A 55975-nucleotide genomic window follows, 5' to 3' on the forward strand; every position below is an offset into this window, starting at 1 on the left:
GAAATTCGTCCGTCCGTTTCAGTCCCATAGTTCGTCTCCTTTGCTGCAATAAATGCTATCAAAGGAGCGGCAGCAAACCGCGACACGTCCAAGTTTTGTTTTCCAGAAATCCGCTCGGGTCTTGGGGAGGGTAGCGTACCTACAATTGGTGTGTCGGTGCCAGAAGCATCCATGAACGAAAGCAACTGCGCGATACTTGGGAAACACGATGTCCGGTTTTCCTGGAACACCTTTCACATGTAGGCGAAATCGAAAGCCACGAGCATGTAAGGCCTTTCTGAGAACCAGCTCTGGCTTCGTATTTTTACCGCGAATTTTGCTCATCATCCGTGATCGCGTCTGAGCATCTACAATGTCCACCATGGCTTGTACTTGCCATATCTCTCAAAACCTGGAAAGAGGACGTAATGAGCAGTGAAGTACAAGAACCTATTCAAATCGTCGATCTATTCTCTGGTCCTGGCGGCTTAGGAGAAGGATTTTCTTCTTACAAGCTGTCAAACGGCATGCCTGCCTATCAAATTGCAGTCTCGATCGAAAAGGATCGTGCAGCACATAAGACGCTGCGGCTGCGCGCATTCCTTCGTCAATTTGACCAATTCCCTTCTGAATATTATGCGTGGCTTGCCGGGAAGCACGGCGAACCCGAGTGGAGCAAACTTTATCCGCACAGATGGGATGCTGCTGAACGAGAAGCCGTGTGTGCCGAGCTTGGTGATCCTGAAACAGCATTGTTTCTATCGGAAAGGATATCCGAAACTCAAAGGTTTGCGGGTGACAGAACACTCCTGATTGGTGGCCCACCATGCCAAGCTTATTCTCTTGCGGGGCGATCGCGGAACGTAGGTATTCGCAACTACAGGCCGAAGGATGACGACCGGCATTTTCTATACCGCGAGTACTGTCGAGTCTTGAACGAGTTTAGTCCCGCGGTTTTCGTGATGGAGAACGTCAAGGGCATGCTGTCCTCTTCCGTAGAGGGCCTCGCGATTTTTGAACAGGTTATGTCGGATCTCGAGAATTCTGGTCCGGGCTACAAGCTTGTATCATTGTCCGCAGGTAGTCGGTCCCTGTCTCGTCCCGAACCGCGAGATTTCGTCATTCGCGCTGAGGACCATGGAGTACCACAAGCCCGGCACAGGGTCATTATTGTTGGCATCAGATCGGATATTTCTGATGATTTCGCGCCCAGGCTCGAGCGCAGGACGCCCGTTGCGCGAGTTAGGGACTTGATGACTGGTCTACCGAGGCTAAGAAGCGGTTTGAGCAAGCGGGACGAAGATCACGCGTGGTGCGACGCAATGGCCGCCGCACTTGAAACGGTAGGTCAGGCCGCCATTGATTATCCTGGTGTGAACGTCTCCCGTTTTCTCGATGAACTGAACCGCGTCGAGGAGCGCCTGCTGACGACTTCTCGGACTGCGCGGAAGAAACACGGGCGAAAACAACTTTCCAATAGACTGCAATCGGAGCTTGCAGCGTTCCTTGACGACCCGAACTTGATCGGGGTATCGGGTCACGAAACCCGCGGCCATATGCCGTCGGACCTTGCCCGATATCTATATGCGGCCTGTTTCGCAAAAGCCGAGCGGGTGAGTCCACGCTCCCACCAGTTTCCGAGTATCCTGGCTCCAAACCACAAAAATTGGAACTCCGGCAAATTCAATGACAGGTTCCGAGTTCAGGTTGGCACCGCTCCGGCTTCGACTATTACGAGCCACATATCGAAGGACGGCCATTACTTCATTCACCCAGATCCAACGCAATGTCGAAGTCTGACTGTACGTGAGGCGGCGCGACTTCAAACCTTTCCAGACAATTATCACTTCATGGGCAACCGCACCGAACAATTCGTACAAGTTGGTAACGCCGTCCCGCCCTTTCTTGCAAGGCAGATCGCTGAAGCTCTATTACCCATTTTTGCTGATCTGGCCTGAACAAATCTAAGGAGGAAGCAAGATTAAAATCCAGGTTATTGGTGCGCTTCTACTACCGAAAAAAACCGCTCTTTGGATCGCGGGTTTCCTCTAAGACACCGAGAACACGGGAAATCATCTTGTCTTCCCGTGAATACAGCTGCACAGCCACGCCGCCCTCCTGAAACATCTCCATCGCCACCTCGAAGTGCCTGCCAAATTTCATATCCTCCAAATCCGGTGCATATGTTCGAAGCTCGCTGATGCCGGACTGAATAATGGCCCTCGCACAATCGGCGCAGGGAAAGCTGTTGCAATACATCCGGCAGCCCGACGTCGAAACGCCAGAACGCAGCATGTTGTAGAGCGCATTTCGCTCCGCATGTTCGAACCAAAGGTATTTTTCGCCGCCTTCGCGTGAATGACGTTCAGGATGCTCTGCGCTCACACCCCTAGGAAAGCCATTGTATCCGGTCGACCTTACTTCGTTGGCGTCACCTACGACTATGCAACCGACCTTTCTGCTTCGATCTTCACTCCAAGAAGCGACAAGGTCTGCCATTGCAAAGAACCGGGCATCCCATCTATCACAGTCGTAGATTTTCATCTTTTTGCCCTTTGGGAGTCTTATGAAATGCTTATTACTGGCAACCAGATAACTGATCAGAACCTGCTAGCCAACGCTGAAACCGGCAATCTCAAAGGTGGGTGCTATTATCTCAGAATTCATTCAATCATCCCAGCTGGTGAAGAAGCCAAATCTTACGACCCTTCCAAACCCAAAGTCATTCACACCCTTGAACCAGGCGGGTTAGCATGGGTTGTTTCGCAAGAGATGTTTCACATCGATAAAGCCAGCATAACGGCTTTGGTTACACTTAGAAGTGGTTTCACAAAAAAGGGTTTGTTAGCGCTCGACGTAGGGCTGGTAGACGCGAACTTCTTCGGTCCGATTGGAAGCTTGGTTATCAACTTCTCAAAGACACCCATCCGTTTGGATGCTGGAGAAGAGTTTTTCAGAGTTCTTTTCTTCAAACACGCAGAAGCCAAAGGGAAGCAGATTCCCAAAAAACAAGTGTTCGATCACGAGTCTTACGCTCGAAAAATTGTTTCGGATATGGTCGGTGATTTTTCTAGCACTTTTCTGCAAACCGACGAGATGGAGCAGCGCATAGAAGGCAACCTCAAGGATGGCCTAGTCGAAAAACTAGAGCCGGATATATTGAGCCGATTGACATATGACTTCTTTAAGAAGCACGGGGTGAAACTTTTTTTGGGTGCAGTTGCTGTAGTTGTTGCATTGTGGGGCGTTGGTACAGTTTTCGGCATCGGTAAACGTTTACACACCGAGGAACAAATTAGGGATATCATAAAGAACTACCGCTTGGAGCAGAAAGAACAAAACCCCTAACTGTTGAGCCTTCCATAGCCCTCCTTTTGAAGTTTTCTTAGTGCGTTCATAGCAATCGCACACTGCTTTTCTGAAGGAATCTTGTTTGGGATTGCAGCGCATGTTTCTAGAACGCCATTCTCTTTCGGAGACAAAAGACCACGTTCTCGCGCCCAATTTCTCACCTCTGCCCAGAACGAAGCTCCCAATCGATGCACTTCAAGCTCGGCCTCCACACTGTTTTCGATTGCCTTGTCTGCACGTAATTCTCTTACACGTTCAACCGCAAGCTCCGTCGAAATCAGTACGCGGTCGATGCCCTCCGGATAGTTCAATTTCCGTTCGCTCAGCCACTTCCAGCATGGTTGCTTTTTTGCCCATTCGCTGAAGTTTCGCACTCCCTCTGGTGGATGCATAATGACGTCCTGCGCCTCTGCGGCAGCAGTCAGTATCGCTGATTTAAGCTCTTGAGAAACATCTTGGTTTCGCCAAACGACGTCCAAGTCGACCACCATATCCCTTTCTTCTGCATCGTGAACCAGTTTTGCTATCGCATAGGTTACGATGTTTGCGCGATAGCCACCTTCGTACCATTCCGCATCCGATACCAACCTCTCGGTCGCACGAAACACGATTGCCTTTGCGATCATGCGCTTGAACCAAATCTCATCAAACTTGGCTCCTTCTGAGCCCCAGCGCTTACCGATTTGTTTGGCAAATTCCGCGAAATTCTTCTGTGCACCAAGGCTGACAATATGCGGCAGGCAAGCCCAAGTATTCTCAAATTTTGCGAGATCGGTTTTGGTGAGGAATTGTGACCGCGGAAATTCGGCATCGAATTTCTTTCGCTCAGTTATGGTCCTTCGCCCGCGTTCGTCAGCATACTGCCCCCTTGCACGCTCATAAAACCACTTGGTATCCCGATACCCGCCCTCAGCACGTGCCAGAACCTTCCGCGACAATTCCTCGGTTCGAATATGGAAGGGGTGGTTCGCAAAAAAATCTGCTGCATTCACTTTGTTCTGACTGTTAGCGTATTCAGAAATGCGTGGGACTACGAGTTCCGATTTATCACGCGGCACAATGGTCAGCTTCATCTGGACGTGGACTTGTTCCAGCTGCTCGACGAATGCTTTTCGGGCCGCATGTAGCGAGGCTGTGGTTTGACCACCGTTCACGACTTGCAAATTGTCGGCCTGCAACAGCTGCAAGCCTCGGTCTGTTTGCTGCACCTCGATTGCGTCAGCGGTCGCGCTGAGACCGTTGTTATAGGAAAAGAACATGTGTGGTTCGTCGCGGATCGTGTCGCGAATGCCCCTGTTCACTTTTCCTCGGGCCTGTAGAAAGCTCCTTACGTTTGCCTCTAGCAGGCGTGGGCCCCATTTGTCATAAATCGCAGCCAACTGTTTACCAGGAATGACTGCGAGATAGCTTTCAAGTGAGGATTCATTTCCGGATGCTGCGAGAAGCGGAATGCCACCGCCGAAGTCCTTTGCGAAATCGATCACCAAGTTTGCTCGCGCTTGCCCCTGCTCCATGTACTGCTTGAGGCGCTTGAGATCCCAAACGCTAAGAGTAACGGGCTTGCCATCAACATCCGTCACCTTGGCGGCATCTGCCTGGGTTCTTGAGTCGGCATTCGAAACAATGATCAGCTTGATCTTCTCGACTTCGTTCCAAGTAGTAGCAATCAAGTCTGCGACACCGAAGCCGGAACTTGTTTCCTCGAGTTGTTCCCTAAAATCACGTTTCAAGCACGCCTTGAGGAACCGATGTAGAGTGTTCAACAGGACTTGAAGTTTGTCCTTGTGAATCAACCTGACATCATCTGTAACCGAGAAATCGCACAAGATCAGGCTCAAGACTCCATCGCCGTCTCGTGGGTCACCACCGTAACCATCGATCCGTGCTAGATTTCCAGAAACATTACCCTCGAAATATGCTCTGTTCGCACCGTCTAACTCACCTGCCTCGGTCAGCAATTCACCGATTTTCTCGAAAAACGCCTCTACCGTAACAAGCCCCAGCGCATCTGCATCGCCCTGAACATCCGCGATTAAATCTTGATGAAATTCCTGGAGGTCACTCATGTTCCAGCCCTTTGCGGATCACCTCGATCAGATCACTTTCCAGTTTGAAAGGCTGACAGGCGTCCAAAGAGATCGAGTACTGTACACGTTCCACGCCTGCCAAAAGCGGCGACGAAATCCGAGGGAAGCCCCCTACGACCTCGAAATCAACTGGCGCGCCTAAAACCCAGCGGCGGTCATCATAATTGTTCTCGGGATCATATCCTGTAGAATACAGCGCCTCTTCCCACGCTTCGTATGCCCCACCATTCTCTTCGAACATCTCAGCGGTCATGCATACATGATCGTGCAAGCTCTGACCTTCAGGCAAGACAGCGGATGCAACGTTGGCCACTCGCAGGAACACGCGGCTCCCCTCAACGTCCGCTAATTGGTCCTCTGAAGAGATCGCGACCATTGGCTTCGCGGCAACTCTGCGTGCCTTGACCTCGACACAGGTTCCGATGAACTCAAAATCCTTGGCTGATCCGGTTGGTCCGGTCCAGGCCTCGACTGCGGTCTCCGGACCAAAACCAGAAACGAGTTCGCGAAGGAAAGCCAATTCCCCAACAAGGCCGCGTTGCTCTTCTACAGATAACCCACTGGTCCTTCCACCGCGCAGGAGGTGGTGCCAGCGTCGGGTGCGCTGCAGTGTCCTTGAAAGCGCCTCCTCGAGATCTTCGCCCTCTTCACCTGCTTCAACGACATCTCGGCAAAGGGTTTCAAAAATTTCGACCTGGCTTCGTTCTTTGAGACCAAGAACAAATGCCGATCCACCTGATACAGGCCGGAATGAAGCCACAAGGTTCTTCAGCTTCGGTAAACGCGGCAATGGGTTCGGCATCTCGGGCAGCCCCAGCATTAACCCCGGCATACCGGCTTCTAAGACCACCCAAAAGAAATCGAAATTACCTTCAACCTCCACTCGCCTGGCTTCATCCGGCTCAAGCTTTTCCCATGGATCAAGAGGCTTCAAGAGTAACCTCCTGATCATCATCCTCTTCATCTTCTCCGAAGAGTTCTCGGTAACGCACTGTATTTACGACATATTCAACGCGCTCAGCTGGTCTTGAAGAAACCGGAAGGCTAATGCCCCATGCAACTACAGGGGCGGAAGGTATTAGACGAGCTTCCTCAGCATGTTCTTTTCCATCAGGAGCCTTGGGCTTGACGAAATGCAAGATGAACAGGCCGCGATCTCTCACTCGTCGGTATATTGAATCCGGGAAATTCACGCGCTCACCGTCTGTCTTCCCCTTCTCGTCTCGGTAGCTTGCCTCTACAATTTTAGCCCTCTCCGAATCGACACCGGCCTTCTCGATCCCCCGTGATGCTACACGCATCCGCTTTCCACTAAAGGAAATGAACCCGTGCTTCAGATCATGAAGATCAACGTAGCGCTTAGCGGGAACTACGGGCTTGCCAAGCGTCAAGTCTGGCATGCCCTTGTTCAAACTCGGAATGAGTAGGTCCCAAGTCTTCAATTCGTCGGCACTTCGAGCCTGAATGTAGCTGCGGACCGGTTCGGGATCCGTCGTCACGCTTTGCTCTGCATTTCGCCAGCCTGCTAGGAATTCGTCAATGATTTCGACCGGTACATCACGCAGGAGGGTGCCCCAAGGTGTTTCTTCTTCTCTCGCGCCAGCTTGTTGTAATTTCAAAACAAGAGACTTAGCGATGTTCAGGTTTGCTGTAAGATCATTTGATCTGATGCTAATTCTTGATGTTTCTACGAACTTGTTCGAAAGTCCGACAAGTGTCGTGACCTTTGTGCCTGACCCCATCTTGTTGCGCGCTGTCACGAGCAGAGAAGCAGGATGGCTGCGCACCGCCAGACCAAAGTCTCGTGGGGTGGCTTTTGCCGCCTCCATGTCATGGATTTCTGAGTGCAGTTCCTCGGTGGCATTTGCAATATACGCATACCAACCAATGGATTCGGCTGGCATCCAGATGCGGCAAAGATCTTCGTAACCGCCCCGAAAGCCAAACCATCGGCCCATCTGCATGAGCGTATCATACATCTTGGTGTTGCGCAGGAACCAAGTAACCGTCAGCCCCTCAAGGGTCAGTCCACGCGAGAGAGCGAAACCGCCGACAGCGATGTATTTTCTGCCGGCCTTTCCGATAACCTCATCAGGGTAATCAAGGACATCCTTGGACTTATTGTTCACCAAGACGACTTGGGCTGCCGCAATGGTATCATGAAGAGCATTCTGAATCTCTTCCCATGAAGAATAGCTCTCTTTGAACTCTGTCTCCCAAACCTCTTTCAGAGCAGCAATTTCTGGATCAAATAGGCCTCTTGTGCCCGTGGCACCATTTACTCTGACTGCATTCAGAATCCGTTGCAGAACTTCATGCAACCTGTTTCGAAGTTGTGCTTGGATTGGGTTTCGAAAGCTCGCGTTTACCAGCATTGAGCAATGTTTGTGCCCTTGGTTTCTCAAATTGCGAATGGTGGCAGTCAATATGAAGGCACGAACCGCTTTTACCAGCGAGTCCGGCAACCCCTCCACCACAAAGTCCTGAGGATGTTTAACAGGAAGTAGATCTTCATTGTCGTCCACAAATCGAAGCCAAATCGGTTCTTCGTCATCTGGCATGCCTTCAACAAATACCTTGTTACCACCAAAGTAATTCGAGGGTGCATCGAGACCGATTATGAAGTCCTTTGGAAAGAGGTCTTCTGAGAGCATTTCATCGTCTTGGTCCGGGTCGATGAATATGTTCGCGAAGGGCGTTGCAGTGTAGCCGACGTAGCAGCTTCGATGAAAAGTGTTAAGAAGTTCTCGGATCAGACGATTAGTGGTGGTTACCTCTTCCTTGTTGTACTTCGTGTTGATCGAAGCATTGTCAGCCTCGTCGTCAATGAGCAACATAGGTTGGTCGATCATCTCGCTATCCCCTCGAGCACTGTTGTCTTTCAACCATTGCAGGAGATTGCGTAGAGTGTTGGATTGTTTCTTGATAACCAAGACGACCGGCACTTTGTAGGAGTCGATCTCGCTGGTATTCGTTGAAGCGGTGGCCTTATTGAAGTCCCGAAGTGTGTTCGTGAGACTAACTGGCGTGTTGTTTGGGTCAAAATGGCCTACGCCAATTATGTGCTTTGCCCCGTCCTTCTTGGTTTCTTGGGATTTTCCCGTATCACGACCGATGAAGCCTTCATCGATCCGCGCCTGTGTCTGGTTTCGAAGATTGTTGTGAATTCCGGCGATGACAATGATCAACCTGTATCCTGCATCCGCAGCTTTGCAAATCAGGCCGGTATAGTTAGCAGTCTTTCCGCTTTGAACGTGGCCCACCACCATGCCACGCCGATCCCAAGGCACATGTTTGTCGGGGTTGCCAAGGCGGCTGAGGATTTTGTCGGTAACCGTGTCTGTAGAAATCACTACGTCTTTCGGCAAGCCGTTCTGCAGAAGCAGTTTCTGATAGCGATTCCAATAAAACGGCTCGATCGATGGCTTTGCATCATCCAGCCACGGCTCAAAATCCTCACCGTCCACAACAGCGCCTAAACCAGCTTTGATCCCTTCTTTTGCTTCAATTTCCTTGGCGATCAGCTCGATTTCTTCGTCGCTCGCACCGGGAGGGTTTCTCCTTGCGTGCAACATATTGAGATCTCCAATATACGCGCGCAACTCTTCTGCGGTCATTCTAGGACTATCAAAAAGGTCCATTTCAACAGTGTTTTTGAGCTTTTCAAATGCGCTTCTCATAGACGTTCCTCGGCAAGTAAGTTCTTCAAAATTGGTTCGACATCTTCCCACTTTGATCGCAAGAATGGGTAATTTCTTATGGATTCGATTAGGGCATCTGCAGACATTCCGTTATCCATCAGGTTGATCACAAGAGAACGAACCAGCTCTTCGAGGTCAGTTTCGGTTGCTTCGTCCGCTGTAACTGCTTCTGCATTCCCGACTAGTTCTGCATGTAACGTTTCGATCGGAAGCCCCGCCCCAACTAATCGCAAGCATCTTTCGAAACCTTCACGAAGGTTTTCCGGCAACTGTTCCGCGTATGTTCGAAATACCGGATGCTCGATGTTAGGGCGAAAGAAGATCTGGCCATCCTTTTGCATCCGATTCCAAATCGGGAAGCGGGTCTCATCAACCAGCTTATGGCCGCGGCTGCGATAGGTACGTTTGGATGTTCCGACGAACCTTTCAACCACTTTCTTTAGGCGTTCCCGCACAACCGGCGGCATTTGTGCCGAGGCTTTCTTAACGTCGATTTTCCATTCCGCATCCATTGTATTCGGAATATCGACGGCAATTCGGCAGAGCTTAGTTAGTTCGGTTTGGCGAGCAAGACCCAACCAACCGCCAGCGATGATCAGGCGTTGCTCGCGATAGACATAGAGCCCCTGAGATTTCAGATGCCCCTCTGGACCACCAATCTCTTCCCATTGTTCCTGCGTCATGCGCTTGTGATGCGGTAGTGTGTGACATCTTATCACGACATCGCCTTGTCGCAGGCGAAGTACCTCCTCCGGGTCTTTCTGCGTAGCGGTATGTAAGGACGCCATAGGGTCAATCGGTTTCAACAAACGCCCGTTCAATGACAGCTTTAGGCGCGGCTTGGGGCCCTCAAGGAACCGATGGAAAACGAGCCGAAGATGGTGTTCTGCACGAGACAATTCCGCATTCATGTGTGCAGCACGTTTGCCGCGGTCATGTGCATAGCCGCCGCTTAAGCGGTCAAGATTTTTCCAAGTAACGACTGTACCTGTTTCAGGCAGAAGGTCATGCTCCGTTAGAAGATCCGGATTATCGATGAGTTCGAGGCTCCAATCGTTTCGCTCCGCGACTTTGTCGAGATCCCAGCGGGCACATGATGTTTTTTTTTCTCGCCGTGTCAGGACCGTTAAACGTCTGCATTGTGAAAAACTGGCGCTTTTCAGACCAAGACCGAAACGGCCGAGATCTTCGGCCGAACGTTCGTCTGTTGGCTTTTTCGACCCCAATCGCATGGCTTCAACCAGTTCGATCTCTGTCATGCCGAACCCATCATCTACAACCGCGATCCATGGTTCGTCAGCGGTAGTATCGGCGATCAACTCGACCGTTTGAGCCTTGGCAGTGATAGCGTTATCGATTACGTCGGCAAGTGCCGTTTCGAGATTGTAGCCAAAGTCTCTATGGCCCTCGATGAGCGACGCAGCATAAGGCGTCGCATCAACAACACGAGTTGCAAGTCGAGTCACGTTGGCCTCCGTGCAAAATAGCCGAGGAAATTTCTCTTGGCATTTGGGTGGTTAAGTTTCGAGGGGATGAAATCATCGCGAAGCCGCAGCGGACAACATTTGAAAAAGCGAAATTCGGAAAATATGTGACCTCAAAAGGATCATGCGAAATCACCTTTGGGGTAATGATATTCGGTCAATCAGGAACTGCTCATATGTTGCACTTTCAACAGTATATGCACTTGCTTCTAGTTTTGCGGTGATGGTGTACTCAATCAGAAGGTAAAGGGTAAAAATCACCATGCCGGGGAAGATCCACAACCATGTCGTGGGCGGCATTTCCCTACCGTTGACCAGAAACTGAATGATTGGCCAAATTGCGAAGGGTATGGCGCTAGCGATTATCCATCTGAACGGCTTCAACTTTTCTTCCGCTTCTAAGGCCATCTGATCTTTGGTTTTCACCAGATCACGCTCCCAAGCCAGGTATTCATCTATGATTTGGCCAGAAAGGTAATGGCCGCAGCGACAATAGTCGCGCGTAATATACTCAATTTGTCCACACGCTGCACAATGAGCCGCATTGATACTACCTGCTTTCGGGCGCAAATTGTACTTTCCACCATTGCTTAAATGGTTTTTGTCGGCACCGCAGATTTCTTCCAGCGAGCGCTCTAAGTCCCGTCCCAGCCGCACTTTGCGCGGGCGCAGTTTCAAAACCTCTTCGGAAAAGTCTTCATCCATCATCAGCTTATCAGCCTCAAAACACTATCAATTCTGGTTGTTTCCGGTTCCTCGCCATCTGTGGCTAAGGCGTCGGTGGTTAGGAACTCATCAAATAGAAATTCGATTGCGTCCCATTTTTTTTCGGGTGTCACGGAAAGCTCTCGATCAAAAATTCGTCGCTCTACTGCGATCCCGATCTTGCGGTACGCGGAGGCTATCTCCTTGTGCCTTCCGCCTTTGCCATCTTCTGAGTCGCCTTCGAGCATCCAGAGCGGGTCGACATCAAACAATTCGTAGATTTCCAACAATAGCTGAGCAGTTAGGTCTCGTTGACCACGTTCGTAGTTTTGATAGGCGCTTCGGCTAATACCTAGCTTCTGCGACATCTCTTCTTGAGAGAGTCGGGCGATCCTACGTACAGCCGCAAGGCGATTTCCAAGGCCACTAACAGCCATTTCAACTTTCGTTCGTATTTGTATTAACCTCATTCGTAGTCATTTATATCAAAATAGACACGAACGATGGCGATACGTTTGATTCATGCAGTTTCAACGTAGTTTTGTTTTATTCTGGACGCAAAACGATTCCTCTCGCCTCGGTTTGTAAGCAAACGATTTGAGGAGGCGAAGCGTGAAAAAGCTTCTCGAAACCCCCAAGGAACTGGCAGAAAGAGTGGGTATCCCTGTGTCCAACGTGCGCTACCTTATTCGCGCAGACATGTTGGATCATATCTTCACAGCCCCCGGACGCCGCAACCCAAAGATCCCAAACGGAGCCTGGGAACGGTATGTCGAAAAATTTACAGTGAAAGCTGCTGAAGGCGAGAAGCTGGATGCGGTGCTACGCGCCAACTAGTGGAGGTTGAGGACATTCGATGGCTACGCCGCGAGCGTCACTGACGCAGAATGAATTAACACGCTACCTCGAAGCATATAGAGATGCAGGGATACAAGTCGTGCGGTCAGAGATCAGCCGGGACGGAAAGGTCGTGATCTACAGCACTGAGAGGCAAGTCGACGAAGCAAGCAACCCCTGGGATCGTCAATGAAGCGGCGTAAACAGTTTCCTGGCGCGACCGCCTATTATGACCGGCACAACAAGCGCCGCTGGCGGTTTCGGAAGCGCGGGTTTTCTGCTGAGTTGGGGAGAGACTATGGGTCCGAAGAATTCGTCAGGCGATATGAAGACGCCTTAAATGGACACAAAACGCGCGGGTTGATCGGTGTTGACCGCGCCAAACCCTTTAGCGTCAACCAGCTTGTAGCCCTCTGGTATCGTTCAGCTGAGTTTCTCGACCTGTCTCTTAGTACGCAGAGGGTTTATCGCGGAATTGTTGAAAAGTTTCGTGAGGAGCATGGAGACAAACCTGTTCAACTGATGCAACGCCGTCACGTGCAAGCGATCCTTGCTGAAAAAGCCGAGACACCCGCTGCGGCGAACAACTTACGCAAGCGGCTGATCCAGTTAATGGATTTTGCCATTTCATTGGATTGGCGCGGAGACAATCCTGCGCGTGTGACGAAACCATTTCGCGTGGGTGGTGATGGCTTCCATACTTGGGATGAGGACGAACTGGCGCAGTTCTTCAAAACGCATAAACCCGGTACGCTTGCACACACAGCGGTATCGCTGATGCTTTATACTGGAGCCGCTCGAGTTGACGCGGTGAAGCTAGGGCCAGACAACATTCGCAACGGCAAGATTGAATACAGGCGACAAAAGACACAACGCTCGGGCGGTGTTTTAGTGTCAGTTCCAATCCACCCGGACTTGGCCGAAGTGCTGGACAAGGCTCCGAAGGACCGCACCTTCTTGGCTACCAAGAAAGGTACGATCCGATCGTCGGGGGGCTTGGGCAACCTCATGCAGCGTTGGACGGAGGTGGCAAAACTGCCTCAATGCTCCGCTCATGGCCTGCGCAAGGCTTGTGCGCGACGTTTAGCCGAGGCTGGTGCCACTGCGCATGAAATCGGTGCAGTCACCGGCCACAAAACACTAGCTCTCGTGCAACGCTACACCGAGGCCGCAGGTCGCGAAGGGATGGCTGATTCCGCAATTGAGAAACTGATCGCCCGCCCAAATGGCGAGCGTAATTTGGCGAACCCTCCGAACAGGTTCGTCAAATCTGATACCAAACCCCGGCAAGGAAAGGACAATTTATGAAAAGTGGTGAGCCGTGCAGGATTCGAACCTGCGACCCACTGATTAAAAGTCAGTTGCTCTACCAACTGAGCTAACGGCCCACTCTTTTATTGGATCTTCTCGATCCGTGGCGCTCTTTACGGCAATTTCCCAACCGGGTTCAAGCCCTTAATTTGCGCCTCGTTTCGCTGAAACAACCTGTGTTTCCGGCGACCCGATAGGCGGCCTACTTAGGCAGGTGGCGCAGGGGGGTCAACCCCTTTTTTCACGATTCGACGCGACAGGGTGGATTCATGTTCCGACCGACGCTATATCGCCGCCATGCAACAGAAACTCGATACCGGATTGCCCTTTGTTAAGATGCATGGGCTGGGAAATGACTTCGTCGTCGTTGACGCGCGCATGCAGGATGTTTCGATTACCCCGGCTCTGGCCCGAGGAATCGGGCATCGGCATTTTGGTGTGGGATTCGATCAGCTGGCCGTAATCGAAAACGGTGCGGCGGACGCGCATCTGGTGTTTTACAATTCGGATGGATCAACTTCGGCGGCGTGTGGCAACGCCACAAGATGCATCGCACGAATGTTGATGGATGAGACGGGCAAAACCCAGCTGACGTTGACAACCGAACGTGGAACACTTTTTGCGCAGGACGCAGGTGATGGGCTGACCTCGGTCAATATGGGTCTTCCTCAGTTGGAATGGCACGAAATTCCGCTGGCTGAAGAGATGGACACGCTGGAACTGCCCATCGAGGGCGCCCCGACAGCGACGGGTTTGGGCAATCCGCACTGCACGTTCTTTGTTGAAAACGCCGAGGCGATTCCGTTGGCCGAGTTCGGCGCGCGCTATGAACACCATCCTTTGTATCCCGAGCGCACCAATGTGCAGGTGGCTCAGGTTGTGGGTCCGGATCACATCCGCATGCGGGTGTGGGAACGGGGCGTGGGCATCACCCTGGCATCAGGGTCGTCATCCTGTGCAACCGCGGTGGCTGCGGCGCGGCGTGGGCTGACGGGGCGAAAGGTGCAGATTGATCTGGATGGGGGAACCCTGTGGGTTGACTGGCGCGAGGATGGTGTCTGGATGACCGGGTCAACCTGTCACGTCTTCTCGGGCACGTTGTCGCCCGAGTTCTTAGGGACGCTGGGATGAACCCGCCTAAATTCACCACATTGGGTTGCCGCCTGAACGCCTATGAAACCGAGGCGATGAAAGAGCTGTCGCAACAAGCCGGACTGACGGATGCCGTGGTGATAAACACCTGCGCCGTCACAGCTGAGGCTGTGCGCAAAGCGCGACAGGAGATTCGGAAACTGCGTCGTGAAAATCCGAACGCCCGGCTGATTGTTACCGGGTGCGCCGCCCAGACAGAACCCGACACCTTCGCGCAGATGGCCGAGGTCGATGCGGTGATCGGCAACACGGAAAAGATGCGACCAGAAACCTGGAAAGACATGGCCGCCGACTTTATCGGCGAGACCGAGGCCGTTCAGGTCGATGACATCATGTCTGTCACCGAAACGGCCGGGCACCTGATTGACGGGTTTGGCACACGCTCACGCGCTTATGTGCAGGTTCAGAACGGCTGCGATCACCGCTGTACCTTTTGCATCATTCCCTATGGCCGGGGCAATTCCCGCAGCGTGCCTGCCGGCGTTGTGGTGGATCAGATCAAGCGGCTGGTGGATCGGGGCTATCATGAGGTGGTGCTGACTGGCGTCGATCTGACCTCATGGGGGGCCGATCTGCCTGCACAACCCAAACTGGGCGATCTGGTGATGCGCATCCTGAAGCTGGTGCCGGATTTGGCTCGCCTGAGGATCAGTTCGATCGACTCGATCGAAGTGGACGAGAATCTGATGCAGGCCATCGCAACCGAACAACGCCTGATGCCGCATCTGCACCTGTCGCTGCAGCATGGCGACGATCTGATCCTGAAGCGCATGAAACGCCGCCACCTGCGCGACGATGCCATTCGATTTACCGAAGAGGCCCGGAAACTGCGCCCCGACATGACCTTTGGTGCCGACATCATCGCAGGTTTCCCGACCGAGACCGAAGCGCATTTCGAGAACTCGCTGAAACTGGTTACCGATTGCGATCTGACCTGGCTGCATGTTTTCCCATATTCGAAACGCGAAGGCACTCCAGCGGCTCGCATCCCGCAACAGGTGAACGGAAATGTAATCAAGGATCGCGCCGCCCGTCTGCGTGCGGCTGGGGACGTTCAGGTCAGGAAACACCTGTCAGAACAGATCGGTAAAACCCACCGGATCCTGATGGAGAACCCGCATATGGGGCGGACGGAACAATTCACCGAGGTTTCGTTCAATTCACCCCAACCCGAAGGCCAGATCGTAACCGCCCGAGCCATTGGGGCGAATGATCACAGTTTGGTTGTCTGAAGGTCCGCAGCCTCGCCATCTGCGACAAGCAATTCTTCCATGAATACGCTTATCAGCTGCGCACGCCCGTCAACCGCGGCTTTGGCATAGATCGAGGCGGTCTGCGCGCGCACGGTCCCAACGGCCCGCCCCCGGATGCGCGCGATACTCTCGTTATCCAGCCCTTTCAGAACCAATAGACCCACATCACGCTCGGCGGTGGTAAGTCCCCAACGGTCGAAGAACGTGTTGATAACCACGCTCATTTCACCCTGCGCGGCCTGTAGGCCAAGCTTGGTCTGTTCCACCCTTGCCAGCAGGCGTCGAAGTTCAATCATGAAAAAAACAACTCCGGCAAGCAGAACAAATGCGACAAAAGCCTCAAGACTTACATGAGAAGGCCCCTCGCCTTCCTTCAAATCCAGGGCGACGTCGCCAAGGTAAAACACCACGCAAAGTACCTGAACAATGATCATTATCGACATAAGTACAGCCCGGTGAGCGTCTGCATCGCCGGGCCGCCGATGGCTGCTGATCCATTTGATCATTTTATTGACCAGTCCTCAGGTATGTTCTTACGCCCTGTTATCATAGCCTTTGCCAAAGCGACACCTGTTCGCCTCTGATCAATGACAACCCCGGCAACATGCAGCAGAACAGACAGCATCAGCCAGTTGAAGGCCAGTTCGTGCAGGTCTTCGACCCATTCGATGCCAAAGAACCGAACCGTCCCCATCATGAACCCTGTCACACACAAAGCCAGCAGTGTCGCCCAGAGGTTATAAACCATAAGGGCTCCCAGAGGGTTGTGTGAAAGGTGCACGCTTTGGTCACCCCGCCCCATGTCGCGCAAGTGGTTGAGTGCCGAATGGGGGCTGAAAGGGAAGGCTGCAAACCTAGCGAAAGCCGGACCCGTTAACCCCCAAAACAACCGCAACAGAACCAAAGCCAGCACGACATAGCCCACATATTCGTGGAACGCGCCCTCGGGATTGGATATCGCCGCGTTGATCAGAACGCACAAGGCTACGACCCAGTGAACCAGCCGGACCAAAGGATCCCAGACCTGAACGTCGTGGGCGCCTGTGCGCCCACGATGCATCAATTCTGTTTCGGACATTCTGGTTACTGATCCTCAATCTTGACGACTTTGCCGCTTGCGGGGTCGACGTAAACCTCGGCCAGTTGACCATCCTTGACGACATAGGCTTCGATCTTGCCGTCTTCCGTCTCGATTTTGCGGACATCGAATCCCATGCCTGTCAGAGTTTGCCGAATTTCGGCTTCGGATTTTCCAAGCTCGGCATCGGGTGCGAGATCCAGTGCCAATACCGGCGTTGCAAATAGAATTGAGGCAAAAAGAATAGGAAGTTTCATTGTCGTGACTCCGTGTTTCAGACAAACGGCAGTTGATCAGCCGTTGTGGCTGATGTGCGCCTGTGAAGCTGTCCAATCCATTGACCCGGCGCTTATTTCGGTCAAATAAGCGCGCGCTGATGGAGGCTTGGAAAAAGAAAACCCCCGCAACCTGACGGCGCGGGGGCTGAATTAGTAAAATCCGGTAGGACGGATCGGATCAATCTTCCTTGCGGAGTTTGCCCTTGTGCGGTGCCCAGAGGCGCTTGTTGACCAGGTACAGCAGCACCGACAGAACGGTCAGGAAGATGACACCGACAAAGCCTGCGTTCTTGCGGTCTGTCAGCTTTGGCTCGGCCGCCCACATCAGGAATGCGGCAACGTCCTCGGCCATATGCTCAACCGTGTTCGAGTGCCCGTCCGCGAACTCGACCTGCTCGTCAGCCAGCGGAGGCGCCATCGAAATCCAGCCGCCGGGGAAGGCGGTGTTTTCGTAGAGCACTGCACCCGCTTCTTCTTTTTCGTGGCCAGTGTAGCCGTGTAGCAGCGAGGCGATGTATTCCGGGCCACCCATGCCTTTGACCAGCTGGTTGATGCCCAGACCATAAGGCCCGTGGAAGCCAGCACGTGCCTTTGCCATCAAGCTAAGGTCCGGAGCGCCGACGCCGGTATTGGCCGGGAAGTGATCGGTGGGAATCGCCGGGCGGAAATCGTCCAGCTCGGGGTCGAAGACTTCGAAGTTGCCAGCAGCGTATGCGATGACTTCTTCTTCCGAGTAACCCAGCGCTTCCAGATCGCGCAGCGGCACATATTGCAGACCGTGGCAAGCCGCGCAGACCTCGGTATAGATCTGCAGGCCGCGTTGCAGCTGATGCTGATCCCAGGTGCCGAACGGGCCTTCGAACGAGAAGGCGAAATCTTCGATATGCTGCTCACCACCACCTGCTGCAATGGAAGCAGCAGGGGTCAGGGCCAGAGCAAACGCGGCGCCGATTGCAAGTTTCTTGAACATGTTTCCGGTCCCTCTTCTTACTCGGCCGGCGTGGCGTCGGCGTCAGCCTTGCCATAATGCGCGTTGAAGTCTTCTTCGATGGTCTCGGGCTGGGCCAGAGGTTTCTCGATCACACCAAGGATCGGCAGGATCACGAAGAAATAGGCGAACCAGTAGGCCGATGCGATCAGCGAGAAGGTCGCATAGGGTTCTTCCGCAGGCATCGCACCCAGCCACATCAGGGCGAAGAAGTCGATGATCAGCAGGTAGAACCACCATTTCAACATCGGACGGTACTTGCCCGAACGCACGCTCGACGTGTCCAGCCAGGGCGCCAGCGCCATGGCCAGGATCGCACCAAACATCGCCAGAACACCGAAGAACTTGGCGTCAACGATACCACCGGTGATGAAGCTGGCGAACTGAACAACCCAGACTTCACCGGTAAAGGCACGCAGGATCGCGTAGAACGGCAGGAAGTACCATTCAGGCACGATATGTGCGGGTGTCGCCAGCGGGTTGGCTTCGATATAGTTGTCCGGGTGGCCCAGATAGTTCGGCATGAAACCGACAACGGCCCAGAACACGACCAGGATCACGGCCAGCGCGAACAGGTCCTTGATCACGAAATACGGCCAGAACGGCAGCGTGTCTTTCTTCGCCTCGTCCTTCGAGCCGCGACGCACTTCAACACCTGTGGGGTTGTTGTTGCCCGTGGTGTGGAAGGCCCAGATGTGTACCACGACCAAAGCTGCGATGATGAACGGCAGCAGGTAATGCAGCGAGAAGAAGCGGTTCAGCGTGGCGTTGTCCACCGCGGGTCCGCCCAGCAGCCAGGTCTGGATCGCGTCACCCACAAACGGAATGGCACCAAACAGACCGGTGATCACAGTCGCACCCCAGAAGGACATCTGACCCCATGGCAGAACATAGCCCATGAAGGCCGTGCCCATCATCATCAGGTAGATCAGCATGCCGACGATCCACGTGATCTCGCGCGGGGCTTTGTATGAGCCATAGAACAAGCCGCGGAAGATGTGGATGTAGACCGCAACAAAGAACAGCGATGCGCCATTCATGTGCAGGTAGCGGATGAAGTAACCGCCATTTACGTTGCGCATGATGTGTTCGATGCTGGCAAATGCCATGTCGACATGCGGCGTATAGTGCATCACCAGAATGATACCGGTGACAATTTGCAGCGCCAGGCAGAACGCCAGAACGATGCCCCAGATCCACCACCAGTTCAGGTTCTTGGGGGTCGGGATCATGAGGGTGTCATACAGCAGGCCAACAATCGGCAGGCGGCTGTTCAGCCATTTCTCGCCGTTTGTCTTCGGCTCGTAATGATCGTGGGGAATTCCGGACATAAGTTTGGGTCTCCCTTAGCCGAGTTTGATTGTGCCGTTGTCCACCCACTCTGCGGGCGGAATGGGCAGGTTCTCAGGCGCGGGGCCTTTGCGGATACGACCGGCAAGGTCGTAGTGTGAACCGTGGCAGGGGCAGAACCAGCCACCGAAGTCGCCTGCATCACCCAGAGGCACACAGCCGAGGTGGGTGCAAACACCCATCTGGACGACCCATGCACCCGGCGCTTCGCCTTCCGGCGACGGCATCACACGGTTTGCGTCGGTCGCAGGAGCATCGGCGCTCAGGTTAAAGTTGCGAGCCAGCGGATCGGGCAGCGCATCAACACCTTCGGCGTCCTGTTTCTGAGCTTCCTGAATCTCGGCACCGGTGCGGTGACGGACAAAGACGGGTTTTCCCAACCATTTGACGGTCAGCTGCGTACCCGGCTCAACACCGCTCACATCCACACGGATCGAGGACAGCGCCTGAACGTCTGCCGATGGGTTCATTTGGTTGATCAGGGGCCATACGGCTGCACCCGTTGCAACGACACCTGCGCCGCCAGCGACGTAGTACAGGAAATCTCTGCGGGTGCCTTCGTGGTCTTCTGCGTGGGACACGAGGTTATCTCCGATTGTCTGGCGCCCGCGGACGGGCAAATAGCTCGCGCACCGCACGAATGCGGTGTCTTAACCGCGCTTACTATCGGGGAGAATAGTGTTCGTCCAGCGTTCATAAACGCGCAATACGCCGCATGTGTCGTTTCCAGCAGCTGCGGAGAGTGTTTTTTGGTGAATCTCGCGTGCGACTTTGTCGGCAACTTCGATTCATGCGTCATTGATTCGCTTTCGCACCCCGCCTTCCGCCACCCGGGTTGGGTATTTGAAGCCTGTCCTGGGTGCCGATGATTTGCGCCCAAAAGGTACATAATCAAGACTTCGAAACGGAGATTGTTTTCAGCAAAAACATACTCGCTAAATAGATGATTTAAATTACAAATTGCACGCGCCTCACCTGTTGCACTTTCCGCGCGAATAAAGGACAGCGCAAAAGGCGTGCGAACTCCTGCAAGGAGACCCCAATGTCAAAGATCATTCTGGCCGCTGCCTTGTGCACAATGGCCCTGCCCTCTCAGACCCTTGCCGCGGGCGACCCCGCGAAAGGTGAGGCGATATATAACCGTTGTTCTTCGTGTCATGCGATCATCAAGGATGGTGAAGTTCTGGTCAAAGGTGGAATCACCGGCCCGAATCTGTATGGCGTCGTCGGTCGCGTGGCCGGGTCCGAAAACGATTATCGCTATGGCAGCGAGCGCCTGCCGATCGGCATGTTCACGGATGACATGATCCGTGCCGGCGAAGCGGGTCTGGTCTGGACCGAGGAAAACATCGTTGCTTATGCGCAGGATCCGATCGGCTTCATCAAGGAATTTCTGGATGACGAAACTGCCCGTCCGAACATGAGCGTCAAACTCAAGACCGGTGCAGACGATATTGCCGCTTATCTGGCGACCTTCAGCCCCCAGTAAACCCGGCGCCTGATGCTGGTTAAGCCTTGTGCATCAAGGCGGCCAGCCGGGCGATTTCACTGCCAAAGCCAGAGGACACCTGATCAGCGGCAGCATTTCGCGCACCTTCGGGTTTGTTTTGACCAAGCTTCCACGTGCCCTGAATATCTTCAACCTGCATGCGGCACGGAACGATCATGCGCATCATCTTGTTCAGCGCGTCCGAGGACATTTTTGCCGTGACCCATGGGGCCTTGGGCAGCAGCCGCTTTTCGTAGAACGCAGATTGGCGGTCAAGTACGTCACGTAACTCGTCCTGCGGGCGTAGCTCAAGCTTCCCGATCAGGTGCACGGCGACATAATTCCATGTCGGCACCTGATCTTCGACACCGTACCAATCGGGCGAAATATATGCATCCGGTCCCTGCACCGCGATCTTTGCGCGCTGCGGTTCGTGCAGCGCACGCACGACAGGGTTCGAGCGCACAAGATGCAGGTCAGCCATTGATCCGTCTTCGGACAACAAAAACGGGACATGACTTAATAACGGGCCCTCTTCCGCAGAGAGTGCCAGAACGCCAAACGCCCGGTCGCGGGCGAATTCAATATGACGCGCACGATCCTCGGCGCGAAAAACGGGGTTAGGGTGCATGAGTGTCCTCCTGTCAAATCTCTTGCAGCGTCGGACAGTTCTTGGCAAGGTCCGCCTCGTTCTCAGGGCGGGGTGGAATTCCCCACCGGCGGTATGCGGGCCACGGCCCGTAAGCCCGCGAGCGGCCCCGGCTTTCGGGGTGTCAGCAGATCTGGTGAGATACCAGAGCCGACGGTCAAAGTCCGGATGAAAGAGAACGCGCAAGCCGCGCCGGTAATACGGCGCGCCTGCTCGTGATCGCCTTGGGTGACGTGTCATGCCGGGCTGGCAGCGAAAAGTGGGAACCGGTTCTCGCGACTGCCAGCAGGCCACCAAACTGAAAGGAGATTATGATGACACACACCCGCTATGCTTTTGTCAAAGCCAACTGGCATTCCGATATTGTTGACCGCGCGCTCGACGGCTTCCTCGAACTCGTCCCCTCGGAACAAGTCGATGTCTACGACGTTCCCGGCGCGTTCGAGATGCCCCTGCTGGCCCGTGATCTGGCCCGGACCGGGCGCTATGCCGCCGTCGCCTGCGCTGCCTTTGTCGTTGATGGCGGCATCTACAGGCACGATTTCGTTGCGCAGGCCGTGGTCGATGGCCTGATGCACGCCGGGCTTGATACAGGGGTTCCTGTCCTTTCGGTCTCGCTGACCCCGCACCAATATCAGGAAACTGATCATCACAATGCGATCTACCGCGACCATTTCGTACAAAAAGGGCGCGAAGCGGCTCAGGCCGCGCTGATGATCTCGGAAACCCGTGCGAAAGTCGCGCAGGCCGCCTGATCTTCATCTTTTCGAAAATACTCAAAAATGCGCCGCCCGACGGGCGGCGTTCAAACCGTCAACGGCCAAATCCGCTTGAGGCCGGGGGCCTTGCCCGCTAATCACGATCCGCAAAGGAGCACGCCCCATGTCGATGAACAGCTTTGGCCATCTTTTCCGCGTCACCACCTGGGGTGAAAGCCATGGGCCTGCCTTGGGCGCCACTGTCGACGGTTGCCCGCCGGGCGTTGCGATTGACGAGGCGATGATCCAGCACTGGCTGGACAAGCGCAAACCGGGGCAAAACAAGTTCACAACGCAGCGGCGCGAACCGGATCAGGTCAAGATCCTTTCTGGCGTGTTCGAAGGCCAAACTACAGGCACGCCCGTGCAACTGATGATCGAAAACACCGATCAGCGCTCGAAAGACTACGGCGACATCATGGACAAGTTCCGTCCGGGCCATGCCGATATCACCTACTGGCAGAAATACGGCATCCGCGATTATCGCGGGGGTGGGCGCAGTTCAGCCCGGGAAACCGCGTCGCGCGTGGCCGCGGGTGGACTGGCGCGCGAGGCCATCCGGCAGATTGCGCCGAATGTGCAGATCACCGGCTACATGACCCAGATCGGTCCGCACAAGATCGACCGCGCCAAATTCGACTGGGCGCAGATTGAACAGAACCCGTTCTGGGCGCCTGATGAACAGGCGGCCGGGGATTGGGCGACCTATCTGGATGACCTGCGCAAATCCGGCAACTCGGTCGGGGCCGTGGTCGAGGTTGTGGCACGCGGTGTCCCCGCAGGGCTTGGGGCGCCGATATACGCCAAGTTAGACACTGATCTTGCGGCTGCGATGATGTCGATCAACGCTGTCAAAGGTGTCGAGATCGGCGAAGGCATGGCTGCCGCCGAACTGACTGGCGAAGCCAACGCCGACGAAATCTTCATGGGTCAGAATGGTCCGCAATACAGCTCAAACCACGCAGGTGGGATTCTGGGCGGCATCTCGACCGGGCAGGACATTGTCGTGCGCTTTGCGGTAAAACCGACCTCTTCGATCCTGACCACCCGCAAAACCATTACAAAATCCGGTGAAGAGACCGAGATCATCACCAAGGGCCGTCATGACCCCTGTGTTGGCATCCGCGCTGTCCCTGTCGGTGAGGCGATGATGGCTTGTGTCATCCTGGACCACCTACTGCTGCACCGTGGTCAGATCGGAGAAAACCGTGGACGGATCGGCTGATCTGCGCGCGCGTTTGCGTGCCATTGTCGCGCAACGCATGGAAACTGATCCGGCCCATGACCTGGCCCATCTGGATCGTGTTTGGACCAATGCTCAGGCCATTGCAGACGCTCAGGTGGACATCCCCGTCCTGTTGGCAGCCTGTTATCTTCATGATCTGGTCAACCTACCCAAGAATGACCCGAACCGACTGTTTGCCTCACGCCAGTCTGCTGCTGAATCAGGGCCTATTCTGGCAAAACTGGGCTTTTCCGACGATCAGGTTCAGGCCGCGCAACATGCGATAGCGGCCCATAGCTTCTCGGCCAACATCCCACCCGAAACGCTCGAGGCGCGGATTCTGAGGGATGCGGATCGCCTTGACGCCTTGGGGGCCATCGGGATTGCGCGCACATTTTCTGTATCAGGTGCTTTGGGGCGTGTTCTCTATGATCCGGCCGATCCATTCGCAGAAGCGCGCCCGCTGGACGATCTGCGGTATTCGATTGATCACTGGAAGGTTAAGCTGCTGACCCTGCCGGACGACATGCTGACGGATGCAGGCAAGCAGATTGCGCAGGCAAGGGCGGGCCGAATGTTTCAGTTCCTTGAGGATTTTGCAGCGGAAATTGGCGCATCGATACCGAAGTCGTGGACCATCACCTGATCCACCCCGTTGATCTTTTTTCTGCAAAGGCGCAGGGTCGCGCCGATGACAAAACCCTTAACATCGCATCGACCTTTGCTGGCTGTGGCGCTGAAGCTTGGCGCGCTGTTCCTTTTCACGTCGATGTCGGCCCTGGTCAAAGCCTTATCTGACGAATTCCCGCCGGGCCAATTGGTGTTCTTCCGGTCCCTGTTTGCTATTCCGGTCATCATTCTGTGGCTGACCGCGCGCCGAGAGCTGGCGCAAGGCTTTGTCGTCAAGAAACCCATGGGGCATTTCTGGCGCGGGGTTCTGGGGACCAGCGCCATGGGGCTGACATTCACCGGCCTTAGCCTGCTGCCGCTGCCCGAAGTCACCGCAATCGGTTACGCCACGCCGATCTTCACCCTGATTTTGGCCGCCGTGATGCTGGGTGAGCGCATCCGCATGATTCGCATCGGTGCCGTGGCACTTGGGTTGCTGGGCGTGATGATCATGATCTGGCCCCGGCTTGGCAGCACTCAGATGGAAACGGCTGCAACCATCGGAGCGCTATGCGTACTGGGCGCGACCTTTGCCCGGGCCTTTGTGCAGATCCACATCCGCCAACTGGTCAAGGTCGATCACCCTGCCGCAATCGTGTTCTATTTCTCGCTGACAGCGACGCTGCTTTCGGCGCTGACGGCGATCTGGGGATGGACAATGCCAACTCTGTCTCAGGCTCTAATACTGATCACCATGGGGTTAATTGGCGGAGTTGCACAGATTTTGGTCACGTCCTCGTATCGGTTTGGACAGGCATCGATGCTGGCACCTTATGACTATGCAACAATGCTTTTTGCGATTGTGATCGGTTATTTCGCGTTTGATGAATTGCCCACCGTTGCGATCCTGATCGGGGCCGCATTGGTGATCGCAGGCAATGTTGTTGTGATCTGGCGCGAACACCAGCTGGGGCTGGAGCGTGGCAAGGCGCGGTCTGTCACGGACCCCAAAGCGTGACTTTACCTTTTGCATTCTTTCCCTAGGTTGGGCCGGACAATCAAAGAGGTTCCCCAATGAGCGACGCGCACGACCACAAGGAAAAGATGCAAAAGGTGCAGGCCCAGCACCGCAAGAAGGTGTCCGAGGCTGTTGATCCCGAACGCGGCCTTGTTCTGATCAATACCGGCAAGGGCAAAGGCAAGTCATCAGCGGCCTTTGGCGTGGTCATCCGCGCGCTTGGTTGGGGTCAGAAGGTCGCCGTGGTGCAGTTCATCAAGGGCAAGTGGAAAACCGGCGAGCGTCGTTTCTTCGAAGAACGTGATCTGGTCACCTGGCACACGATGGGTGAGGGGTTTACCTGGGACACGCAGGACCGCGAGCGCGACATTGCAGCCGCCAATGCCGCCTTCGACAAGGCTTGCGCCCTTATGGCAAGTGGCGAATACGATCTGGTGGTTCTGGACGAGATCAACATCGCGCTTCGCTATGAATATCTCTCGGTCGAGCAGGTGATAGAAGGGCTGAACGCGCGTTCGGACAAGACGAGTGTGTTCCTGACAGGCCGTGACGCACCGCAGGCGCTGCGTGATTATGCAGATCTGGTCACCGAAATGACCGAAGAAAAGCATCCGTTCCAAGCGGGAATCAAGGCCCAGCGCGGGGTGGATTTCTGAACCTTGCAACAGCGCAGCCCAAACTGCTGCGCTGCTATCCTCTGCCGCTTCGCACAGTTTCAAAAATATATCGCAACGACTTGCGTTGATGCGCGGTGCCTTGTGTGCGGGCTTCTTCAGCGGTTGCTGTGTCCCGGTTCTGGCGGTCGGCATAGGCGCAATAGTCGCCTTCGCAACAGTTGCACCCGCACGCAACCAGCGCATCATGCCGGGCCATGATTTCGTCAAGCGTGTCTGTCATCTGTGACCTCACCCCGCGCAGGGATAAATCTGATGAATTCAGTCGGCTTTTTCAAGTAAATTCGCCCGACCGGCCAACACGCTTCTCGGCTCTGAGCCGCCGATTTGCAAAACGGGCGGCTCAGCTATTTCGGTAGTATTTGGACAAAGTTGCCAGTGCTGAGGAACTGCGCTCAGGCAGCGACTTCCTGCTCGGGCGCGCTGAGCGAGATGACGAGAACCACAGCCGCACCGTTCAGCCAGTAGAACGCCGCATCCAATCCTGAAAACCCCAGTACACTGGGTGCAAACAGAAAGGTGATGCCGACAATCAGGTCCACGGCCAGGTGAAATTTGTAGGGTAGAACGCGCCAAATTCCCAAATGATGGTCGGTCAGAACCGTCAGGACAAAGGCGGCGACGCCGGTGACAACCGAAAGCCACAGCGCCAGCGGATTGGACTGACCCAATCCCAGCAGGAAAGGCAGTGTCATCAGGGCAATGGCAACCGGGTAGTCCAGATACGCGTGGACAGAGCGGGTAACGAAACGCAGGGACATAGGATTTTCCTCTTTTCAATCAGTGATGAAAGAAAGATAGAAAGCCTGACCCGAACGCTGAATTCTCGATCGTTTTAAAAATCTTGCAGATCGTACAGAATTCTTGGCGTATTAGTGCATGGACCTGTATGCGGCTGGTGACAAGCCGACCTGCTTCTTGAAAACACGGGAAAACGCGGCTTCAGAGGCATATCCAACTTCGGCTGCTGCATCTGCGACGTTCCATCGTGCCTCTGTAAGGCCATGGCACGCAATCTGCATGCGCCAGTCGGTGAGGTATTGCATCGGCGTCGTGCCCATCTTCTGGGCAAACAACTGAGAAAAGGCTGTGCGGGACATGCCGGATTCGCGTGCCAGTGTTGCAACGCTCCAGTCTTGCGCTGGGGCTTGGTGGAACGCCGTCAATGCGCGTGAGATGCGCGTATCCGCAAAGCCCGCAAGGGCGGTGTCCTGCGGGCTTTGCCGTTCCAGGTAGGTTCGGATCGCCTGCGCAAACAGAACTTCGGACAGCTTCAGCGCAATCAGATCGCCGCCAATACGGGCCCCGGACACTTCGGATCCGATCATGCGCAGGGTCGATTCCATCCACGATCCGGCCTCTTCACCATAATTCTCGATCAGGATGTAGGGCGGCAGTCGGTCGATCAGCATATGCCCGGTGCCTTTTCGCCCTGCCGGGCCGGTGAAAGAAAAATGACCGCAGATCAGTTGCGTGTCCCGGTCCTCGTCTGCACCGCCATAGACAAGGACGCCATCGCCCTTGTAGCCGGCAATCTCAAGAACCTGTTCCAGAGGAAGCGCATCCGGTGGCCTGACCTCAGCACACAACAACGCATGTGGCGCCCCATGAGGGATCAGGATCAGATCCCCCTGCCGCAGCCTCAACGTTTCTCCGGTGGATGAGACATGGACCTTGAGCTCACCCCGTTGAACAAAATGAAACCGCGCGACGTTTTCGAATTCCGGCACCTGAATACCAAAAGGTGGTGTGAACGAGGTGCGGAAGTAGAACGTGCCACGCAGGGACAGACGGGTGAGAATATCGCTGAGAAGGTCCAACATGCGGTGAAGATACGGGAACTGATCCGATCGTCCAGATCACGGAACGCTTTGCACGACAATTTGCACGATCTGCAACAAAAACCCCGCCGAAGCGGGGTTTTGCAAGTTATTACGAGCGGACCAGCTTTTCGTAATCTTCTGCGATTTCGCGGGTCAGGTCGCCGACTTCGAAAGTGTAATCTCCGATTTGCCCGACCGGAGTGACCTCGGCCGCGGTTCCGGTCAGCCAGCACTGTTCGAAATCAGCCATTTCTTCGGGCTTGATGCGCCGCTCATGCACAGTGATGCCTTTATCCTTCAGCATCTGAATGACGGTCTGACGGGTGATGCCGTTCAGGAAGCAATCCGCCAGCGGGGTGTGAACCTCTCCATCCTTGACGAAGAACACGTTGGCACCTGTTGCCTCGGCCACGTAACCACGCCAGTCCATGAACAGCGCGTCCGAACATCCCTTGGCTTCGGCCTTGTGCTTGGAAATGGTGCAGATCATGTAAAGGCCCGCTGCCTTGGCGTGGACCGGGATGGTTTCCGGGCTGGGGCGTTTCCATTCGGCGATGTCCAGTTTTGCGCCCTGCATCTTGGCGTCGCCGTAATAGGCGCCCCAGGGCCAGACCGCGATGGCCATCCGTACCGGGTTGCGGGCCGACGCCACGCCCATGTCTTCGCCAGACCCGCGCCAGACCAATGCGCGGACATAGGCATCCTGAAGGCCACTGGCTTTCAGGGTCTCTTCCTTGGCCGCTTCAATCTGATCGACGGTGTAAGGCATCGGCATGTCCAGCGCCTCGGCGCTGGCGATAAGACGTTCGGAATGTTCGCGGCTTTTGAAAATCTTGCCGTTATAAGCCCGTTCGCCCTCGAACACGGATGAGGCATAGTGCATTGCGTGGGTCAGAATATGCACATTGGCATCGCGCCAGGGCACCAGCTTACCATCCATCCAGATGACACCGTCACGATCATCATACCCCGCCATGCGAAACCTCCTGAACCGGGTTAAATTTCCGATTGTTGCGCTACTTAGGTCCGATGCGGACACAATGTTGCGCAAAAACTGCGATTCGATACCGCTCCGCCCTTGGAATGTCAATAACGCTGACATAAAGTCAAACCCGAGTAACGAATGAGGCATGATATGTCCGAAATCCGCCCAGCCCCGCGATATGGGGGCGAAAGCCTGTTGTTTTTGACGGATGAACAGTTGCGGCAGGGGATCGAGGCCATGTTCTTTGCCTATCGCGGCTTTACCGCGGATCCTGATCGTATCCTGTCCGAGATGGCCTATGGCCGCGCCCATCACCGCGCGATCCATTTTATCAACCGTGCGCCGGGCACCACGGTGAACAATTTGCTGGCGATCCTCGGGGTTACAAAACAGTCTCTGAACAGGGTTCTTCGAACATTGATCGAGGATGGTCTGGTGGAAAGCCGGGTCGGAACCGTGGACAAACGCGAACGGCACCTATTTCTGACGGAAAAGGGCGAAACGTTGGAGGCCACGTTGTCAGATGCGCAACGAACAAGAATGCGCGCAGCCTTCAAGGATGCCGGTCCCGAGGCCGTGGCCGGGTTTCGCAAAGTACTTGAAGCAATGATGGATGCTGATATGCGTCATGCCTATACGAAATTGCGGGATACGAGTTCATGAGCGAAATGGATGCCCATCTGCTGATTGTTGATGATGACGAACGCATTCGCGATCTGCTCAAGAAATTCCTGATGCGAAACGGGTTTCTGGTGACAGCGGCACGGGATGCGGCCCATGCGCGGCGGGTTCTGTCGGGATTGGATTTCGACATGATCGTCATGGATGTGATGATGCCGGGCGAAGATGGCGTCAGCCTGACCAGATCGCTGCGTGACACCCATACGACACCGATCCTGTTGTTGACCGCCAAGGGCGAGACCGAGCATCGGATTGCAGGGCTTGAAGCCGGCGCGGATGATTATCTTGCTAAACCTTTCGAGCCGAAAGAGCTGTTGCTGCGGATCAATGCGATCCTGCGCCGAATGCCGGAAACCCCGGCCGAGGAAACAGCGGCGAAGATCCTGCATCTTGGTCCCATCCGGTATGACATTGAACGTGGTGAAATGTGGCAGGGCGAAATGCCGGTCCGCCTGACGGCAACCGAAAGCCAGCTGATGAAAATTTTCTCGGCCCAACCTGGCGAGCCGATCAGCCGTGCAAAACTGGTGGAAGATCTGGGCCGGGATAAAGGACAGGCGCAAGAACGTGCCGTGGACGTGCAGATCACCCGCCTGCGCCGGAAGATCGAACAGGACCCGAAACAGCCCCGGTATCTGCAGACAGTCCGGGGCGCAGGCTATATGCTGGCACCCGATTGAATGAGCCGCTGCGCGGTGATTAATGCCTTCGGCGAGGATATTTTTAGCCAGATGAAGATGGGATCCCGATGAAAACCGCCCTTTTGACACATGCCGATTGCCTTGGACATGTCACACCCCAGGGTCATCCGGAACAGGTGGCGCGGCTGGAGCATATCCTGCACGCGCTGGAGGGGCTGGATCTGAAGCGCGTGACCGCTCCGCTGGCGGCAGACGATGATTTGCTGCGTGTTCATCCCGAAAGCCATATCCGCGACATCAGATCGTCGCGCCCCACTGACGGGTTTGCGCAGATCGACGGGGACACCTTCATGTCGCCGGGTTCCGTGGATGCGGCCTATCGCGCGGCGGGTGCGGCGGTGCGCGCCGTTGATCTGGTTTTGGGCGGTGAGGCACCGAACGCCTTTTGTGCCATTCGCCCACCTGGGCACCATGCCGAAGCCGAGAAAGCCATGGGGTTCTGCCTGTTTGGCAACGCGGCGCTGGCCGCGAAACACGCGCTGGATTACCACGGGCTGAAGCGGGTCGCTGTGGTCGATTTCGACGTTCATCATGGCAACGGCACGCAGGACCTGCTTTGGGATGAAGATCGGGCCCTTGTGATCACCAGCCAGCAAATGCCGTTATGGCCCGGATCGGGCCGCCCGGACGAGGCAGGCGCTTACGATAACGTTCTGAATATCCCGCTGGCCCCGGGCACCGGCGGGGTTGAGATGCGTTCCGCCTATGAAACGCAGGCCTTTCCGCGCCTGCGGGCGTTCCGGCCGGAGCTGATCATCATCTCTGCCGGGTTCGATGCGCATCAGGACGACCCTCTGGCCAATCTGAACTGGTCGACTGGCGATTTCGCCTGGATCACGGCAGAGCTGTGCGGGATAGCCGATGAGGTGTGTCAGGGCCGTATCGTCTCGACTCTGGAGGGCGGGTATGATCTGAACGCACTGGCCGAGGCGACACGCGCCCATGTGGAAGAACTGATGAAGGCAGCACGATGACCGATACCCCAGTTGAGCAGATGACATTCGAGCAGGCCATGAAAGAGCTTGAGACCGTGGTTGGTCAGCTTGAGCGCGGCGACGTGGCGCTGGATCAGTCGATTGCGCTTTATGAACGCGGGGCCGCTTTGAAAAAACGTTGCGAGGACGAGTTGAAGCGGGCCGAGGAAAAAGTGGCCGCGATCACTCTGGACGCGAATGGCCAACCGACCGGGACCACACCTGTCGAAGGTCAGTAAATGTTTCAGGAAAGACTGGCGCAGGACGCGGCGCGCCTTCAGGATCATTTTGACCTGATAATGGGCGCGCTGGACGATCTGGATGTGACACGGGCAATGGCCTACGCCACCCGGGGCGGTAAGCGGCTGCGCGGGTTTCTGGTTCTGGAAAGTGCGCGCCTGCACCAAATCGACGAGTCCCGCGCGATCTGGCCCGCGACCGCGATAGAGGCCCTGCACGCCTATTCGCTGGTTCACGACGATCTGCCCTGCATGGATGACGACGATCTGCGGCGCGGACGCCCCACGGTGCATGTGAAATGGGATGAAGGCACGGCTGTACTTGCCGGGGACGCGCTGCAAACACTGGCCTTTGAGCTGTGTACCCGGCCGGAGGTTGGAGATGCAGAAATTCGCGTTGATCTGGCACTGACACTGGCCAGGGCAAGCGGTGCGCAAGGTATGGTTTTGGGGCAGGCGCTTGATATCGCGGCGGAAACCGCTTCTGAGCCTCTGACGCTGAATGCGATAACACAGCTTCAGGGCGGCAAAACGGGCGCTTTGATCGAATGGTCCTCCTGTGCGGGTGCGCGTCTGGCGAAAGCGGATCCAGAGCCCTTGCGCCAATATGCCCGAGCCCTTGGTCTTGCTTTTCAGATTGCAGACGACATCCTTGATGTTGAAGGTGATGCTGCAAAGGCAGGCAAACGTCTTCAGAAAGATGCGGATGCGGGAAAGGCCACTTTCGTATCGCTTCTGGGTTTGGATGCTGCCAGAACCCGCGCCAGTGAACTTGTTGATCAGGCCTGCGCCGCACTGGACGGGTATGGCCCAACGGCAGAAACCTTGAAGGAAGCCGCTCGCTTCGTTATTGCCCGGGACAGCTAAGCCAGGAACGCGCCAAATGTCTGACCGCCCCAAAACGCCCCTGCTGGACCTTGTGAACCGCCCCGCTGATCTCAAGCGGTTCTCGGACGCGCAGCTGCATCAGGTTGCGCAGGAATTGCGGGCCGAGACGATTTCGGCGGTTTCTGTCACCGGTGGGCATCTGGGCGCGGGTCTGGGTGTTGTGGAACTGACAACCGCGCTGCACGCTGTTTTCGACACGCCGCGCGACAAGATCATCTGGGATGTGGGCCATCAGTGCTATCCGCACAAAATCCTGACCGAACGGCGCGACCGCATTCGCACGCTGCGCATGAAAGATGGCCTGAGCGGTTTCACCAAACGAAGTGAAAGCCCCTATGACCCGTTTGGCGCCGCGCATTCCAGCACCTCGATCAGTGCTGCACTGGGTTTTGCCGTGGCGCGTGATCTGGGCGGTGTAACCCCTGAAGGGTTGGGCGACGCCATTGCCGTGATCGGTGATGGATCGATGTCCGCAGGCATGGCCTTTGAGGCGATGAACAATGCCGGTCACCTGAAGAAACGCCTGATTGTCATTCTGAATGACAATGAAATGAGCATCGCCCCCCCTGTTGGTGCCCTGTCCAGCTATCTGTCCCGAATCTACGCCGAGGCGCCATTCCACGATCTGAAAGCCGCCGCAAAGGGCGCTGTTTCACTTTTGCCAGAACCGTTCCGCGAAGGGGCCAAACGCGCCAAGGAAATGCTGAAAGGCATGGCCGTGGGCGGAACCCTGTTCGAAGAGCTCGGGTTTTCCTATCTCGGGCCTATTGATGGGCATGACCTGGATCAGCTGTTGCCGGTTCTGCGCACCGTCAAGGCGCGGGCAACCGGGCCGATCCTGATCCACGTCTTGACCAAGAAGGGCAAAGGGTACGCACCAGCCGAACAGGCCCGCGACAAAGGCCACGCGACAGCCAAATTCGATGTGGTTACGGGCGAGCAGAAAAAGGCCCCTTCAAACGCGCCTTCTTACACGTCTGTCTTTGGCAAGGCTCTGGTGGATGCCGCCGCGCGCGATGACAAGATCGTTGCGGTGACTGCCGCGATGCCAGATGGCACCGGGTTGGGCCTGTTTGCCGAACGGTACCCGTCGCGCTGTTTCGATGTGGCGATTGCCGAGCAGCACGGCGTGACCTTCTCGGCTGCGCTGGCGGCAGGCGGGATGAAGCCTTTCTGCGCCATGTATTCGACCTTTCTGCAGCGGGGGTACGACCAGGTTGTGCATGACGTTGCAATCCAGCGCTTGCCCGTTCGGTTTGCCATTGACCGCGCAGGTTTGGTGGGGGCTGACGGTGCCACCCATGCCGGGTCGTTCGATATTGCCTATTTGGCCAATCTGCCGGGCATGGTCGTCATGGCCGCCGCGGATGAGGCGGAATTGATGCACATGGTGGCAACCGCTGTTGCGCATGATGAAGGGCCGATTGCCTTCCGCTATCCGCGCGGCGAAGGTGTCGGAGTGGACTTGCCCGAACGCGGTGAGGTACTGGAGATCGGCAAAGGCCGCTTGATCCGGAAAGGCGCGCGCGTCGCACTTTTGTCTTTTGGCACGCGGCTGGCTGAAGTTCAGAAAGCAGCCGAGTCTCTGACCGCCAAAGGCATTAGCCCAACAATCGCAGACGCCCGCTTTGCCAAGCCGCTGGATCGCGACTTGATCCTGAACCTGGCTGCGGATCATGAGGCGTTGATCACCATCGAAGAAGGCGCTGTTGGCGGGTTTGGCAGCCATGTGGCACAGCTTCTGGCGGATGAGGGTGTTTTTGATCGGGGCTTGAAATACCGCTCGATGGTCTTGCCTGACATCTTCATCGATCAGGCCAGCCCCGCGGACATGTATGCCGTTGCGGGTATGAATGCCGAGCAGATCGAAGCCAGGGTGCTGGATGTTCTGGGCGTAACCTCGATTGGTGAAAAGCGCGCGTAATAGCGGCGTTGAGACGCCCGCTTTTGGTTTCGACGCTTTTACAAGCAGGAGGCCGACAATCCAGAACAGAGCGGGAATGCCAAGCGCCACCCGGGTCCTTCATTGCGATTTTCTGGTCCTGACCCGAACGGTCTTTACTCCAATAGTGACTTGAGACGACAAATCACTGATACCAACCGCCCTTTGGATTGTCCGTTGCCCATTCCCTTAAAGAGATCAAGGAGATTGTTCTGGGGCGCATATGCGCGAAAGAAACGTTGATCTGACAGACCGGGGCGCTGTTACCCGTGATAGGCAGCCACTGTCTTGAGTTGCGAAAAGCCATAAAGCGCCTCAAAGCCTTTCTCGCGGCCATGGCCGGATTTGCCCACGCCTCCAAAAGGCAGTTCAACGCCGCCACCTGCCCCATAGTTGTTGAGGAACACCTGACCCGCGTGCAGCCCTTTTGCCAACCGCATCTGCCGCGCACCGTCACGTGTCCAGACGCTGGCGACAAGACCGTAATCAGTGCTATTGGCTATCATTAGAGCCTGTTCTTCGGTGTCAAACGGGATCAGAACCTGGACCGGGCCGAAGATTTCATCACGGGCAAGCGGGTGATCCGGTGGCACGTCCGCGAACAAGGTGGGCCGGACATATGCCCCGGTTTCCGGCGCATCCTTTGTGATCATCCCTTTTGCCGCAACGGTCAGATCGGCGCCTTTGTCCAGGAAGCTGTTTACGATCTGCTTTTGCCGGTCCGAGATCAGCGGTCCAACGCGAAGATCCTGCATCGCGGGTCCAACGCTGAGCTGTTCATAGGCCTCGGCCATGCGGGATTTGACCTGATCATAGACACCGCGCTGTACCAGAATGCGGGAGGAGGCCGAGCAGGTCTGCCCCGCGTTCTGAATGCCCGCATTCACCAGAAACGGCAGGGCGGCATCCAGATCGGCATCGTCAAACACCAACTGCGGGGATTTTCCGCCCAGTTCCAGCGTCACCGGCACAACGTTTCGCCCTGCGGCCTGCTGAACCAATGCACCCGTGGCCACCGAACCAGTGAACGAAATATGGTTGACCCCCGGATGCCCGGACAGCGCCGCACCCGCCTCGGCCCCCAGACCGGGCACAACATTCAGTGCACCTGCCGGCAGCCCGGCCTGTTGCGCAAGATGGGCAAAGGCCAGCGCGGTCAGACAGGCCTCTTCCGCCGGTTTCAGAACACAGGCGTTGCCCATGGCCACCGCGGCCCCGACCGAGCGCCCGATAATCTGCATCGGATAGTTCCAGGGCACGATGTGGCCTGTCACCCCATGGGGTTCGCGCAGTGTATAGACGGTGTAGCCATCGAGATAGGGAATGGTCTCACCCATCACCTTGTCCGCTGCACCCCCGTAGAACTCACAATAGCGCGCCAGCGCGATGGCATCGGCGCGGGCCTGCGTCAGGGGCTTGCCCACATCCATCGCCTCAAGCCGCGCCAGATCGTCCACCCGTTCCAGCACCAGCTGGCCCAGCCGGGTCAGGATGCGCCCACGCTCCAAGGCCGTCTTGCGCCCCCAGTCGCCCTTTAACGCAGTTCTGGCGGCGGCGACCGCCGCGTCAATATCCACACCCGAGCCGCGCGGGATCCGGCAAATCTCGGTTCCGTCTGACGGGTTGGTCAAAGGCAATGAGTCGCCCGATGCCGCAGGCGTCCAGTTTCCACCGATCAGGCACAGGGTGGGATCAAACCAGAGTGGTTGGGTCATTTTGGCCTCCATTTAGGCTCTAATAAGTAGTTTTACGCCGATAGCTTCCCGATTTCAGGCAGTTGGGGCGCGGCGGCGATCAGGGTTTGCGTGTAGGAATGCTGCGGGTCCAAGAATACCTGTTCGGTCTTGCCTTGTTCGACAATTCGTCCGGATTGCATCACCAGAACATGATCGGTGATGGTGCGCACCACGCTCAGATCGTGGCTGATGAACAGGTAAGTCAGATCATAAGCCTCGCAGAGTTCGGCAAGCAGATCGAGGATTTGGGCGCGCACCGATACGTCGAGGGCTGAAACCGCCTCATCGAACAGGATCAGTTCCGGCCGAATGATCAGGGCGCGGGCAATGGCGATCCGCTGGCGTTGCCCGCCCGAAAACTCGTGAATGTACTTGCCCGCATCATCAGGGCCGAGGCCCACTGCCGTCAGCATCTCTGTGATCCGGTCCTGGCGTTCGGAACCCTTTGGTGGCGTTTCCAACAGGTGAAAAGGTTCAGTGATCAGGCGCGCGACACGGTGGCGGGGATTGAAGCTGCCATAGGGATCCTGAAACACGACCTGCATCTTGCGACGTACCGCAAGGTTGGGCCTGTGGCCGGTGAAAACCGGCTGACCATCCAGCATAATCTGACCGGATTGGATCTCTTCCAACCCTAAAATAGCCCGTGTTAGGGTCGATTTTCCGCAACCGGACTCGCCCACCAGCCCTAAACGCTCCCCTCGGTTGAGGGTAAAGCTGACACCATCCACCGCGCGGTGGTGGCGCGGCGCATCCAGCAGACCTTTGCGGGGAAGGCGGTAATCCCGGACGACCTGCGAAACCTCCAGAAGCGGGCGTTGCTGTGTAGGTTCAGGCAGGGTGACCTGATGACCCGAAGCTTCGAACAACATACGGGTATAGGGGTGCTGCATATCTCGAAACAGGTTTCGCGTCGCGCCACTTTCGACGACCTCGCCGTGACGCATGACGACAATCTGATCGGCCATGTCCGAGACCACAGCCAGATCATGGGTGATCATCAGCAGGCCCATATCATATTCGCGAACCAGCCCTTTCAGCAGATCAAGGATCTGCGCCTGCGTGGTGACATCCAGCGCCGTGGTCGGCTCATCCGCGATCAAAAGCCTGGGACGCAAGGCGATGGCCATTGCGATGACCACACGCTGACGCTGCCCGCCCGACAGCTCATGCGGATAGCGCGACAGAGGAAACCTGTCGGGCGGCAGTCCAACCCGCGTCAGCACCTCGGCAGCGCGGGTCCGGGCCTGAGCAGGAGGCATCGCCTTGTGGATCAGGATGGTCTCCATCACCTGATCGCCGATGGTTTTCACCGGGTTGAGCGCCGTCATCGGTTCCTGAAATACCATCCCGATGGACGCGCCACGCAAGGCGCACATCTCGGCCTCGGATTGGGTCAGCAGGTTTGCGCCGTCCAGTCGGATTGCGCCTTCTGTCGTTGCCCCGTTTGGCAGAAGCTGCATCACAGCCAGCGCCGTCATGGACTTGCCCGACCCGCTTTCACCTGTCACCGCCACGATTTGGCCCGGGTCGATGGACAGATTCACCCGTTTCAGGATCGGCACCCCGTGGATCGACAGGGACAGGTTTTTGACTTGCAGCAACGTCATGCCCGCGCCACCCTGATCCTTGGGTCCAGCCAGTCGCGCAGACCGTCGCCAAGCAGGTTCAAACCCAGCACGGTGACAATGATGGCCAAGCCCGGAATCAGAGCCAAATGCGGGGCAAAACTGACCATTGTCTGCGCGTCTGCCAGCATCCGGCCCCAACTGGGCGTCGGCGGCTGCGCACCCAGACCGACATAGGACAGTCCCGCCTCGGCCAGTATGCCCAGCGAAAATTGGATGGTGCCCTGAACGATCAGCAGGTTGGCGACATTGGGCAGGATGTGTTCGGCTGATATCCGTGCGGCACCTTTGCCCGACACACGGGCGGCAAGGATGAACTCGCGCTCCCACAGCGACAAAGCAGCCCCGCGGGTGATACGGGCAAAGACGGGGATGTTGAAAATACCGATCGCAATGATCGCGTTGATGGCACCGGCACCGAACACAGCCGTGATCAGGATGGCGATGACCAGCGAGGGAAAGGCAAAGACCAGATCGTTGCCACGCATGATCACCTCATCCAGCCACGACCCTTTGCGTGCGGCGGCTGTCAGGCCAAGGGGTACGCCCAGCGCCATGCCGATCCCCACGGCAACCAGAGCCACCGCAATCGAAGTGCGTGCACCGACCATGATCATCGAGAACATGTCGCGGCCGAAGTGATCCGTTCCAAACCAGTGTTGTGCATCGGGCGTCTGAAGTTTGTTGGGGATATCCAGCGCGGCATAGTCGTAGGGTGTCCAGACAAACGAGATCAGCGCCGCCAGCACCACCAGCGACGACAGCGCTGCGCCAAGGATCAGGTTGCGGCTCATGACCGGCTCCTCAACCGTGGGTCAACGGCTGCGTAGGCCAGGTCCACCAGAAAATTCACGGTGATCACCGCAAAGACCAGAAGCATCACCACCGATTCAACCACGATCAGATCGCGGGCCGAAATGGCCTGAAACACCAACCGCCCGAGGCCGGGCAGGTAAAACACCTGTTCGATGATGATCGACCCGGCCAGCAGGAAGGAAAACTGCAAGCCGATGATCGTCAGCACGGGGATCAGCGCGTTCCGCACCCCGTGCCGCCACAGAGCCTGACGACGCGACAATCCCTTAGCCCGCGCGGTGCGCATGAAATCCTCGCCCAGAATATCCAGCAGCGCGGACCGCATGACGCGGGCCAGGATCGCGGCCTGAGGAAGGGCCAGTGCAATGGCGGGCAAAGTCAGCGAACGCAGCCCCGCCCAAAGGCCCTCGCCCCAGCCAACAAACCCACCGGCATTGAACAAGCGCAGGTTTATGGCGAAGATCAGCACCAGCATCATCGCGAACCAGAAATTGGGCACAGCGATACCAAGCTGTGTCGCCCCCATCACCGCCAGATCCCCGGGCTTGCCCCGGCGCGCGGCGGCATAGATTCCGGCGGGAAAGGCGATCAGCGTGGACAGCGTGAGCGCATACAAAGCCAAGGGCAACGATACCCACAGCCGGTCCGCAATCATCTGCGACACCGGTGTGCGATAGGTGTACGAGGTGCCGAAATCTCCGGCCACCATCCCCCCGACCCAGTTGAAATACCGCTGTACCCTGGATCCATCCAGACCCAGTTCAGCCCGCAGCGCGGCCAACGTATCCTCCTGCGCGTTGACACCCAGCATGAACGATGCCGGGTCCCCCGGTGCGACCTCGATCACGGCGAAGATGACCACCGAGGCGACGGCAAGGCTGGCAAGCAATGAGATCAGTCGTTTAAGGGTATAGCGAAGCATTGAGGCCACGTTAGGGTCTCAGCCGTCACGGGTCCAGCATCTACGGCATCGGCAGACCGGCAAATGGCGCTGCGCAACCTTTGTTCCTTTCCGCCTGTCAATCCGAATGCAGGACCTGACCCCGATTTTCACCATGTTTGTTGCGCGTTTTTTCGATTTCGCACGTTCCGTGTTTTGCTACACTTGTTCGAACCGTTTCCGCAGGCCAGAGCGGCCAAGGAGCAATCCGGGCCAAACCAGGATTTACTGATAGTGTAGCGCTCATGCTGACAGAAAATAGAATTGAGATCGGGTTTCTGCTGTTCGATGGCTTTCCGATGGCTTGCCTGACCTCGGTCATCGAACCGCTGCGCGCTGCAAATGAGATCGCCGGGCAAGAGGCATTTCGCTGGTCTCTTGTGGCGGAAAACGGGGGAAAGGTCAGCTCCAGCGCTCATGTGCGTTTTGAGGCTGAACGCAACCTCGCAGACTGTAAGCCGATTGATATTCTGTTCCTGCTCAGCAGTCCGACCTCGGGCTTCAGAAACCCTGCCCAGGGGAATGGTGCGTTGAGGGCTTTGTCACGCCACGGGACAATTCTGGGCGGTATCAGCGGCGGCGTTTTCCCGCTCGTGCGGTCGGGAGTCATGACTGGCCATCCGGTATCGGTGCACTGGTGCTACGAAGCCGCGTTTCTGGCCGAGTTTCCACAGATCGATGCACGGCGCGAAGTGATCGTGTCGGATGCCACGCGGTATACTGCGGCCGGGGCGGCGGCCGCGTTTGATCTCGCCCTGCATCTGATTCAGGACCGGTTGGGCGGCGAAGTCGCGCATGAGGTGGCCTGCTGGTTCCAGCATCCGATGATGCGAGGGGAAGGTGTTCAGCAACAGGTGCCCAGTGCAAGCAAACCTGCCACGGGTGAAAAGCTGCCGCCGCTTGTGGCACGATGTGTCGACCTGTTCGCAAGCCGTATCGGCAATCCGATCTCGATCGCGGACATAGCGGATCAAACGGGCGTCACCCCCCGCCAGATCGAGCGCGCCTTCAAACAGGCCACAGGGCAAAGCCCCAGCCATTATTTCCGCTCCATGCGGATGAAGGCGGCCCGTCAGATGGTTGTCTATACCAAGGACCCTATTGCCGACATTGCCGCGGCCATCGGATACAGCTCGGTCACGCCGTTGGTGACGCACTACCGATCTGCCTTTGGTTTGAGCCCCAGCGAGGACCGGCGACGGATCAACCGGTTTCGGGTCGAAGATAACGCTCCGCTGCCCTCAAGCTGATCTTGCCCTCAAAGCGCCGATTTCATTGCGGCCACAATCGCATGATGCAGTGACCCGGCAGACGATCTTGGCCCGTAAATACTGAACGAACCAGAAGCACGGCACAGGACGAAACACCCCAGGTGATGGATAGACGTGCGGGATGCGGCTCCAACCGCCATCTTTCGGCAATCCAGATTGCTTAGCAATTCCAGCACTGCCAACACGCCTTCTCCGTCCAGATCAAACCTGACCCATGCGTCTGTCTGTTCGGAAACCGATGCGTTGTCCCCAGTGCGTTCTTTCACCAGATGCGCCAGATCTTCATGTGTCTCAAAGGGCGTTTCGATCATCCATTGATCAGGCCCGGTCCAGAAGGCAACGATCGGCCCGCCGGTAAATTGCCCGACGGCAGGCGTTTCCGCTCCGATCACTTGGGATACGGCATTCCGGGTTTTGTCTTCCCGACCCAGCCGAGCGGCGACCGAGGCCAGCGCCACACCCGGAGTTTCGGTACAGGTCACGCTTCCGACCCTGTCGATCTTGGGTTCGGTTCCACCCAGCGCGGTTATTGCTACAAGATCATGCACGGAGCCGTTCTCCCTCGGGGTCGACGAAATGGGCCGAGACGATTTCAACCTCGACCGTCAGATCGGTCACTGGTGACACAAGGCGCATCTTTTCACCCTGACGTGTGCCGCCGTTTTTCAAAAAGCCAAGGCCGATATGGCTGTCCAGCGACGGCGAAAATGCCGCCGATGTGACATAGCCCTGATCATGGGCAGCATCCACCGGACCCGTGGCATTCATCAGATGCCCTCCGGCAGTTACCTTGTCGCTAGCGTTCACAGGCTTGATGCCAACCATCATCAAAGCATCTGGTTCGTTCAGCCCTTCACGCTCGGACAGGATTGAGCCGATGCTGTCTTTCTTCTTGGATACCATCCGACCCATTCCAAGGTTCAGGGCGGTGGTGGTTCCGTTCAACTCGTTGCCTGCGGCGTGACCCTTTTCGATCCGCATGACGCCCAGCGCTTCGGTGCCGTAGGGTATGACATCGAACTCTTCACCTTCCTGCATCAAACGCCGCATCAGCGCGTCGCCGTAACGCGATGGCACCGCGATTTCAAAGGCCAATTCGCCCGAGAAGGAAATCCGGAACAACCGCGCGCGCAACCCGCCGCATACGGTGATGTTGCCGCAAGCCATGAACGGGAAGCCTTCGTTCGAGAGGTCGAACTCGGGATCCACGATCTTTTGCAGAAGTTTGCGCGAATTGGGCCCGGCTACCGCGTATTGTGCCCAGGCTTCGGTGGTCGAGATCAGCTGTACATCCATGTCCGGGAACAGGCATTGCCGGACAAATTCCATATGCTGGTAGACCTTGACCGCATTGGCAGTTGTGGTGGTGACCACGAAATGATCCTCGGCCAGACGCGCGGCGGTACCGTCATCCATCGCAATTCCGTCTTCGCGCAACATCAGCCCATAGCGGGTTTTGCCGACGGCCAGTTTAGCAAATCCGTTGCAATAGACCCTGTTCAGGAAATCCGCCACATCCGCACCCTGAACATCAATCTTTCCAAGCGTGGTGCAGTCGCACACCCCGACCGAGGCACGGGTCTGGCGCACCTCACGGTCCACGGATTCCCGCCAATGGGTTTCACCGGGCAGCGGGAACCACTGCGCGCGCAGCCAATTGCCGACCTCGACAAACACCGCGCCGCGTTCCTTGGCCCAGTAATGTGACGGGGTAAGGCGAGTGGGATGAAACTCCTTGCCTTTCATCCGGCCAGCAAAGGTTGCAATCGGAACGGGCGTATAGGGCGGGCGGAAGATCGTGGTGCCGGTTTCCGGAATGGACTTACCCGCAAGCTCGGCCATGATCGCAAGCCCGCCCATGTTCGATGTCTTGCCCTGATCTGTAGCCATGCCCAACGTGGTATAGCGTTTCAAATGCTCGACCGAGCGGAACCCTTCCTGTTGGCTGAGCTTCACATCCTTGACGGTCACGTCATTCTGCTGATCCAGCCACGCGCGGCTGCAACCCTGAACATACCAGAACGGTGTCTGCGAGATCGGGGTATCCTCGGCCTTAGGCAGATCGGGCAGCGGGCCTTTCAGGCCCAGCGCCTGCGCCGCGCCTTCTGCCCCGGATTGCAGGGCGCCATGGGTGGACATAACACCATTTGCCGCCCCCGCGACGGACAGCCCAGGCGGCAAGTCCGCTCCGGGGACAAAGGCCGCCAGATCGTCGTTCCACGCGGGACGCCCTCGTTGATGGCAGGTCAGATGCACGTTGGGGTTCCAGCCACCCGAGACGCCAAGCGCCCCGCAGTCCAGCGTGCGCGACGACCCGTCTGCCAGCTCAACCTCGACAAAGGTCAGCCCCAGTCGGCCTTTGGTGTCCCTGACCTGCGCGCCCTGCAGAACCTCATAGTCATGGCTGGTCGGAGCGTCGTCACGAACATCGACGACGGCAGCAATCCTGATACCTTTTGCGTGCAGATCCGCAGCTGTGCGGTGGCCGTCATCGTTGTTCGTAAAGATGGCGACACGTTGCGCCGCCGTGGTTGCAAACCGATTGGCATAGGTGCGCAGAGCACTTGCCAGCATGATGCCAGGCCTGTCGTTGTTTTCAAACGCGATGGGCCGCTCGGTCGCGCCAGCGCATAACAGGGCGCGTTTGGCGTAGATGCGCCAGAGTATCTGGCGCGGTTTACCGGAAGGCAGAGAAGCAAGATGATCGCCCGTCCGCTCAACTGCACCATAGATGCCGTGATCAAAGGCACCGATCACGGTCGTACGCGGCATCAGGCGGACGTTGGGCATTGCTGACAGTTCAGCGACACTCTGCTTAACCCATTCGGTCGCATCGCCGTCGTTCAGCGAAAAGGTTTCACTGTTGAGCCGCCCACCAAGTGCGAAATCCTCATCCGCAAGAATGACCTCGGAACCGGCCCGGCCCGCAGTCAGTGCCGCCATCAATCCGGCTGGACCCGCGCCGATAATCAGCAGATCGCAATGCCGGAACCCCTTGTCATACTCATCGGGATCTTCCTGCATCGACAATGACCCAAGACCGGCCGCGCGGCGGATCATCGGCTCGTACAGCTTTTCCCAGAACGCGGCAGGCCACATGAAGGTTTTGTAGTAGAACCCCGCCGTCAGAAAGGTCGAGAATCTGTCGTTGATTGCCAGAGCATCGAATTTCAGGCTGGGCCAGCGGTTTTGGGAATGGGCTTCAAGCCCCTCGAACATCTCAACGGTCGTGGCACGGGTGTTGGGTTCCTGACGGTTGCCGGTGCGCAGCTCGACAAGGGCGTTGGGTTCTTCCGAACCGGCAGTCAGCACGCCACGCGGGCGATGGTATTTGAACGACCGGCCCATCAGGCGCACGCCATTGGCCAGAAGGGCCGAGGCCAGCGTATCGCCCGGATGCGCAGTGTAACTGCGGTTGTCGAATTTGAAGTTCAGGGTTTTGGTGCGGTCGATCTGACCGCCGCTCAGCCTGTTGTCTTGAGTCATTTGGAGCGCCCCTGTGCCCGGGCCACGTCACGGGCCAGTTCCACTTTGGAAATCTCATGTGTCGCGGTATTGCGGGTCACGACCAGCCAGGATCGGTCGCCCCCCTCGTGGAACCACAACTCGCGGTGTTCGCCAGCTGGATTGCCGCGCAAATAGGCGTAGTCAAAAAACGCTTCGGCGGCATCTTCGGCCTGCCAATCGGGCCTGTTGATCAGCGAAGCGTCTCCCAGATAGACGAATTCGGAACTGTCACGCGGGCCCAGCAAGGGGTGATGGATGATCATGGTGCTGCTCCCCTCAGTGCAGGTTGGGCTGGTTGCCCATACCTTTTTCGTCGATCATGCGGCCAGTGCGGAACCGGTCGAACCGGTAGGCGGTGGCCGTCGGGTGCGGTTCATCCTTTGCCAGCAGATGCGCAAAACAATACCCCGACGCCGGAGTTGCCTTGAACCCGCCGTAACACCAGCCGCCGTTGAAATAGAGGCCATCGATGCCGGTCCGGTCGATGATGGGCGATCCATCCATGGACATATCCATGATCCCGCCCCACATCCGCAGCAGGCGCGCGCGACCGATCATCGGCATCAGGGCCATGCCGCCCTCGCAGACATCTTCGACCACGGGCAGGTTGCCGCGTTGTGCGTACGAATTGTACCCGTCGATATCGCCACCAAAGACCAGTCCGCCCTTGTCGGACTGGCTGACATAGAAATGCCCCGCGCCAAAAGTGATCACCCCGGGCAGAACCGGCTTCAGACCTTCTGACACGAAAGCTTGCAGGACATGGCTTTCAATTGGCAACCGCATACCCGCCATGCCCATGACACGCCCCGAATTTCCGGCCACGGCACAGCCAACCTTGCCTGCGCCAATGAACCCTTTCGACGTCTCAACCCCCAGACATTTTCCGTTTTCGATCCGGAAACCGGTCACTTCGCAGTTTTGGATGATATCGACACCTTGGCTGTCTGCTGAACGGGCATATCCCCAGGCCACCGCGTCGTGCCGAACCGTGCCACCACGCCGCTGGGCCAGCCCGCCCTTGATCGGGAACCGGGCATCGTTGAAGTTCAGGAACGGGTATTCCTTGCGCACCTGTTCGGCATCCAGCAGCTCGGCATCCGCGCCGTTCAGGATCATGGCGTTGCCACGTCGCGTAAAGGCGTCGCGCTGGGCGTCTGTGTGGATCAGGTTGATGATCCCGCGCTGGCTGACCATCGCGTTATAGTTTACGTCCTGCTCAAGACCTTCCCACAGTTTCAGCGAGAACTCGTAGAAAGGTTCGTTGCCGTCCAGCAAATAATTCGAGCGGATAATGGTTGTATTGCGCCCGACATTGCCGCCACCGATCCAGCCTTTTTCAATCACCGCCACATTGCGGAGGCCAAATACCTTTGACAGGTAATGCGCCGTTGAAAGGCCATGACCGCCACCGCCGATGATCACAATGTCGTAATGTGGCTTGGGCTCCGGCTCGCGCCAGGCCGGTGTCCACCCTTTGTGCCCGGTAAGAGCCTCTTTGATGACTTTGAAACCAGAGTATCGCATGAATCGGACCTTTTTTTTCAGAATCCGCGAAAAAACCGAATTTGGATACTCTAGAATCCGACATCTGTTGTGTTGAATCAGACACCACGACAATCAGCGGTGCATGCTTAATCTTGCGATTTTTTGTTACTGTTGCTTTCAGCGCGCGGTGTCCGCCACGCCGTCCTGCTGCGCCGACAAGGGTCAGAACAGCCGGTAGCCAAAGCTATACACGCGATTTCAGAACCACATAGTTGTGGGGTTCAGCGCCTAAGACGTCATCAGAAAGACAACGACGGCATAGCCGATGATGGCGGCATATCCCAACGGGTAAATCCATTTGATCGCGTAATTGTCGAGCTTTCTGGCCGTCTTTTCCCGACCGGAAACTTTCAATTTACGCAACATCACGCTGAAGACGATAATCGTTCCTGTCATCAGGAACATGCATTGCAGAATGAAGTCCAGAAACGTCAGATAGCCAAGCTTGGGCAAGTCAGCGGAAATGGCCCAGTTGAAGGCCACAAAGACTAACAGGTTGCCGCCTGCGATCTCGATCCGTTTTCGGTATTCATCCAGAAAGAAAAGCGCCCATCCTACCGTGATCAGCACTAGCATCGGCAGGAATATGCGGATGGTGTAATATGTCAGGTGCCGGGTGCCTTCGAAGACAAGTTCGACCCGGTCGCTTTCGTTTCCTGACAAACCGGTCGTCGTTGACGTCAGAGCCCTGGCATTGCCAAGTATCCATTCCTCTTCGCCCAGCATATCACCCAGGCCGGAGTATTCATCAAGCGAGTGATAGTGAACGAATTGCGAAGGAAACACCGATACGACCTCGAAGTGAAATTCCTGCGTATCGAACGGGTATTTGCGAAAGTTGAAATGCGGAGCCTGCAAGGTCAGCGAGGATTTTTCGACAAAAGTCACATGACCATCATGACGCACGGCAACTGCGGATTCATGAATCCATCGATTGGACTGTTGGTTATGGATAACAAAAGCCGGGGTTACCACATCCAGCTCCGCGGCGTATTTCACGAAAGCGGGCGGTTCAAAAACCCGAAAATCACGACCAAGGCTTGCTGCATCAAACGCCAGTTCCGGGTCTGTCCATTCGAACCGCAGTACAACCACGGCACCATAGTTTTCGGATTGCTGATCGACGCCGGTAATCTGGTCGATCTTGATACCAACCCCGACCTGCAGTGGGTTGTCCGGGGTTCCCACCAGCGTATCCTGCTGCCCTTGGAACAAACCCTGCGCAAAAACAGCGCCTGGAAGGACAGACGCGAAAAGCAAAAGAACGAAACCTGCAAACAAGCTTTTCATGATCGTTAGAAACGCATTTCGCGATGGTGAGACTGGGCCTGAAAAGCAGGCCCAGTCAACTGATGTCATTCAGACCAGGAAATGGCGGTCAGGTCGATTGCCGCAGTTGGTGCGTTCTCCCACAGGCCCTGAACACCGGCCTTGGCGACGCCCAGCTTGGCCAGCTGGAACAGGTACCCGTTGACATAATCGTTCGAGATGAGGCGCTGCGCCTCACCCAGAAGACGGGTCCGTGCCTCGGGGTCGGTGGTGGTGTTCAGCGTCTCCATCAGCGTCTGAAAGTCGATGCTGTCATACTGGAAGTAATAGTCGGGCCGCGCGTAGATGCCGATATCCATCGGTTCGGTGTGGCTGACGATGGTCAGACCAAATTCCTTGCCCTTGAAAACCGATTCCAGCCACTGGGCCCATTCGACGTTGATGATCTCGGCCGTGATGCCGACCTCGGCCAGCTGTGCGGCGATGATTTCACCGCCCCGGCGCGCATAAGATGGCGGTGGCAAGTGCAGAGTTGTCTCGAACCCGTTTTCAAACCCGGCCTCTGCCAGCAAGGCCTTGGCCTTTTCGGGATCATACGCGGACTGGCCCGTCAGATCGACATAAGCGGGGTTGTGTGGCGCAAAATGCGTACCGATTGGGGTGCCGTATCCGAACATGGCGCCGTCGATGATGGCCTGTCGGTCAATCGCATGGGCCAACGCCTGCCGGACACGAATGTCATCGAATGGCGGCTGTTTGTTGTTGGTGGACAGGATCGTTTCACCCTCGGTCGATCCAACCAGAACCTGAAAGCGCGGGTCAGCCTCGAACTGAGGCAGGTTCTCCGGTGCCGGGAAGTTGTCGAACACGTCCACATCTTCGGCCATCATGGCCGCAAATGCGGCGGTCGGGTCCGAGATGAATTTGAACGTCGCAGTCTCTAACGCCGGTTGGTCGCCCCAATAATTGGGGTTGCGGTTCAGTGTTATGCTGTCGCCCTGAACCCAGTCGCCAAAGGTAAAAGCGCCGGTGCCAACCGGGTTTGTCTTGATGTTCTCGATGCTTTCAGGCGCGACGATCACCGCGTCACCCCAGGCAAGGTTGAACAGGAAATTGCCGTTCGGATCGGCCAGGGTGATCCTGACTGTCAGCGGATCCACGGCCTCGACGCTTTCGATCCCTGCAAACAGAGCTTTCTGCGCGTTGGCGCTGTCCTCGGCCGTGGCCCGGTCAAGGGTGAATTTAACATCCTCGGCATCCATGGTCGTGCCGTCATGGAAGGTCACGCCGTCGCGCAGTTTGAAGGTATAAGTTTTGCCGTCTTCGGAAATCTCCCAGCTTTCCGCAAGGCCGGGCACGACCGAGCCGTCGCCCATGAAACGGGTCAGACCTTCGAAGATGTTGGTGTAGACAACCGAATCGATGGCCTGAGCAGCGGCGCTGGTCGGATCCAGATGCGGGGGTTCCAGCTGCATGGCGATGGTGATGTCGGATTTGGCCAAAACCTGCGTCGCCAACAGGCTGGCGCCGATCGCCACGGTCGACGCGAATGTCCGAAGCACGTGTTTTGTCATGTGAACTCTCCCAACTGAAAATCTGCGCCCATGTTTTTCGGGCCGTTTTATCGGCAGTGTTCCTTTAAACCTGAGGTCAATCAAGGGAATGTTCGCGCAACCGGGGTTTCTTTGGCCCCAGCCGATCTGCTATGCCGCACTGCAACATAAGCCCTGCAGGAGCCAACCATGAGCGCCACCGCCCGCAAAAAGGCCCCGAACGCCGAAGATATTCGCGCCCGAAAAGGCGGCGTGCCTCTGGTCTCACTGACCGCATACACAACGCCTATGGCGCGCCTGATGGACACGCATTGTGACTTTGTTCTTGTGGGGGACAGCGTCGGGATGGTTTTGCACGGGCTGGAATCCACCCTTGGTGTCACGATGGAGATGATGATCCTGCACGGTCAGGCCGTCGCACGCGGGTTGAGCACGGCGATGATGGTCATCGACATGCCGTTTGGCAGCTATGAGGAAAGCCCGGCACAAGCGTTTCGCAACGCGGCGCGGCTGATGGCGGAAACCGGTGCAGGGGCAGTCAAGCTGGAAGGCGGTGTCGAGATGGCTGAAACCATCCGCTTTCTGGTCAAGCGCGGCATCCCGGTGATGGCGCATATCGGTCTGACCCCGCAATCGATCAACACGCTGGGCGGCTACAAGGTGCAGGGGCGCGACGAACAGGCCGAAACCGTCATGGCAGATGCCCGCGCCGTGGCCGAGGCCGGTGCGTTTTCCGTGGTGCTTGAGAAAGTGCCGCAAGGTCTGGCCGACAGGATCACCGAAGAGGTTGCCATCCCCACCATCGGAATCGGAGCGTCCGCCGGTTGCGACGGGCAGATTCTGGTCGTCGATGACATGGTCGGCTTTTTCACCACCTTCAAACCCAAATTCGTCAAACGCTATGCCGAGCTTGGCCCGTTGGCCGAAGCCGCCATCGCAGAATACGCGGCCGAAGTGCGTGCGCGGACATTTCCGGCGGGCGAACATGTGTTTGCTGATCAGGCTCCAGCGAAAGGACCAAAGACGTGACCGCGCCGATCCTGCGCTCGCTGGCGGAACTGCGGACCAAGACGACAGAATGGCACCGCGCAGGTGACGTTATCGGCGTTGTTCCGACCATGGGCGCATTGCACGAAGGGCATTTGTCGCTGGCGCAGGCCGCCAAGGAGAACTGTGACCGGGTGATCGTGACGATCTTTGTGAACCCCAAGCAGTTCAACAACCCCGAAGACCTGGCGAACTATCCCCGCACAGAACATGAAGACGCGCAAAAGCTGGCCCCTTATGGCGTGGATGCGATCTATGTGCCGGACCCTCAGGAAATCTATCCCGACGGCTTTTCCACCACGGTATCCGTGACCGGTTTGACCGACATGATGGAAGGCCCGTTTCGCCCCGGCCATTTCGAAGGCGTGGCCACTGTAGTGGCCAAACTGTTCCTGCAAACGCAGGCGGACCGAGCCTATTTCGGGGAAAAAGACTATCAGCAACTGCTGGTGGTGCGCCGCATGGCCCGCGATCTGGACATTCCCATCGAGGTTGTCGGCTGCCCAACCGTGCGCGAGCCTTCTGGGCTGGCAATGTCGTCGCGCAATCTGCTTTTGTCGCCTGAGGGTTTAAAGGTCGCGTCCCGCATGAACGAGATCATGCGGCGGGTGGCAGATAAGCTTGCCGCTGGCAAGGATTTCGCGGCGCTGGCGCAAGACGCAAAAGCCGCATTGCTGGACGCTGGTTTTACCGAAGTGGAATATATCGATCTGCGCTGCGCCGAGACGCTGGAAAGCCTGCCCAATGCCAGCAAACCCGCGCGCTTGTTCGTTACGGCCTGGGCCGATGGCGTCCGCCTGATCGACAATATTCCCGTCGATCCGGTCTGATTTCTGCTCTGGCCCCGGCGCCGTTGTTTGCGCTAAAGTCGCGCAAAATGACACCGGGGAGAGCGGACATGACCTTTATTCTGGCAATTGATCAGGGCACCACGTCCTCGCGCGCGATCCTGTTCGACGGGCAGATGAACCGTGTTGGCACCGCTCAGCAGGAGTTCCCCCAGCATTTCCCGCAAGAAGGTTGGGTTGAACACGACCCCGAGGATATCTGGTCCAGCGTCATGCATGTGTGTCGCGAGGTGATGGAAAGCGCCGGTGTTTCGGCTGACCAGATCACGGGTATTGGTATCACCAACCAGCGTGAAACCACCGTGGTCTGGGACAAGCAGACCGGCAAGGCCATCCATAACGCGATTGTCTGGCAGGACCGCCGCACCGCCGAAATCTGCGCCCGATACAAGCAAGCCGGGTGTGAAGATGACGTCACCGCCCAGACCGGCCTGCTGCTGGACCCTTATTTCTCGGGCACCAAGGTCAAATGGCTGCTGGACACCGTTTCAGGCGCACGCGCGCGGGCTGAGGCCGGAGAGTTGCTGTTCGGCACCATCGACAGTTTCCTGATCTGGCGTCTGACCGAAGGTCGTGTCCATGCCACTGACGCCACCAACGCCGCCCGCACCCTGCTGTTCGACATTCACAAAGGCGCCTGGAGCGCTGAGATTTGCGAATTGCTGGATGTACCCGTTCAAATGTTGCCGACCGTGCAGGATTGCGCCTCGGATTTCGGCGCAACCACCTTGCTTGGTGGGAATATCCCCATTCTGGGTGTGGCAGGCGATCAGCAGGCAGCCACCATCGGTCAGGCCTGTTTCCAGCCCGGTATGATGAAATCCACCTATGGCACGGGCTGTTTCGCGCTGCTGAACACGGGCGCGCAGCCGGTTGAATCGAAAAACCGCCTGCTGACAACAATCGCTTACCAATTGGACGGTCAGCGCACCTATGCGCTGGAAGGGTCGATCTTTATCGCCGGGGCCGCCGTGCAATGGCTGCGCGATGCGTTGCAGATCATCGATTCGGCCCCGCAAAGCGGCGATCTGGCGGCGCAGGCCGACCCGAACCAGCATGTGATTCTGGTGCCGGCGTTCACGGGCCTTGGGGCTCCTTACTGGAAGCCGGATTGCCGCGGTGCGATGTTCGGGCTGACACGCAATTCCGGCCGGGCCGAGATTGCCCGCGCCACGCTGGAAAGCATCGCCTTTCAGACCCGCGACCTGTGGCACGCCATGCAGGGCGACTGGGGGGCAGAGGCGGATGTCATCCTGCGCGTCGACGGCGGGATGAGTGCATCTGACTGGACCATGCAGGGTCTTTCAGATTGTCTGGGTGCCCCGGTGGATCGCCCGGTTATGCAGGAAACGACCGCCCTAGGCGCCGCATGGCTGGCAGGTATGAAAGCCGGGATTTACCCGGATCAGGCCGGTTTTGCCGAAACATGGGCGCTGGACCGCCGGTTCGAACCAACGCAAGAGCAAGCCGAACGCGACGCGGCCTATGATCGCTGGCAACGGGCGGTTCAGGCGGCGATGGCGTTCTAGCTGTGATCTTTCAACAAGCGCTGCTTTTGCCGTGACCAGTCGCGCTTGGCCTGGGTTTCGCGCTTGTCGTGGGTTTTTTTACCCTTGGCGATGCCGATTTTGATCTTGGCCAGTCCTCTGTGGTTGAAATACAGAACCAGCGGCACCAGCGTCATGCCCTTGCGCTGCGTCGCGTTCCACAGGTTCGACATCTGCTTGCGGGACACCAGCAGTTTGCGGCGGCGACGTTCTTCGTGCTTGAACATCTTGGCCTGCTCATACGGCGCGATATAGCTGTTGACCAGCCACAGTTCTCCGTCATCGACCGTGGCATAGCTTTCGGCGATGTTCGAGCCGCCCGCGCGCAGGGATTTGACCTCGGACCCCTGCAGGATGATGCCACATTCAATGTCCTCTTCGATTGCGTAATCGAAGCGGGCGCGCCGGTTTTCGGCGATTACCTTGTAATTCGGGTCTGTCTTCTGCTTGGCCATGACGCGTTGATTTAGGCGGCTTGAGCCGCCCTTGCAAGGCAGGGATTTTCGGAGTGCCTCAGGATTTAGCTGAAATGATCAGGTCCGGGCCGAAAATCGTGTCCGCATGGTTGTGCAGGTAGATCTTGAGCCACGGTGTAAACCGATCCGGGTGGCGGGCCACTTCGGCCAACAGGTCATGGTAGTCGATCCAGCGGATATCCATGACTTCGTCCGGATCAGGCGCGATTTTCAGCGGTCCGCGCACATGGGCCAGAAAAACGTCGACCACTTCGTTTTCCACCATGCCGTTCCCAACATCGGCGTGGTATTCCAAACGGTGACGGTATTCAGGATAAAGACCTGTGATCCCCAGTTCTTCGTTCAAACGGCGCACGGCGCAGGTTGACGAGCTTTCGTCCCAGTCGGGGTGTGTACAGCAAGTGTTCGCCCACAGGCCGGGCGTGTGGTACTTGCCCAGCGCCCGACGCTGCAACAAAATCTCGGTGCCCCTAACGACAAACACCGACACGGCCTTGTGCTTGAGGCCCTTTTCGTGAGCTTCAAGTTTGTCTACCGGAGTCAATTCACCATTGACCCAAGCCGGGATCATAATGCCCATCTGTCCTCTCCTGTTGCCAATCCGCCTGACGGGCGCTGATGTTGGGTTTAGCTGTTGCCGGGTCGGCTTGGCGTTGCGGCACACTCTGCGGTTTGCCGTCAGATACCAAAGTGGCGCTGTTCTACACTGGTATCAATCGCACCAAAGGCCGCAGGGGCTGCGGCCTTTGGTCCTTGTGCATGGGTGCACAATGCTAGCGTTTATTCGCCTGATACACTGACGATATAGGCGTAGACGTCTTCACCGCCGCTTTTCAGTTTGAAGGTCATTTTCGACTTGGCAGCGGTGTCGTCCAGATACGATTTCAGGAAGCCCTTAGGGTCCTGCGTGTATTCCGCAAAGGAGGCCTCATCCCAGACCAAACCCTTCTCACCGGCTGCGACGATGCTGTCGCCATATTTGAAGTCTTCGTAGGTTCCGGCAGTGCGGCCGGCGACACCAAAGAGGTTGGGACCGGTTTTTCCGCCTTTGACAATGACTTCTCCGGCCGGGTCAGCGATCATGTGGCAGGACTTGCATTTGTTGAAAGCTTTCTCACCGGCTTCGGCATCGCCTTCGGCATGGGCGGGCAGCGCCAGCAGGCCAGCGATTGCGATAGTGAGGATACGATTCATAGCTTGTGCTCCGATACAAATTGGCTGCACCGAATGGACCCCCGGCGCATAAAAGTGTCAACGCGCGGATTGCCGCGCGCATCTACAGTGCCACTGCGACACATGGTGTGTCCTTAACTTAAGTCATGTACAGCGGTCCAGCAGGGCAACAGGTCTCCTTCCGCCGGGGTCGCCAGATAAACCGCCCGCGCGATGGCGCGGGACAGGCACAGCGAAGCCGCGTGCCCGATCAGAGCAAGATCGGCTTCGGATGCGATGGGGCGGGCGCCGGTACTGATGCCAAAAACCAGATCACCGTCGCCGGGTGTGTGTGCGGGAAGGATCGCCCGGGCAATTCCGTCGTGGGCGGCAACGGCCAATCTTTGGCATTGTGGTTTGGTCAATGCGGCATCCGTGGCAACGATGGCGATGGTCGTGTTTGTCTGTTCGGGTTGCGCTGGACTCATGGCCATCGCTTTGCGGCTGGGGCGGATCCGGCTTTGATCCGGCGACATATCGGGGCCCAGCCCGCCAAATTCTGCACCTTGTTCAAAGGGTGCCGCCCAAAAGTGCCGGTCACCCGGTGTTGTGACACTGCCCAGCGGGTTCGTCGCAACGAGGGCCCCGACCGTGACCCCATCAGGCAGAATGGACGAAGCAGAGCCAAGCCCGCCCTTCTGCATTGCGGCCAACGCCCCGGTGCCCGCCCCGACGGACCCCAAATCAAAATCTTTTGAAGCGGCCAGATAAGCGGCTCGCCCCAGCGCACGATAGGGGTTTTCCGCCCAATCCTTTGCACCGCCATTGAGCAGATCAAACAGGATCGCGCCGGGAATGATCGGAACCTTCGCGGACCCGACGGGAAATCCGCGCCCTTCGGCCCGCATCGCATCTGAAACACCCGAGCAGGCGTCCAGTCCAAATGCCGATCCGCCGGACAGAACCAGCGCGTCCACCCCTGTGACGGTTTTATCAGGCGCAAGCAGATCGGTTTCGCGCGTACCCGGTGCCCCGCCCATCACATGGACCGACGCTACAAACGGTTTATCTGCCGTGAGAACCGTGGTCCCGGACTTCAGAGCGTCGTCCTGTGCGTTTCCAACCTTCAGGCCGGGGACATCGGTAATCAGGTTTCTTGGTCCAGGGATCATCTTGAACTCGGGATTGGTGCGGGGAAGCGCGCGGGCGCGCGCTGCCTCCGGCGGGGATATTTTTGGCCAGATGAAGAGCGGATCAGATACATCGGCCGCCATCAACCTCGAGCGCGGTGCCGGTGATCATGCTGGCCTCGTCCGAACACAGGAAACAGGCGGCGTTGGCCATGTCTTCGGGTGTTGAAAACCGTCCCAATGGGATGGTCGCCAGGAACTTGGCGCGAATCTCGGGCGTGTCTTCGCCCATGAAAGATTTCAACAGCGGTGTTTCACCCGCGACTGGACAGATCGCGTTCACGCGAATGCCGGTTGGGGCCAGTTCGACCGCCATAGTTTTGGTTGCCGTGATCATCCACCCTTTGGACGCGTTGTACCAGTTCAGATTCGGGCGCGGTGACAGGCCCGCTGTCGAGGCCACGTTCAGAATTGCGCCCGCGCCGCGCACCTTCATATGGGGAACAAATGCCCGGGCGGTCAGATAGACGGACTTCATGTTCACGTTGAAGACCCGGTCGAAATCATCCTCGGTGACGTTTTCCAGAGGGGTTGGCAAGTGGGTGACACCTGCATTGTTTACCAGAATATCGAGCGCCCCAAAGGCGGCAAGTGCCGTGTCCGCCATCACTTGAACCGAAGCCCCGTCGCCGACGTCGACCTGATGCGCCAATGCCCCGGCCCCAAGTTGCGCCGCCATCTCAGCGGCTGCGTCACCGTTGATATCCGCAATCATGACGCGTGCGCCTTCGGCTTGGAATTTCTGCACGATCCCCGCACCGAACCCGGATGCGCCGCCGGTGACGATTGCGGTTTTTCCCTCCAGCCTCATGACGTTACCCTTTTGCAGCCTTTGCGGGCCAGACTATCAACGCCCCGGCAAGATGCCAGATCAATCTTCAGACACCTTGCCCCGCAGCGCCTTGACGTCGCCACGCGCCTTTTTCGCGGCAAGCCGACGCTTGACCGAGCCATAGGTCGGTTTCGTTGCGATCCGCCGTTTAGGTTTGACCAGCGCGCGGGAGATCAGTTCTGCCAGCCTTGCGCGCGCGATTTCACGGTTGCGGGCCTGCGAGCGTGTTTCCTCACATTGAATGATGATTGCGCCGTCTTTGGTCCAGCGTCGCCCGGCCAGTCGCTTTAACCGGGCCTTGACCGGATCGGGCAAGGACGGCGAGCGTGCAGCTTCGAAGCGCAGCTCGACTGCGGTCGACACCTTGTTGACATTCTGCCCTCCGGGACCGGACGACCGTACAAAG

57 protein-coding genes, 1 tRNA gene and 1 riboswitch (1 of these 59 cut by a window edge) are annotated in these 55975 nt (G+C 56.9%); of the genes, 22 read left to right on the forward strand and 36 right to left on the reverse strand.

The annotated features are described in order from the left end of the window. Positions 1 to 18: 18 nt before the first annotated feature. Entirely contained in the window at positions 19 to 363 is a 345-nt protein-coding gene (locus ACR0ES_RS13605) for a very short patch repair endonuclease (RefSeq protein ID WP_480871002.1), read from the reverse strand. Between the two features lie 44 nt (positions 364 to 407). Here ACR0ES_RS13605 and ACR0ES_RS13610 point away from each other — a divergent pair, with 44 nt between their 5' ends. Then, complete coding sequence (locus ACR0ES_RS13610) at positions 408 to 1937, forward strand: DNA cytosine methyltransferase (protein ID WP_480871004.1); 1530 nt, start codon at positions 408 to 410, stop codon at positions 1935 to 1937. Positions 1938 to 1989: 52 nt separating this feature from the next. Here ACR0ES_RS13610 and ACR0ES_RS13615 read toward each other — a convergent pair whose 3' ends face one another. Continuing rightward, positions 1990 to 2523, reverse strand: coding sequence for a deoxycytidylate deaminase (locus tag ACR0ES_RS13615; protein WP_480871006.1), 534 nt, complete (start codon positions 2521 to 2523; stop codon positions 1990 to 1992). 27 nt (positions 2524 to 2550) lie between these two features. Here ACR0ES_RS13615 and ACR0ES_RS13620 point away from each other — a divergent pair, with 27 nt between their 5' ends. Continuing rightward, a complete protein-coding gene (locus tag ACR0ES_RS13620; RefSeq protein WP_480871008.1) occupies positions 2551 to 3327 on the forward strand; it encodes a dCTP deaminase/dUTPase family protein in 777 nt (258 codons plus the stop codon). On the opposite strand, the gene ACR0ES_RS13625 is transcribed toward ACR0ES_RS13620, so the two are convergent. The 6 genes from ACR0ES_RS13625 to ACR0ES_RS13650 all read right to left on the reverse strand — a co-directional run bounded on the left by ACR0ES_RS13625 (position 3324) and on the right by ACR0ES_RS13650 (position 11777). Beyond that, positions 3324 to 5396: an AIPR family protein gene (locus tag ACR0ES_RS13625; protein WP_480871010.1), complete on the reverse strand. Its 2073-nt coding sequence runs from the start codon at positions 5394 to 5396 to the stop codon at positions 3324 to 3326. The two genes, ACR0ES_RS13620 and ACR0ES_RS13625, sit on opposite strands and share 4 nt — an antisense overlap. Beyond that, the gene (locus ACR0ES_RS13630) at positions 5389 to 6351 is read right to left on the reverse strand and encodes a PD-(D/E)XK motif protein (RefSeq protein ID WP_480871012.1); all 963 of its coding nucleotides are present in this window, start codon (positions 6349 to 6351) and stop codon (positions 5389 to 5391) included. Before ACR0ES_RS13630 ends, ACR0ES_RS13625 begins: the two co-directional genes overlap by 8 nt. Continuing rightward, on the reverse strand, positions 6338 to 9097 hold the full coding sequence (locus ACR0ES_RS13635; RefSeq protein ID WP_480871014.1) for a Z1 domain-containing protein: 2760 nt from the start codon (positions 9095 to 9097) through the stop codon (positions 6338 to 6340). The genes ACR0ES_RS13630 and ACR0ES_RS13635 overlap by 14 nt, the downstream gene beginning before the upstream one ends. Further along, positions 9094 to 10584: an ATP-binding protein gene (locus ACR0ES_RS13640; RefSeq protein WP_480871016.1), complete on the reverse strand. Its 1491-nt coding sequence runs from the start codon at positions 10582 to 10584 to the stop codon at positions 9094 to 9096. Before ACR0ES_RS13640 ends, ACR0ES_RS13635 begins: the two co-directional genes overlap by 4 nt. 150 nt (positions 10585 to 10734) lie before the next feature. Further along, on the reverse strand, positions 10735 to 11310 hold the full coding sequence (locus ACR0ES_RS13645; RefSeq protein WP_480871018.1) for a hypothetical protein: 576 nt from the start codon (positions 11308 to 11310) through the stop codon (positions 10735 to 10737). Then, positions 11310 to 11777 carry a helix-turn-helix domain-containing protein gene (locus ACR0ES_RS13650; RefSeq protein ID WP_480871020.1) on the reverse strand — a complete coding sequence of 156 codons (468 nt, stop codon included), beginning with the start codon at positions 11775 to 11777 and terminating at the stop codon, positions 11310 to 11312. Before ACR0ES_RS13650 ends, ACR0ES_RS13645 begins: the two co-directional genes overlap by 1 nt. A gap of 142 nt (positions 11778 to 11919) precedes the next feature. On the opposite strand from ACR0ES_RS13650, the gene ACR0ES_RS13655 reads away from it, so the two are divergent. Both ACR0ES_RS13655 and ACR0ES_RS13660 read left to right on the forward strand, forming a co-directional pair. Then, on the forward strand, positions 11920 to 12144 hold the full coding sequence (locus ACR0ES_RS13655) for a hypothetical protein (protein WP_480455966.1): 225 nt from the start codon (positions 11920 to 11922) through the stop codon (positions 12142 to 12144). A 189-nt stretch (positions 12145 to 12333) separates the two neighbouring features. Beyond that, a complete protein-coding gene (locus ACR0ES_RS13660; RefSeq protein ID WP_480455967.1) occupies positions 12334 to 13452 on the forward strand; it encodes a tyrosine-type recombinase/integrase in 1119 nt (372 codons plus the stop codon). 4 nt (positions 13453 to 13456) lie between these two features. On the opposite strand, the gene ACR0ES_RS13665 is transcribed toward ACR0ES_RS13660, so the two are convergent. Continuing rightward, positions 13457 to 13532, reverse strand: a tRNA-Lys gene (locus ACR0ES_RS13665). A gap of 220 nt (positions 13533 to 13752) precedes the next feature. Here ACR0ES_RS13665 and dapF point away from each other — a divergent pair. Beyond that, positions 13753 to 14586: a diaminopimelate epimerase gene (dapF, locus tag ACR0ES_RS13670; RefSeq protein ID WP_480772956.1), complete on the forward strand. Its 834-nt coding sequence runs from the start codon at positions 13753 to 13755 to the stop codon at positions 14584 to 14586. Beyond that, complete coding sequence (gene mtaB, locus ACR0ES_RS13675; RefSeq protein ID WP_480772957.1) at positions 14583 to 15839, forward strand: tRNA (N(6)-L-threonylcarbamoyladenosine(37)-C(2))-methylthiotransferase MtaB; 1257 nt, start codon at positions 14583 to 14585, stop codon at positions 15837 to 15839. Before dapF ends, mtaB begins: the two co-directional genes overlap by 4 nt. Here the strand turns inward: mtaB and ACR0ES_RS13680 are convergent. The 6 genes from ACR0ES_RS13680 to petA all read right to left on the reverse strand — a co-directional run bounded on the left by ACR0ES_RS13680 (position 15821) and on the right by petA (position 20135). Next, positions 15821 to 16303: a helix-turn-helix transcriptional regulator gene (locus ACR0ES_RS13680; RefSeq protein ID WP_480871022.1), complete on the reverse strand. Its 483-nt coding sequence runs from the start codon at positions 16301 to 16303 to the stop codon at positions 15821 to 15823. The genes mtaB and ACR0ES_RS13680 overlap by 19 nt on opposite strands. A 59-nt stretch (positions 16304 to 16362) precedes the next feature. Continuing rightward, positions 16363 to 16938, reverse strand: a complete 576-nt coding sequence (locus tag ACR0ES_RS13685; protein ID WP_480772959.1) for a cytochrome b/b6 domain-containing protein — start codon at positions 16936 to 16938, stop codon at positions 16363 to 16365. Between the two features lie 5 nt (positions 16939 to 16943). Beyond that, a complete protein-coding gene (locus ACR0ES_RS13690; protein WP_480772960.1) occupies positions 16944 to 17195 on the reverse strand; it encodes a PepSY domain-containing protein in 252 nt (83 codons plus the stop codon). A 199-nt stretch (positions 17196 to 17394) separates the two neighbouring features. Further along, a complete protein-coding gene (locus tag ACR0ES_RS13695; protein ID WP_480482771.1) occupies positions 17395 to 18186 on the reverse strand; it encodes a cytochrome c1 in 792 nt (263 codons plus the stop codon). A 17-nt stretch (positions 18187 to 18203) separates the two neighbouring features. Further along, entirely contained in the window at positions 18204 to 19535 is a 1332-nt protein-coding gene (gene petB / locus ACR0ES_RS13700) for a cytochrome b (RefSeq protein WP_267363184.1), read from the reverse strand. A 15-nt stretch (positions 19536 to 19550) separates the two neighbouring features. Then, entirely contained in the window at positions 19551 to 20135 is a 585-nt protein-coding gene (gene petA / locus ACR0ES_RS13705) for a ubiquinol-cytochrome c reductase iron-sulfur subunit (protein WP_267363183.1), read from the reverse strand. 461 nt (positions 20136 to 20596) lie between these two features. On the opposite strand from petA, the gene ACR0ES_RS13710 reads away from it, so the two are divergent. Next, positions 20597 to 21043: a c-type cytochrome gene (locus ACR0ES_RS13710; RefSeq protein ID WP_480482769.1), complete on the forward strand. Its 447-nt coding sequence runs from the start codon at positions 20597 to 20599 to the stop codon at positions 21041 to 21043. 19 nt (positions 21044 to 21062) lie between these two features. On the opposite strand, the gene ACR0ES_RS13715 is transcribed toward ACR0ES_RS13710, so the two are convergent. After that, the gene (locus tag ACR0ES_RS13715) at positions 21063 to 21674 is read right to left on the reverse strand and encodes an FMN-binding negative transcriptional regulator (protein WP_480871024.1); all 612 of its coding nucleotides are present in this window, start codon (positions 21672 to 21674) and stop codon (positions 21063 to 21065) included. 54 nt (positions 21675 to 21728) lie between these two features. Continuing rightward, positions 21729 to 21876, forward strand: a riboswitch (FMN riboswitch). A 130-nt stretch (positions 21877 to 22006) separates the two neighbouring features. Here ACR0ES_RS13715 and ACR0ES_RS13720 point away from each other — a divergent pair. The 5 genes from ACR0ES_RS13720 to cobO all read left to right on the forward strand — a co-directional run bounded on the left by ACR0ES_RS13720 (position 22007) and on the right by cobO (position 25958). Beyond that, complete coding sequence (locus ACR0ES_RS13720; RefSeq protein WP_480871026.1) at positions 22007 to 22447, forward strand: 6,7-dimethyl-8-ribityllumazine synthase; 441 nt, start codon at positions 22007 to 22009, stop codon at positions 22445 to 22447. A gap of 127 nt (positions 22448 to 22574) precedes the next feature. After that, on the forward strand, positions 22575 to 23675 hold the full coding sequence (gene aroC / locus ACR0ES_RS13725; RefSeq protein WP_480482762.1) for a chorismate synthase: 1101 nt from the start codon (positions 22575 to 22577) through the stop codon (positions 23673 to 23675). Next, on the forward strand, positions 23659 to 24321 hold the full coding sequence (locus tag ACR0ES_RS13730) for an HD domain-containing protein (protein WP_480487829.1): 663 nt from the start codon (positions 23659 to 23661) through the stop codon (positions 24319 to 24321). The genes aroC and ACR0ES_RS13730 overlap by 17 nt, the downstream gene beginning before the upstream one ends. Before the next feature lie 45 nt (positions 24322 to 24366). Next, entirely contained in the window at positions 24367 to 25302 is a 936-nt protein-coding gene (locus ACR0ES_RS13735; RefSeq protein ID WP_480871028.1) for a DMT family transporter, read from the forward strand. 56 nt (positions 25303 to 25358) lie between these two features. Continuing rightward, the gene (gene cobO / locus ACR0ES_RS13740) at positions 25359 to 25958 is read left to right on the forward strand and encodes a cob(I)yrinic acid a,c-diamide adenosyltransferase (protein WP_480560138.1); all 600 of its coding nucleotides are present in this window, start codon (positions 25359 to 25361) and stop codon (positions 25956 to 25958) included. Positions 25959 to 25992: 34 nt separating this feature from the next. Here the strand turns inward: cobO and ACR0ES_RS13745 are convergent, their stop codons facing one another. The 4 genes from ACR0ES_RS13745 to ACR0ES_RS13760 all read right to left on the reverse strand — a co-directional run bounded on the left by ACR0ES_RS13745 (position 25993) and on the right by ACR0ES_RS13760 (position 28775). Further along, positions 25993 to 26199, reverse strand: a complete 207-nt coding sequence (locus tag ACR0ES_RS13745) for a hypothetical protein (RefSeq protein WP_267363171.1) — start codon at positions 26197 to 26199, stop codon at positions 25993 to 25995. Between the two features lie 172 nt (positions 26200 to 26371). Further along, complete coding sequence (locus ACR0ES_RS13750) at positions 26372 to 26737, reverse strand: SPW repeat domain-containing protein (protein ID WP_050604526.1); 366 nt, start codon at positions 26735 to 26737, stop codon at positions 26372 to 26374. Between the two features lie 111 nt (positions 26738 to 26848). Further along, the gene (locus ACR0ES_RS13755) at positions 26849 to 27799 is read right to left on the reverse strand and encodes an AraC family transcriptional regulator (protein WP_480538489.1); all 951 of its coding nucleotides are present in this window, start codon (positions 27797 to 27799) and stop codon (positions 26849 to 26851) included. 109 nt (positions 27800 to 27908) lie between these two features. After that, a complete protein-coding gene (locus ACR0ES_RS13760; RefSeq protein ID WP_480506925.1) occupies positions 27909 to 28775 on the reverse strand; it encodes a branched-chain amino acid aminotransferase in 867 nt (288 codons plus the stop codon). A 159-nt stretch (positions 28776 to 28934) separates the two neighbouring features. Here ACR0ES_RS13760 and ACR0ES_RS13765 point away from each other — a divergent pair, with 159 nt between their 5' ends. From ACR0ES_RS13765 to dxs, 6 genes are all read left to right on the forward strand, one after another. Next, positions 28935 to 29447, forward strand: a complete 513-nt coding sequence (locus ACR0ES_RS13765; RefSeq protein ID WP_209598920.1) for a MarR family winged helix-turn-helix transcriptional regulator — start codon at positions 28935 to 28937, stop codon at positions 29445 to 29447. Continuing rightward, entirely contained in the window at positions 29444 to 30145 is a 702-nt protein-coding gene (locus ACR0ES_RS13770) for a response regulator (RefSeq protein WP_209506983.1), read from the forward strand. Before ACR0ES_RS13765 ends, ACR0ES_RS13770 begins: the two co-directional genes overlap by 4 nt. A 68-nt stretch (positions 30146 to 30213) precedes the next feature. Then, positions 30214 to 31140 carry a histone deacetylase family protein gene (locus tag ACR0ES_RS13775; protein WP_480546925.1) on the forward strand — a complete coding sequence of 309 codons (927 nt, stop codon included), beginning with the start codon at positions 30214 to 30216 and terminating at the stop codon, positions 31138 to 31140. Continuing rightward, a complete protein-coding gene (locus ACR0ES_RS13780; protein WP_267363166.1) occupies positions 31137 to 31379 on the forward strand; it encodes an exodeoxyribonuclease VII small subunit in 243 nt (80 codons plus the stop codon). The genes ACR0ES_RS13775 and ACR0ES_RS13780 overlap by 4 nt, the downstream gene beginning before the upstream one ends. Next, positions 31380 to 32246, forward strand: coding sequence for a polyprenyl synthetase family protein (locus tag ACR0ES_RS13785; RefSeq protein WP_480546923.1), 867 nt, complete (start codon positions 31380 to 31382; stop codon positions 32244 to 32246). Positions 32247 to 32262: 16 nt separating this feature from the next. Continuing rightward, positions 32263 to 34191, forward strand: coding sequence for a 1-deoxy-D-xylulose-5-phosphate synthase (dxs, locus tag ACR0ES_RS13790; RefSeq protein WP_480871030.1), 1929 nt, complete (start codon positions 32263 to 32265; stop codon positions 34189 to 34191). A 281-nt stretch (positions 34192 to 34472) separates the two neighbouring features. Here dxs and ACR0ES_RS13795 read toward each other — a convergent pair whose 3' ends face one another. From ACR0ES_RS13795 to ACR0ES_RS13810, 4 genes are read right to left on the reverse strand one after another with little or no spacing between them, the layout of a single operon-like run. After that, the gene (locus ACR0ES_RS13795) at positions 34473 to 35924 is read right to left on the reverse strand and encodes an aldehyde dehydrogenase family protein (RefSeq protein ID WP_480871032.1); all 1452 of its coding nucleotides are present in this window, start codon (positions 35922 to 35924) and stop codon (positions 34473 to 34475) included. Between the two features lie 32 nt (positions 35925 to 35956). Beyond that, the gene (locus tag ACR0ES_RS13800) at positions 35957 to 37555 is read right to left on the reverse strand and encodes an ABC transporter ATP-binding protein (protein ID WP_480871034.1); all 1599 of its coding nucleotides are present in this window, start codon (positions 37553 to 37555) and stop codon (positions 35957 to 35959) included. After that, a complete protein-coding gene (locus ACR0ES_RS13805; RefSeq protein ID WP_480487846.1) occupies positions 37552 to 38367 on the reverse strand; it encodes an ABC transporter permease in 816 nt (271 codons plus the stop codon). The genes ACR0ES_RS13800 and ACR0ES_RS13805 overlap by 4 nt, the downstream gene beginning before the upstream one ends. Beyond that, positions 38364 to 39311 carry an ABC transporter permease gene (locus tag ACR0ES_RS13810; protein ID WP_480871036.1) on the reverse strand — a complete coding sequence of 316 codons (948 nt, stop codon included), beginning with the start codon at positions 39309 to 39311 and terminating at the stop codon, positions 38364 to 38366. Before ACR0ES_RS13810 ends, ACR0ES_RS13805 begins: the two co-directional genes overlap by 4 nt. Before the next feature lie 263 nt (positions 39312 to 39574). Between ACR0ES_RS13810 and ACR0ES_RS13815 the strand changes: the two genes are divergently transcribed. After that, positions 39575 to 40579: a GlxA family transcriptional regulator gene (locus ACR0ES_RS13815; protein ID WP_480482737.1), complete on the forward strand. Its 1005-nt coding sequence runs from the start codon at positions 39575 to 39577 to the stop codon at positions 40577 to 40579. An 8-nt stretch (positions 40580 to 40587) separates the two neighbouring features. Here ACR0ES_RS13815 and ACR0ES_RS13820 read toward each other — a convergent pair whose 3' ends face one another. From ACR0ES_RS13820 to ACR0ES_RS13845, 6 genes are all read right to left on the reverse strand, one after another. Further along, on the reverse strand, positions 40588 to 41148 hold the full coding sequence (locus ACR0ES_RS13820) for a sarcosine oxidase subunit gamma (protein ID WP_480482735.1): 561 nt from the start codon (positions 41146 to 41148) through the stop codon (positions 40588 to 40590). Then, positions 41141 to 44086: a sarcosine oxidase subunit alpha family protein gene (locus tag ACR0ES_RS13825; protein WP_480871038.1), complete on the reverse strand. Its 2946-nt coding sequence runs from the start codon at positions 44084 to 44086 to the stop codon at positions 41141 to 41143. The genes ACR0ES_RS13820 and ACR0ES_RS13825 overlap by 8 nt, the downstream gene beginning before the upstream one ends. Continuing rightward, the gene (locus ACR0ES_RS13830) at positions 44083 to 44370 is read right to left on the reverse strand and encodes a sarcosine oxidase subunit delta (RefSeq protein WP_480487852.1); all 288 of its coding nucleotides are present in this window, start codon (positions 44368 to 44370) and stop codon (positions 44083 to 44085) included. The genes ACR0ES_RS13825 and ACR0ES_RS13830 overlap by 4 nt, the downstream gene beginning before the upstream one ends. Before the next feature lie 13 nt (positions 44371 to 44383). Then, positions 44384 to 45634, reverse strand: a complete 1251-nt coding sequence (locus ACR0ES_RS13835) for a sarcosine oxidase subunit beta family protein (protein WP_480546915.1) — start codon at positions 45632 to 45634, stop codon at positions 44384 to 44386. 249 nt (positions 45635 to 45883) lie between these two features. After that, a complete protein-coding gene (locus ACR0ES_RS13840; protein WP_480871040.1) occupies positions 45884 to 46843 on the reverse strand; it encodes a ligand-gated ion channel in 960 nt (319 codons plus the stop codon). A gap of 167 nt (positions 46844 to 47010) precedes the next feature. After that, on the reverse strand, positions 47011 to 48498 hold the full coding sequence (locus tag ACR0ES_RS13845) for an ABC transporter substrate-binding protein (RefSeq protein ID WP_480871042.1): 1488 nt from the start codon (positions 48496 to 48498) through the stop codon (positions 47011 to 47013). 168 nt (positions 48499 to 48666) lie between these two features. Here ACR0ES_RS13845 and panB point away from each other — a divergent pair, with 168 nt between their 5' ends. From panB to glpK, 3 genes are all read left to right on the forward strand, one after another. Continuing rightward, complete coding sequence (gene panB, locus ACR0ES_RS13850; RefSeq protein WP_480871044.1) at positions 48667 to 49506, forward strand: 3-methyl-2-oxobutanoate hydroxymethyltransferase; 840 nt, start codon at positions 48667 to 48669, stop codon at positions 49504 to 49506. Then, on the forward strand, positions 49503 to 50354 hold the full coding sequence (gene panC / locus ACR0ES_RS13855) for a pantoate--beta-alanine ligase (RefSeq protein ID WP_480871046.1): 852 nt from the start codon (positions 49503 to 49505) through the stop codon (positions 50352 to 50354). The genes panB and panC overlap by 4 nt, the downstream gene beginning before the upstream one ends. A 68-nt stretch (positions 50355 to 50422) precedes the next feature. After that, a complete protein-coding gene (gene glpK / locus ACR0ES_RS13860) occupies positions 50423 to 51901 on the forward strand; it encodes a glycerol kinase GlpK (protein WP_480487857.1) in 1479 nt (492 codons plus the stop codon). Here glpK and smpB read toward each other — a convergent pair. The 6 genes from smpB to arfB all read right to left on the reverse strand — a co-directional run. Beyond that, positions 51898 to 52374, reverse strand: a complete 477-nt coding sequence (gene smpB / locus ACR0ES_RS13865; protein WP_209505165.1) for an SsrA-binding protein SmpB — start codon at positions 52372 to 52374, stop codon at positions 51898 to 51900. The genes glpK and smpB overlap by 4 nt on opposite strands. 58 nt (positions 52375 to 52432) lie before the next feature. Next, positions 52433 to 52975, reverse strand: coding sequence for an isopentenyl-diphosphate Delta-isomerase (idi, locus tag ACR0ES_RS13870; protein ID WP_209505166.1), 543 nt, complete (start codon positions 52973 to 52975; stop codon positions 52433 to 52435). Between the two features lie 200 nt (positions 52976 to 53175). Further along, entirely contained in the window at positions 53176 to 53589 is a 414-nt protein-coding gene (locus tag ACR0ES_RS13875) for a c-type cytochrome (protein WP_480482716.1), read from the reverse strand. A 113-nt stretch (positions 53590 to 53702) separates the two neighbouring features. Continuing rightward, positions 53703 to 54719 carry a P1 family peptidase gene (locus ACR0ES_RS13880; RefSeq protein WP_480482714.1) on the reverse strand — a complete coding sequence of 339 codons (1017 nt, stop codon included), beginning with the start codon at positions 54717 to 54719 and terminating at the stop codon, positions 53703 to 53705. Positions 54720 to 54801: 82 nt separating this feature from the next. Continuing rightward, entirely contained in the window at positions 54802 to 55548 is a 747-nt protein-coding gene (locus ACR0ES_RS13885) for an SDR family oxidoreductase (RefSeq protein ID WP_480772980.1), read from the reverse strand. A gap of 60 nt (positions 55549 to 55608) precedes the next feature. Next, on the reverse strand, positions 55609 to 55975 hold the 3' portion of the coding sequence (arfB, locus tag ACR0ES_RS13890; RefSeq protein ID WP_209505170.1) for an alternative ribosome rescue aminoacyl-tRNA hydrolase ArfB. Its footprint extends 53 nt past the window's final position; the window shows 367 of its 420 coding nt (coding positions 54-420); its start codon lies off the right edge, out of view — the gene reads right to left on this strand; its stop codon occupies positions 55609 to 55611.

It is taken from the genome of Ruegeria sp. N7 (assembly GCF_056531345.1).

Bases quoted from the DNA above. Each gene is read 5' to 3' on its own strand.
- ACR0ES_RS13620 (WP_480871008.1), top strand. From the start codon at position 2,551: ATGCTTATTACTGGCAACCAGATAACTGATCAGAACCTGCTAGCCAAC.
- ACR0ES_RS13745 (WP_267363171.1), bottom strand. From the start codon at position 26,199: ATGACAGACACGCTTGACGAAATCATGGCCCGGCATGATGCGCTGGTT.
- aroC (WP_480482762.1), top strand. From the start codon at position 22,575: ATGTCGATGAACAGCTTTGGCCATCTTTTCCGCGTCACCACCTGGGGT.
- ACR0ES_RS13660 (WP_480455967.1), top strand. From the start codon at position 12,334: ATGAAGCGGCGTAAACAGTTTCCTGGCGCGACCGCCTATTATGACCGG.
- ACR0ES_RS13715 (WP_480871024.1), bottom strand. From the start codon at position 21,674: ATGCACCCTAACCCCGTTTTTCGCGCCGAGGATCGTGCGCGTCATATT.
- ACR0ES_RS13605 (WP_480871002.1), bottom strand. From the start codon at position 363: ATGGTGGACATTGTAGATGCTCAGACGCGATCACGGATGATGAGCAAA.
- ACR0ES_RS13875 (WP_480482716.1), bottom strand. From the start codon at position 53,589: ATGAATCGTATCCTCACTATCGCAATCGCTGGCCTGCTGGCGCTGCCC.
- ACR0ES_RS13795 (WP_480871032.1), bottom strand. From the start codon at position 35,924: ATGACCCAACCACTCTGGTTTGATCCCACCCTGTGCCTGATCGGTGGA.
- ACR0ES_RS13710 (WP_480482769.1), top strand. From the start codon at position 20,597: ATGTCAAAGATCATTCTGGCCGCTGCCTTGTGCACAATGGCCCTGCCC.
- ACR0ES_RS13770 (WP_209506983.1), top strand. From the start codon at position 29,444: ATGAGCGAAATGGATGCCCATCTGCTGATTGTTGATGATGACGAACGC.
- ACR0ES_RS13835 (WP_480546915.1), bottom strand. From the start codon at position 45,634: ATGCGATACTCTGGTTTCAAAGTCATCAAAGAGGCTCTTACCGGGCAC.
- ACR0ES_RS13750 (WP_050604526.1), bottom strand. From the start codon at position 26,737: ATGTCCCTGCGTTTCGTTACCCGCTCTGTCCACGCGTATCTGGACTAC.
- ACR0ES_RS13885 (WP_480772980.1), bottom strand. From the start codon at position 55,548: ATGAGGCTGGAGGGAAAAACCGCAATCGTCACCGGCGGCGCATCCGGG.
- ACR0ES_RS13760 (WP_480506925.1), bottom strand. From the start codon at position 28,775: ATGGCGGGGTATGATGATCGTGACGGTGTCATCTGGATGGATGGTAAG.
- glpK (WP_480487857.1), top strand. From the start codon at position 50,423: ATGACCTTTATTCTGGCAATTGATCAGGGCACCACGTCCTCGCGCGCG.
- ACR0ES_RS13845 (WP_480871042.1), bottom strand. From the start codon at position 48,498: ATGACAAAACACGTGCTTCGGACATTCGCGTCGACCGTGGCGATCGGC.
- ACR0ES_RS13610 (WP_480871004.1), top strand. From the start codon at position 408: ATGAGCAGTGAAGTACAAGAACCTATTCAAATCGTCGATCTATTCTCT.
- ACR0ES_RS13650 (WP_480871020.1), bottom strand. From the start codon at position 11,777: ATGAGGTTAATACAAATACGAACGAAAGTTGAAATGGCTGTTAGTGGC.
- ACR0ES_RS13815 (WP_480482737.1), top strand. From the start codon at position 39,575: ATGCTGACAGAAAATAGAATTGAGATCGGGTTTCTGCTGTTCGATGGC.
- ACR0ES_RS13690 (WP_480772960.1), bottom strand. From the start codon at position 17,195: ATGAAACTTCCTATTCTTTTTGCCTCAATTCTATTTGCAACGCCGGTA.
- ACR0ES_RS13645 (WP_480871018.1), bottom strand. From the start codon at position 11,310: ATGATGGATGAAGACTTTTCCGAAGAGGTTTTGAAACTGCGCCCGCGC.
- cobO (WP_480560138.1), top strand. From the start codon at position 25,359: ATGAGCGACGCGCACGACCACAAGGAAAAGATGCAAAAGGTGCAGGCC.
- petB (WP_267363184.1), bottom strand. From the start codon at position 19,535: ATGTCCGGAATTCCCCACGATCATTACGAGCCGAAGACAAACGGCGAG.
- ACR0ES_RS13685 (WP_480772959.1), bottom strand. From the start codon at position 16,938: ATGTCCGAAACAGAATTGATGCATCGTGGGCGCACAGGCGCCCACGAC.
- ACR0ES_RS13830 (WP_480487852.1), bottom strand. From the start codon at position 44,370: ATGATCATCCATCACCCCTTGCTGGGCCCGCGTGACAGTTCCGAATTC.
- ACR0ES_RS13635 (WP_480871014.1), bottom strand. From the start codon at position 9,097: ATGAGAAGCGCATTTGAAAAGCTCAAAAACACTGTTGAAATGGACCTT.
- mtaB (WP_480772957.1), top strand. From the start codon at position 14,583: ATGAACCCGCCTAAATTCACCACATTGGGTTGCCGCCTGAACGCCTAT.
- ACR0ES_RS13735 (WP_480871028.1), top strand. From the start codon at position 24,367: ATGACAAAACCCTTAACATCGCATCGACCTTTGCTGGCTGTGGCGCTG.
- ACR0ES_RS13680 (WP_480871022.1), bottom strand. From the start codon at position 16,303: ATGTCGATAATGATCATTGTTCAGGTACTTTGCGTGGTGTTTTACCTT.
- ACR0ES_RS13800 (WP_480871034.1), bottom strand. From the start codon at position 37,555: ATGACGTTGCTGCAAGTCAAAAACCTGTCCCTGTCGATCCACGGGGTG.
- ACR0ES_RS13720 (WP_480871026.1), top strand. From the start codon at position 22,007: ATGACACACACCCGCTATGCTTTTGTCAAAGCCAACTGGCATTCCGAT.
- ACR0ES_RS13825 (WP_480871038.1), bottom strand. From the start codon at position 44,086: ATGACTCAAGACAACAGGCTGAGCGGCGGTCAGATCGACCGCACCAAA.
- panB (WP_480871044.1), top strand. From the start codon at position 48,667: ATGAGCGCCACCGCCCGCAAAAAGGCCCCGAACGCCGAAGATATTCGC.
- ACR0ES_RS13755 (WP_480538489.1), bottom strand. From the start codon at position 27,799: ATGTTGGACCTTCTCAGCGATATTCTCACCCGTCTGTCCCTGCGTGGC.
- ACR0ES_RS13880 (WP_480482714.1), bottom strand. From the start codon at position 54,719: ATGATCCCTGGACCAAGAAACCTGATTACCGATGTCCCCGGCCTGAAG.
- ACR0ES_RS13695 (WP_480482771.1), bottom strand. From the start codon at position 18,186: ATGTTCAAGAAACTTGCAATCGGCGCCGCGTTTGCTCTGGCCCTGACC.
- ACR0ES_RS13765 (WP_209598920.1), top strand. From the start codon at position 28,935: ATGTCCGAAATCCGCCCAGCCCCGCGATATGGGGGCGAAAGCCTGTTG.
- ACR0ES_RS13625 (WP_480871010.1), bottom strand. From the start codon at position 5,396: ATGAGTGACCTCCAGGAATTTCATCAAGATTTAATCGCGGATGTTCAG.
- idi (WP_209505166.1), bottom strand. From the start codon at position 52,975: ATGGGCATTATGATCCCGGCTTGGGTCAATGGTGAATTGACTCCGGTA.
- smpB (WP_209505165.1), bottom strand. From the start codon at position 52,374: ATGGCCAAGCAGAAGACAGACCCGAATTACAAGGTAATCGCCGAAAAC.
- dxs (WP_480871030.1), top strand. From the start codon at position 32,263: ATGTCTGACCGCCCCAAAACGCCCCTGCTGGACCTTGTGAACCGCCCC.
- ACR0ES_RS13615 (WP_480871006.1), bottom strand. From the start codon at position 2,523: ATGAAAATCTACGACTGTGATAGATGGGATGCCCGGTTCTTTGCAATG.
- ACR0ES_RS13785 (WP_480546923.1), top strand. From the start codon at position 31,380: ATGTTTCAGGAAAGACTGGCGCAGGACGCGGCGCGCCTTCAGGATCAT.
- ACR0ES_RS13775 (WP_480546925.1), top strand. From the start codon at position 30,214: ATGAAAACCGCCCTTTTGACACATGCCGATTGCCTTGGACATGTCACA.
- ACR0ES_RS13810 (WP_480871036.1), bottom strand. From the start codon at position 39,311: ATGCTTCGCTATACCCTTAAACGACTGATCTCATTGCTTGCCAGCCTT.
- dapF (WP_480772956.1), top strand. From the start codon at position 13,753: ATGCAACAGAAACTCGATACCGGATTGCCCTTTGTTAAGATGCATGGG.
- ACR0ES_RS13780 (WP_267363166.1), top strand. From the start codon at position 31,137: ATGACCGATACCCCAGTTGAGCAGATGACATTCGAGCAGGCCATGAAA.
- ACR0ES_RS13805 (WP_480487846.1), bottom strand. From the start codon at position 38,367: ATGAGCCGCAACCTGATCCTTGGCGCAGCGCTGTCGTCGCTGGTGGTG.